Here is a 56,995-nt window from a genome sequence, read left to right as displayed (position 1 = left end):
GCGGTGCCGTGGCAGCCGCACGAGGCCCGCGCTCGTCGCGTCTTCGTCACGGCGAGGGACCCCAACAATCCCGAAAAGTGACACAAGTCACACATGTAGCGTATGTCGCACCCTCGCGGCTACCCGCAAGTAGTTGTTACCTTCGGTAACACTATTTCGGCGGCACCGGAATATCGTCGTCATTTCGGTAGGGAGTGCCCATGACCAGCAGTATCACCGGATCCGACGCCACGGACGCGGCATCCGAGCGTGAGGACGTCGCCCGCAGGTTGCTGGACTCCTCGGAGACGCTGTCCTACGACCCGGCCCAGGAAGTCGACTGGGAGACACCGCTCGACACCGACTACCACGGTGCGAGTCCGGAGTGGAGCACGCTCTACGGCACCGCCTACTGGTCCGAGATGAGCCCGGAACAGCAACGCGAACTCACCAGGCAGGAAGCGGCCTGCGTAGCCAGCACCGGCATCTGGTTCGAGATGATCCTGCAGCAGATGGTGCTGCGGGACTTCTACGCCAAGGACCCGGCCGACCCCGCCTTCCAGTGGGCGCTGACCGAGATCGCCGACGAGTGCCGACACTCCATCATGTTCGGACGCGGTGCCGAGAAGCTGCGCGCACCCGCTTACCGTCCGCCGCGCCCGGTGATCGAACTCGGCCGCGTGTTCAAGACGCTGGCCTTCGGCGAGGCCGCCTACGCCGCGATCCTGGTCGCCGAGGAGGTCCTCGACGTCATGCAGCGGGACTGGATGCGCGACGAACGGGTCGCCCCCTTCGTCCGCACCATCAACAACATCCACGTGGTCGAGGAATCCCGGCACATGAAGTTCGCCCGGCAGGAGACCAAGGAGCGTCTGCGCGGGGTGGGGCCGGTGCGCAAGCAGCTCCAGGCCGTGGTGGTCGCCGCCGCCTCGTACTTCATCGTCACCAGCATGGTCAACAAGAAGGTCTACGAGAACGCGGGGCTGGACGTGGAGCGAGCCGTCCGCGAGGCCAAGGCGAACCAGCACTACAAGTCGCTGGTGCGCTCCAGCTGCGCCGGGCTGATGGAGTTCCTCGACTCGGCTGGACTGCTCACCAAGCCCGCCACGTGGTTCTACAAGCGGGCGAACCTGATCTGAAGCCATGGCCTACGCGATCACCCAGACCTGCTGCACCGACGCCTCCTGCATCGCGGCGTGCCCGGTCAACTGCATCCATCCCACCCCGAACGAGCCGGATTTCGGCACCACCGAGATGCTCTACGTCGATCCGAGCACCTGCATCGACTGCGGCGCCTGCGCCGACGCGTGCCCGGTCGACGCGGTGTTCCCGGTGGACCGGCTGACCGGCTCGCTCCGGGCCTACGCCGACATCAACGCCGCGTACTATGCCGACCGTGCTGCGGTCGTCGAGTCCGACTCCAGTGGGGCTCCCGATACCAGCGGTGCTCCGGCGTCCGACCGCGCTTCGGAGCCCGGCGACCTGCCGGAGGTGACCGGCGCGGGGTCGAACGGCGCGGGGTCGAACGGACTGCCAGCTGCGAACGGCGCCTCGGAGACGGGCACCGCCGGTTCCTCGCCCAACTTCCACTCCTGGGGACCGCCGGTGTTCGACCACTCGATCCCCAGTGATCTCGCGCCGATGGACGTGGCGGTCGTGGGCACCGGCCCCGCCGGGATGTACGCCGTCGAGGACCTGCTGCTGCACACCAACTGCCGGGTCACCCTGCTGGACCGGTTGCCCGTCGCGGGCGGTCTCGTGCGATACGGCGTGGCGCCCGATCATCCGTCGACGAAGCGGATCAGTGAGACGTTCGCGCGGTTCCACCACCACCCCCGGATGCGGCTGCGGCTCGGCGTGGAGGTCGGCAAGGACGTTTCCGCCGCGGAGTTGGCCAACCGGCACGACGCCGTGATCTACGCGGTCGGGGCCTCCTCGGCCCGTGATATCGGCGTTCCCGGCGAGGAGCTGGCGGGCAGCGTCAGCGCCACCACCCTGGTCTCCTGGTACAACGGCCACCCGGACGCCGTCGCCGAGACCGTCGACCTCTCCGCCGAGCGGGTGGTCGTGGTGGGCAACGGCAACGTCGCGCTGGACGTGGCGCGCATACTCAGCACCGACCCGGAACGGCTCGCCGACACCTCGATCTCGCCGCGAGCGCTGGACCTGCTGCGTGCCAGCAGGGTTCGGGAAGTGGTGCTGCTGGGACGCCGTGGTCCCGAGCACGCCGCCTTCACCAGGCCCGAACTGCTCGAACTCACCCAGCGAGAGGACATCGAACTCGTGGTGGACACGCACGATCCGCGGATCGAGCCCACCATCGACGCCGCCGGGGACGACGAGAAGGCGGGGCTGCTGCGGGACGTCTCCCGACAGACCGTTGACTGGTCCGCCCCTGCCGGGGAGGCCGCGGTGAACGGGCGGAGTCGCGTCGTGTTCCGGTTCCACTCCGCTCCCGTGGAGCTGGTGGGGGAGAACGCGGTTCGGGGTATTCGCGTCGGCGGTGCCGGTGGCGAGGACGTCGAGATCCCCGCCGGGCTGGTGGTGCGAGCGGTCGGTTACCGGGGCGTGCCGGTTCCAGGCCTGCCCTTCGACGAAGGCACCGCGACCGTGCCGAACTCCGGGGGGCGGGTCACCGACCGGCCCGGGACCTACGTGGTGGGCTGGATCAAACGTGGCCCCTCCGGTGGGATCGGAACCAACCGCGGCTGTGCCAAGGAGACGGTCAAGGCACTGCTGGACGACGCGGTGGAGGGTCGGCTGCCGGAGCCGAGTGCCCGGCCATCCGGCTCGGGCGGACCGCTGGCGCGGCTGCGCGCGAAACTTTCCGGTAAGGCGGGCAGCGTCGGCTGAGGACGGTGATGGCAGGTGCGCCCCGTCGGTGAGGGGACCGGCGGGGCGCACGTTCATGTCGGACCCGCACTGTTTCCAGTGGTACTCCGCCGGTTTGGCTGTTGTCCCCCATGCGGGTGAACTCCGGGTGTTAGAAATGAACGTCGTTCAAGGGCGCGATCGGTGGCCTCAGTGGCCGCGCATCCGGATCAGCCAGTACCTCACGAGGAGCATGTCTTGTATCCAGGGGGAGTACCGCCGCAGTCGCCCGGTCCGGGCGCTCCGCCGCAGCCTTACCAGCCGACCTGGGCGGGACAGCCACCCGGCCAACGGCCGCGCAAGCGCCCCCCGTGGGGCTTGATCATCACGTTGCTCGTGCTCGGGCTGGTGGTGTTGCTGGTTGCCGGTGTGTTCGCGGTGCGGATGCTCTTGGTGAGCCTTTCCGGCCAGGGCGGGCAGTCCGAGGAATCGCCGAACGCGGGGCTCTTGGCCGGGAAAGTGAGCTGGAAAAAACCAGGCAACCCCGGTGACGAGAACGTGCTGTCCTCGGTGGCGAGCGGGAAGGTGCTCGTGCAGGTCACGCGGAACCGGGTTCTGGGGCTCGACAAACGCGACGGTGAGCAGAGCTGGAAGCTCTCGCCGCCCGCGTTGTCCGGTGCTGATTCCACGGCGTTCTGCGGTGCCTCGCGTACCGCCCGACGCGGAGTGGCCGCGATCAGCTACGGACCCACCAGGCAGAACCGGTACTCCGAACGGTTGGTCACCGTGACCTGTTCCCACCTGGCACTGGTGGAGCTGAGCAGCGGAGAGCTCCGATGGAGGCACGGTTCGGCCAATCAGGACAGCGGCATGATGTCGGGCCTGACAGCTGATCGTGTCGTGTTCCGAAACGGGGACAACGTCGCCGCGCTGCGTCGTACCGACGGCACTACCAGTTGGAAGTATACCGCGCCCGAACAGGGCAGTTGCTATGTGAACGACCTGTACGTCTCCCGGTCGGCGGTCACGTTGGTCGAATCCTGCGTTTCCGAGGGGCGGAAGCGGTTGGTGATGCTCGACCCCACCACCGGTAGGACTCATGCCACCGTCGACCTTCCCCAGGCCGACACCGTTTCGCTACTGTCCGGCGATCCGGCCGTGGTGGAGGTTTCCCGAGGAATAGGTCCGGAAGCCTCCGAACTGCTCTTCTTCGACCGTTCCGGGAAGAGGACCGGCTCGGTACCCGTGCAGCCGTCCTCGGAACGAACCCTGGACACGGCGTCGATCGACGGCATGATACCCCGCAACGAGTACCACACCGTGGTCACCAACGGCATGCTGGTCATTTCCACCACGCCCCGTAAGGTCAGCAAGCTACGCAGTGAGAACAGGATCGTCGCCTACGAGCTACAAGGCGGGGAACGGGTGTGGAGCAGCAGACTCGCCCCGAAAACGAGCATCTACCCCTTCGCGGCCACCTCGAAGGGAATCCTGGCCATCAACAACGGCACCTACGAGAACCCACCCGCACTGCTGCGGTTGGCTTTCGACGACGGGACCGTCACCCGGCTCGGGCCGCCCGCGCCCACCAACGAGATCAACGCGCAGGACAAAACCGATCTGTACTGGGACGGACCTCAGCGCCGCCTGTGCGGGGTGACGTTGTACTCCCTGGACATGCAGGCATTCTGCATGACCTGAATGGGGCGGGGGAGAGGCTGTCTCGGCTCCCGGTCGAAGAGGCGGTCCTCGGCTTCCGGCCGGGGCGGCCGTTTTTCGAACAGTGCCGGGGAATGGCTCACTCGCCTCCGGCGTCGTCGGCGTCGGGGGCCAGCATCCGGTACAGCGTCCGCAGCTGTGCCCGGGCGATCCGCTCGCGTTCCGGTGCCGAGTACTCGTGCAGCTGGTGCAGGGACCAGTCGTCCAGACACCGCAGCAACGCGAACACCAGCGATGCCTGCAACGAACTCGGCAGATCGTCCCGCACCGCCCCGCATTCGCGGCCCGCTTCGAGCGCCCGAGCGAGCCAGTCCCGCACGGCCGCGATCGCGTCACGCAGTGCCGGACTGTGCTCGATCGGAGTGTCGGAGACATAGAACAGTTTTCCGGCCTCGGCGGTCCAGGTTCCCCGCCCCGCGAGTTCCAGCAGCTGGGTGACCAGACGCGTGACCCGCTCCCAGAATTCGGTTCCAGCCAGCTCACTCGGGTCCGGCACGGCCAGCTCACTCCCCAGTGCCCGCATCGCTTCGGTCACGACGGTGTCGAACAGCTCCGCCTTCGAGTCGAAGTAGTGGTAGAACGAGCTCTTGCTCATCCCGCACGCGCGGATGATCGAGTTCAGCGAGGCGTGTTCGTATCCCCGCCGGACGAACTCGCTCGTCGCGTTCTCCAACACGCGCGTACGCCGTTCCCGGTCGAGTTCGTGCAGTGCCATAGTCGCATCCTAAATTATTGGACCGCCCGGTCCACAGGGTGCTACCGTTTCGAGTGGACCAGCTGGTCCACTCAAAAACGGAGGTCAACAGCAATGTTCGTCCCAACATCCGTGACCGCGCAGCTCGCCGCTACAGGGCAGCACGAACCGCGAGTACTGATCGTCGGTGCCGGGGTGGCCGGCCTGACCCTGGCGCAATCGCTGCGTGCTCGGGGAATGCACCCGGTGCTCGTGGAACGGGCGGAACAGCGGCAGGACTCCGGTTACATGCTGGGGCTCATGCCGTTCGTCGACCCGGTGCTCGACGACCTCGGTCTCGAACGGCACTACCTCGAACAGAGCGTGGCGGTGCGGCAGTACCGGCTGTGCGCCTCCACCGGCGCGGTGCTGCGGAGCTTTTCGGTGGACACCGCGCTGGGAGAGTTCGGCCACTACCGGGGGATCGAGCGTGGCCGATTGCTGGAACTGCTGACCACCGGCGGGGCACCGGTGGCCTTCCGAACCGCCCCGAACGCGGTCGAGCGGACCGGTGGGACGGTTCGGGTCTGCCTGACCGAGAACGAAACAGAGTTCCGGGCGGACTTCGACGCCGTGATCGCCGCGGACGGGGTGCACTCGACCACCAGGGGACTGGTGCTCGGCGCCGAACGGGTGGAGACCCACGACACCGGTTGGGGTGGCTGGGTGACATGGGGCGAGCCCGACGAGTGGCTCGACACCTATCAGGAAATCTGGGGGCCGGGATGCTTCGTGGGCCTGTACCCCGTACCCGGTAGAACCGGCGTCTTCACCGGCGGCCCCCGTACGGACACCACCCGCGGTCCCGCGGCGTTCGCGCAGCTGGTCCGCGACAGGCTGCGCACCGTCGAGCCCCGCTTCTCCCGAGCGCTGACCGCGCTGGCGGATACCCCCGAGAGCCATTACTGGAGTCTGTCCGATGTGCGGTGTGCCGATTGGACGGTGGGGCGCTTCGCGTTGCTCGGCGACGCGGCGGCCGGTTTCCTGCCGACGGCCGGGGTGGGCGCGGCCATGGCGGTCGAATCAGCGGGGGCCCTGGCGAGGCGGCTCGCCTCGGCCGACAGGAGCACGGTGCCCCGGGCACTACTGGACTACGAACGTGCCCAACGGCCCCGAGTCGAATCGGCACAGCGCAACTCACGTCAGCTGGCGGCTCTGATGCTGTGGCGCGGCAGGCTGTCCTCCCGCGTCCGTGACTTCGCCACCGCGCTGGCCGGGGTGGACACCGCACTCGGGCCGATCCGAAAACTGCTCGCGCAGCGGGACCACGACCGCGCCGTGCCCGTCTCCTGATCGACGGTTAGGCCCTATCGGGCGTCGCGAGGCAGCGCGCCCGCGAACTGCATCGCCCGGTAGGGCCAGTTCCGCCCGGTGTTCCACTGGCTTATCACCAGATGAAGATCATCCAGAGTGGAGCCCGGGACGATGTAGGCGCCGTAGAGCTGGGCCACCTGCCCCGTCTCGTGATTCTCCTCGTGCCAGGCGGTGCCACGCAGCACCGTGGTGCGCGGCACCTCGTAGAGATTCGAGGTGGGGTGAGCGAGCGACAGCACGTCGATGCGGTAGTTACCCGCGTCGAACAGGCACAGCAACCATCGGTCCTCGACACGGCGTAGACACAGCTCACCGTAAGCCCCGGTCAACGCGACCGTCGGCGGATTGCCCCAGGCCCACGCGCCCCGCCGAAAACCCCATCCCTGCCACGCGCCGGGCTCGGTGAGCCGTTCGGCGGGGACACGTCGCAGCACCAGTCCCTTGTCGCGTTGGAAACCGGTGGAGAAGCAGTAGACGTAGCCGTCGTCGCCCAGCTCCCAGGTCAGCATCTGGAACAGGCCGCCGTGGTGCTCGCCGGGCCAGCTCGCTTCGGTGCGGATCCAGGTCTCCCCGTTGTCGGTGGAGCGGTGTATCTCGGTCCAGTGCACTTTGCCGATACCGGCGCAGACCATCACGTGCAGATACATCGTCCCGCCGAGCGTGATGACGTCGGTGGGAATCACGGTGCCCACCCGCCTGCCGCGAACGATCGAGTTGTGCCGGTAGCGCAGCGCCTGCTCGGCGTAGCGACCTCGCCCGGTCGAACCGGTCCAGACGATTCCGGTGCGCACCGTGGTCGGGTCCCCGAACAGCACCACCGGTGAACGCCAACCCCTGCCACCCACACCGGCCCGTTCGAAGGTGTCACCGAAGACCGCCACCAACCGGCCGTCCGGCGCGGTGGTCACCACCCCCAGATCGGTACCACCGATCCCGAACTCGTCGGTCACGCCGGGGCCGGTCAGGTTTCGTATCTTGCGCACCGTTGTGCCTCCCGTCCGCCGCCCCTCCGATCCTGCTCCGGTGCCGTGGCCAACGGAAATCGGTCATCGTCGCCCGCCGTTCTCGGGTATGTTTTCGACATGACCGACCGAAGCGAGGGCGGCGAAACGGGCGAGCGCGGCATGGCGGGGCTCGAATCGGGAGTGAGCACCGCCGAGAACTACCGCAGGTTCGGCCTGGCGGTCGCCGCGAAGTCCCCGGAATACGGCGCGCTCGCCGAGGCGGTCGCCTCCGATTCGGAGATTCTGGGGCTGCTGGAGACGCTGCCGAGCGAGAAACGCCAACCGAACCTGCTGTTCGCCGCCGCCCGGTACCTGCTCGGTCGCCCCGCTGACCCAGCAACGCTGCGTGAGCTGGCACGGGAGCGTGCGGCGGAACTCACCTCGGTGCTGCTTACCCGGCGCACCCAGACAAACGAGGCGGGGCGGTGCGCCACACTGCTTCCCGCACTGGCCCGGCTACCGGAACCGCTGGCGTTGCTGGAGGTGGGGGCTTCGGCCGGGTTGAACCTGCTGCCCGACCTCTACTCGTACGATTTCGCCGGGCACCACGTGAGCGGTACCGAGCCCGAAGCACCGACGTTGCGCTGCCGTCCCCTCGGGCCGGTTCCATTGCCCGAAGGGGTTCCCACCGTCGTTTGGCGGGCGGGCCTGGACACCGCCCCGCTCGACGCCGCGGACGACGAGCACGCGAACTGGCTGGAATGCCTGCTGTGGCCGGGGGAGACCGAGCGGCGGGACCGGCTGCGTGCGGCGCTGCGCGTCGCGGCGCGGCACCGTCCGGTGGTCCACCGGGGTGACCTCCTCGACGACCTCGGTCGGATCGCCGCGAGCGCACCGAGCGAGGCCACCCTGGTGGTGTATCACTCGGCGGTGCTGGCCTATGTCTCCGAATCCGTTCGCCGCGAGTTCGCCGCCGCCGTGCGGGAGCTCGGTGCGGTGTGGCTGTCCAACGAAGCCCCCGGTGTGGTCGGCCCGGCGGCGGTATCCGCGGGTCCGGAGAACTCGTTCGTGCTGGCGCGGGACGGGCACGAGACGCTGGCCACGACCGATTCGCACGGTGCCTGGATTCGGTGGCGTTCCTGATTGGAGTTTTCCGGTCGGGTTGTCGGGTCGCTCGCTCGGCGGAACCTCTCGCACGGCTCTCGCTGCGGGGAGGCCCGACATCGGGTAGCGGCCTACACAACGTCGGGCCTTCCTCGCGAGAGCCGCACGGGAGAACCCGCGGCTGGTCGTGTTGGTAACGTGGCTTTCGACGTGTCGGAACCGACAATGCCCCACCCCTGTCGACAACACGACAGGAAAGCATCAGTGAGGCCCGGCGGCACTCCGGGGTGGCGAAACTCCGCTGCGGCGTCGAGAAACTCGAAATCGTTCGATTGAACAGGTTCGGAGACGGAATATTCCGTGCGATTTCGCTGTCGGAAATCGCGTGTCCGGCATTTCGGTTCATCCCATCATTGGTTCTGTCGTGCGGACGTTCCGTCGAGTTTTCCGGAGATTGCTCCGAAAGTGTCTATAATTTTTGGGAGCGCTCCCATAAACTCATTGCCGTTCGCTTCGCGAAAAGGAAAGGCCAATACTCCGCGTGGCGGATAAGAACAGCAGTGTGGTTTTTTCCCTCCGAACAGGAGAAACAGGATGCTCAACGGTTTGATCGCGTCCGGAATGGCGCTGTCCACTCTTCTCGCACCGACGTCCGGTCCGTTCGACTCCCCACCTTCGGACGAGATCGTCATCGACGTCGCCACCGTGAACGGTTCCGGATGTCCGGAGGGAACGGCGGACGTGGCCGTTTCGCCCGACAACAAGGCCTTCACCGTCACCTACAGCGACTATCTGGCAGAGGTGGGGCCCGACGCGGATCCCACGGCTTTCCGGAAGAACTGCCAGCTCAATCTGGTCGTGCACGTTCCCCAAGGGCTAACCTACGGGATAGCCCGGGCCGACTACCGTGGATTCGCCCACCTGGCGGAAGGCGCCACCGGAACCCAGCAAGCCAGCTACTATTTCCAGGGGGATTCCCGGACCACGCATTCCAGCAAGACGTTCGAGGGCGCCTACAGCGACAACTGGCAGGTCACCGACGAGACCGAGATCGCCGACATCGTTTACAAGCCCTGCGGCGTACAGCGCAACTTCAACATCAACACCGAACTGCGGGTGGACGCGGGTAGCTCGGACTCGAGCGAGACCAGCTTCATGACGATGGACTCCACGGACGGAAGTATCGAGACCACCTACCACTTCGCATGGAAGGAGTGCGCCTCCTGATCCGAGGTCGCCGCCCGGCCGGGCCTTCGGGCCCGGTCACGTCCGCTCCAGCCGCAGCGTGCGGATCTCGAACGGGCGCAGTGTCACCCGGAACCCCGCTGTGTCGTGTTCGATCTCCCCATCGGCCCACGGTCGTTCCAGCAAATCGGTCGCCCGTACGTTCATCGGAACGAAACCGGTGGTGATTCGACTGGTGGCGCGGCCACCCGACGATTCGTACAGTCGCACCACCACGTCCCCGGAACCGTCCTCGGCCAACTTCACCGCTTCGAGGACCACGGCGGCGTTGTCACTGGTGACCAGCGGGTCCACCGGCGAGGCACCTCGCACGGTTCGGGAGGGCAGATTGAGGCGGTAGCCCTCCCGAACCGCGTCACCGATGTCGGCCCCCGGCACGAGGACATGCCGGAAACGGTGTGTCCCCCGGTCGGTGTGCGGATCGGGAAACCGCGGGGCACGCAGCAGCGAGGCCCGCACTGTCGCCGCGGTACCGCCGCCGTTCTTGGCCCAGCGGGTCACGTCGTGGCCGTAGGTGGCGTCGTTGGCCAGAGCCACGCCGTAACCCGCCTCACCCACGTGGACCCAGCGGTGGGCACACGTCTCGAACTTGGCCGCGTCCCAACTGGTGTTCTCGTGAATCGGCCGGTACAGGTGTCCGAACTGGGTCTCGGCGGCCATGCGGTCGGTGTGCACATCCACCGGGAAAGCCAATTTGAGCAGCGTCTCGGACTCGTGCCAGTCCACCTCGGTGTCGATCTCCAGCCGTGCGGCGCCGCCCCGCAGCGTCAGTGTCTGGGTGATCCGCGAGTGGGAGAAGGCTCGTACCACGCGCACCGAGACACGATCCGCCGCTTCCTCCACCACCGCCACTTCCTCGGCGTCGAGTAGTTCGGTGACGTTGTTGCGATAGAAGGAGTCGATGTCCCAGGCGTCCCACCGGTTCGGCAGATCCGGATGCGCCCGCAGCACGTTGCCCGCCGAGCCCGCCGGGACGACCTCGCGGTCGGCTGCCAGGTCGCGCAGCGAGGTGACGGTGCCACGTCGATCGATCGTGACCCGCAGCGATTCGTCGCGCAGCACGAACCCGTCGTCCGTTTCGGACAGTTTCACGAACGCGGCCGGTTCGACCGACGGTGCCGCGCCGCCCGACGGAACCCCGGCACGCTCGTGCGGAGCGCCGTTGAACACCAGCGGTGTCGAACCCGAGCCGGCCAACTTCCGCTGCGCCCGGTCGATGATCTCCGCCAGTTCGCCCCGGACGAGTTCGTGCTCCCGCTCCGCCTCGTGATGCACCCAGGCGATGGAGGAGCCCGGCAGTACATCGTGGAACTGGTTGCGCAGCACCGCTTTCCAGAGCCGGTCCAGTCGCTCGTACGGGTAGGGGAGAGCGCGGTACACGTTCGCGGTCGCCGCCCACAGCTCGGCCTCGCGCAGCAGGTGCTCGTTGTGCCGGTTGCCCCGCTTGGTGCCCGCCTGGCTGGTGTAGGTGCCGCGGTGGAACTCCAGGTACAGCTCACCCACCCATACCGGTGGCGCCGTGTACTCCGCACGTGCCTCGCGGACGAACTCGGCGGGGGACTCGACGGTGACCCGTGGGGATCCCTCCAGATCGGCCAGTCGCTCGGCCCGTGCCAGCATCTCGCGGGTGGGGCCGCCGCCCCCGTCACCCCAGCCGAACGGGACCAGCGAACGATTGGCCCCACCCTTCTCGGCGAAGTTGGCCGAGGCGTGTGCCAGCTCGGCCGCGGACAGCTCGGAGTCGTAGACATCCACCGGGGGCAGGTGAGTGAGAATCCTGGTGCCGTCGATTCCTTCCCAGTGGAAGGTGTGATGCGGGAACGCGTTCGTCTGATTCCAGACCACCTTCTGGCCCAGGAACCAGCTGGAACCGGACAGGGTGATCAGCTGCGGCAGCGCCGCGCTGTAACCGAACGAGTCGGGCAGCCACACCTCGTCGGTTTCCACACCGAACTCGTCCAGGAAGAACCGCTTGCCGTGCACCAGCTGCCGCGCCATCGCTTCCCCGCCGGGCATGTTCGTGTCTGCCTCGACCCACATGCCGCCCACCGGAACGAACCTCCCCGCGGCCACCTCGGAGCGAACCCGGCGATGGAGCTGGGGATAACGCCGCTCGAGCCAGGCGAACTGCTGTGCCTGGGACATGGCGAAGACGAACTCCGGGTGCTCCTCCAGCAACCCGAGCACGTTCGACACCGTTCTGGCGACCTTGCGCCCGGTCTCGCGGAACGGCCACAGCCACGCCGAGTCGATGTGGGCGTGGCCGATCGCCGACACGCGGTGCGCACTGGCGTGTGCCGGTTTCCGCAGCACCGGGCTCAGCACCTCGCGCGCGCGGCCCGCGCTACCGCCCACGTCGCGCGGGTCCACCGCGTCCATGCAGCGGTCGAGGGCGCGCAGTATCTCCCAGCGGCGCGGCTCGTCCGTGCCGAGCTGCCGCATGAGCTGGTCGAGCACTTCGATGTCGTGGACCAGCTGCTCGACCCGGTTGTCGAAGAGGGTCAGCTCGGCACGTTCGATCCGGTACAGCGGTTCCGTGCCGGTGGTGGCCGGATCGCCCAGTTCGGTGGGGGTGAACGAATGGTCGCCGAGGATCACCGGATTCGCCGCCGCTTCCACGTGGAACTCCACCGGTTCACCACCGGCGACGGCCTCGCTCACGCGTACCCACTCGTTGCGCGGGTTCAGCCCCTTCACGATCGAACCGTCCGGTCGGTAGACCAGCCCTTCGCACTGGAACCCCGGTCGTCGGTGGTCGAACCCCGGGTCGAACACGAGCTCCACGGCACGTCCGGCCCACTCGACGGGGATCTCACCGCGCAGCCGGAACCAGGTGGTGCTCCACGGCGGCCCCCAGCGCTCGCCCACCTCCGAGCCGTGGTACTCCCCGCCAGCACTCCTGTCCGTTACCGGTACCGGTGCGCTCGTGCCGTGCCAGGCGTCGAGCGTGACCGGCGCGGACTCCGGGCGCAGCGCGGGTCGGACGCGGTCGCGCAGCATCCGCTCGATCCGTTCCTCGGTCAGTTTCCTGTCGTCGTGCACCTGCTGCTCCTCGTTGGTGGGGCGGTTGCTCCCGTGCTGCGCGTCCCGGCGGAAGGGCCGATCGTGTCCCTACGGAGCATCCTCGTGGATCAGCGGACCTCGGTTCCAACCCGGTCGGTGCCCGACCGCGTGCGAGGAGGCGATCACCGGCCGGTGGTCGGGGAGGGAACCGTGCTCGGTTCCGGTGCCAGGCATGTCCGGGAGGGGGGGCATGTCCGGGGAGGCCTATTGGGGGAGGTAGTCGTGTCGGGGGAGTATCGCGTCGTCGTGGGAGTCGACGGCTCGTCCGGGGCCGAACAGGCACTGCGTTGGGCGTTGTGGCACGCCGAACTGGTCGGTGGCTCGGTGGTGGCGGTGCGCGGTTGGGACTATCCCGAGCTGTACGACCGGCCGGTGGCAGGGCCCGACGCGGTGGCCCATCGTACGGCCGCGGCATTGGACGAATCGGTCGCACGAGTGGTGGCAACGGACGGGCCGGTACCGGTGCGCCGGGAGGTCGGCTACGGACACCCGGCCAAGGTGGTGCTGGACGGGGCGCGTCGGGTCGACGCCGACCTGCTCGTGGTCGGCAGCAGGGGACTGGGCGGCTTCGCCGCCGCCCTGCTGGGATCGGTGGCACAGTACTGCGTACGGCACGCGCACTGCCCCGTGCTCGTGGTTCGGCGGGAAAACGGCGACTCGGCTCCCTCGGAGAGCCCGTCGTGAATCCCGAGGCTCCTCGACGGGTGCCCGAGGACTACAGCAGCAGCTCACGTGGCTCGCGGCGCGGCGTCGGTGCGGTTCGCGAACCGTGGCCGACCCGGAGCAACGCCTGCGGGCGCAGGCTACCGTCGAGCATCCCGCGCAGTTCCTCCCTGGTTTCGTCGATCTCGATCACCTGCGACATCAGGGAGGCCACCAGGCCGTTGGCGGTGGCCGTGAGCAGCATTCGTTGCAGTGCCTGTCCCGCACGCAGGTCCGCGGCTCGGCCCTCGTAGTAGGAACAGACGACCAGCAGCAGCGGATCGTACTCGAAGTCCTTGCCCGGCACTCGCGGCTTCGCCTTGCCCGCCGAGTAGTCCCGCAGCACCCACTGGTCCTGTGGTTCGCGTTCGGGCCCCGCTGCCGAGGCGGGTATCCCCTCGCTGACGTCGGCGTCATGTCCGGTCCAACCCGCCAGTTCCTCCCGGAAGCGCGGATCGGCCAGCTGCGCCCGGTGCGCGCGGTGGACCATGCCCTCCAACCTCCCGAGCTCACCACGCTCCACGATGTGCAGCCAGCACCCCTCCCGCGCCACCGATTCGAGCAACGAGTGTCGTTGTTCCAGGGTTACCGGGGTTTCCCGGAAGGGACGTCTGTTCGTGTGCCGATCGGCGATCGCCCGATACAGCACCCGCTGTCCCGGTGGCATGTTCGACGAGCCCTCACCGCGTATCTCGGCCAGCACGGACTCCGCGCCGGTGTTCGGCAGCAGGGTCACGACCGGGCTGACCCCCTCGTGCTCCAGGGCGAGCCGCATGTTCAGCAGCGCCGCACCACAGCCGATCCGCAGTTCCCGCTCCCGCGGATCGGTGGCGGGCAGCCGCGCTCGCGGATCGTAGTGCAGTTCGATCGAACGGTGCAGCAGCCGGAATCGCCACGGTTGCCGGTTGTGCAGCGAAGGCGCCTTGCCCGCGATCCGGACCACTTCCTCGGCCCGTTCGGCGGACAGCCCCAGCGTCGGTGCGAACTCCGCCATGTCCGTCACCCCTCCCAGTGATCGTCCCGGTGACGCGGGAGTAGGCTGGTCAGCCTCTCGTCGGGCCGTCTCGTCGGCCGGTTCGGAGGTGTCGGACCGTTCTCTCGCATCACTCCGGTTCACCGGCCTCGGGAACCATCGCCACCGGGCAGGAGGCCCGGTGCAGCACGCCCCGTGCCACCGAGCCCAGCATGAGTCCGCTGAAACCACCGCCCCCACGACGACCCACCACGGCCAGGTCCGCACCCCGGGAGAGCTCGAGCAGGGCGGTCACCGGATGCTTGTCCACATCGAGGCGGCGTGCCGTCACATTCGGAAACCAGGCGCCCCAGCGTTCCAGTCGTTTCGTGAGGTCGTGTTCGACCCGTTCCGAGGGGATCTCCCGCCGCGAGGTCGCCTGTCGGGCCTGCGGATGACGGGACATCGCTCGTAGCACCAGCAACTCCGCGGCACGGGTGCGCGCGCACGTGAAGCCGAACTCCAACGCGGCCTCGCTCCGCGCCGAGTCGTCGACTCCCACCACGACCTCGCCGCGTTGTTCGGTCTCCTCACCGCGAATCACCACGAGCGGGCATCTCGTTCGCCGTGCCACCCCCACGCTGACCGAACCGAGCAGGGCGTCCGCCACCGGACCGTGCCCACGCGAACCGAGCACCAGGAGATCGGCCGTCGCGGAACGACGCACCAGCTCCTCGATGGGGTGCCCCTCGGCGACCTCGTGGGCCACCTCCAAGGAGGGCTGCGCTTCGCTGCACCGCGCGGCGATGTCCGCCACGGCCTCCCGGGCGTAGCTCTCCCGCGCCGGATCGTCGTTGATCAGCACCAGCGTCAGGGAGGCTCCGGTGCGCCGCCGAGCCTCCGCGGTGGCCCAGTCGGCCGCTCGTCGTGCGGAAGCCGAGCCGTCCACACCGACGAGGATGTCGTATCGCGAGGTGTCCATGGCAAACACCTTGTCCGAGAATCAGGGTTGTCGACGCTCCATCCGCTCCAGGTTGCCCCGGGGGCGTTCAGATCGCAGCACCGAAGCGGTGGCCGGGTGAGCTCCCGAAACGAACGGAAACCACTCGTCAGAGCCCTTCGGATCTTTCGCACCCGCTCGGCGGTTGAGTTATTCGACGGACAACAGAGCTCGTAGAATGCGGGTGGGGTGCCGTATGACCGGTAAAAGTGAGCCCACGCCGGCCACGATGCGTTCCGCGCTGACAGTGGCCTGTCGAGCACCTTCGTTGCACAACATCCAGCCCTGGCGCTGGGTTGTCGGACCACGTTCGGTACACCTGTTTCTGGACCGTTCCCGCGTCCCACCCGTGCTCGATCCCACGGGAGAGCAATCGGTGATCGGTTGTGGTGCGGCGCTCTATCAGGCTCGTATCGGTTTCGCCGCCGAGGGATGGCGGGCACTGGTCCACCGCGTGCCCAATCCGGACCAACCCGATCATCTGGCTTCGATCGAGTTCAGCAGGCTCGCCGACATCGACGCCGAGTCCGTGGTGTTGGCCGGGCTGGCCGCGCGGCGGCGGACGGATCGCAGACCCTTCCTGCCCGACCCGGTTCCCCCGGAGTCGCTGAGCGAGTTGCGGGAAGCCGCGGCAGCCAAGGGGTGCGTGCTCGATTTCGTGCACTCGGATCCGGCCAGGAAGCAGCTTTCCCACGCGATCCGCCAGGCGGGCAAGGCGCGCGAGGACGATCCGGACTACCGCCACGAACTGGCGAAGTGGTCGATGCGGCACGCGAGTTCGGACGGGGTGCCCGCTCGCTCCATCTCCGAAGCTCATGCGCCGAGTGCCTTCGAACGGGATTTCGGTGCCGGTGAGTTGCCGATCCCGGTGCTCGACGACGGTGCGGAACTGGCGCTGCTGTACACCCTGGAGGACACCCTCGAAAGTGAGTTGCTCTCGGGTGAGGTGTTGGGCGAAGTGACGCTGTCCGTGGCCCGGGAGGGGTTGGCCTGCTGTGTGCTGAGTCAGTTCGCCGAGGTGTTCTCCGCTCGTGAGTTGGTACGCGAACAGGTGCTCGGTGGTACGGGAGTCCCCCGGTTCGTGCTGCGACTGGGATGGCCGGTCACCGAGCGCTTCCCCGCGCCGCCCACACCGCGTCGACCGCTCTCGGAGTGCGTGGAGAACCTGTTCCCGATCCACTGATCCCGCCGCGATTGTGTTCGCCGGATCGAGGTGGTCGATGCCGGGCGGTTCCCGATCCCGTCCGGGGCCACTGCTACGAGCGCGCCACGGAAACCGCGGAAATCATTCTTCGGCGTGCTCCAGCGAGAACACGGTCGTCTCGCCCGGACCCAGCGTCACCGCACGGGCACCACAGGCGCATCGGATCGGCGACTTCCCACTGCCCGGCGCGGTGCGTACCGTCGCGGTCCGTCCGGTGACGGTGATGTCGACCGGAATTCCGCGGAATCGGATCGCCAGCTCCAGCGCCCCGAGTGCCGCGGGCCAGAGCGGATTCAGCACGAGGGTGTGATCCCGTATTTCGATGCCCGCGAAGCAGCGCTGCAACAGATCGATGCTGCCCGCTATGGCGGCGAGGTGGATTCCCTCGGCGGTGGTGCCTCGCTGCACGTCGTGCAGATCACCGGCCAGTACGTTGTCGAAGAACTCCAGCGCCTGACGTCGGTTGGCGCGGGCGAGTACCCAGGCGTGGACCACCGCGCTCAGCGTGGAACCGTGGCTGGTGCGTCGAAGATAGTAGTCGATGTTGCGCGGGATCGTCTCCCGAGGCATCGCGTAGCCCAGCGTCGTGAGCAGTTTCTCCAGTTCCTCGGCCGAGAGCAGGTAGAACAGCATCAGCACGTCGGCCTGTTTCGACACCCGGTAACGGTTGGGGGAGTCGCCCTCGGCTTCCAGGATCCGGTCGAGTCGACTGATGTCGCCGTAGCGGTCCCGGTAGTCGTCCCAGTCCAGTTCCGCCAACCGCTCGTAGCCCTCGAACTGGCTGACGATCCCGTCGTCGTGGAAGGGCACGTACATCCGTCGCGAGATGTGCCACCACCGGTCGGTCTCGCTGTGGTCGAGATCGAGTTGGTCGGTGAGTTCGGCGCGGCGTGTGTCGTCGAGCTCGGCCAGGGTTCGCAGCGCCGTGCGGCACAGCCACGCCGTCATGATGTTGGTGTAGGCGTTGTTGTCGATACCCGGCGAATCCCGGTCCGGGTAGCCGGTGTGGTACTCGTCCGGGCCCATGACCCCGCTGATGGTGTAGCGGTCGCGTCCGTGTTCATAGGTGGCCAGCGAGGCCAGGAACCGAGTGGTCTCCAGTATCGTTTCCGCGCCCTGCTCGGCGAGGAACTCCTCGTCGGCGGTGGCCTGGTAGTAGTGCCACACGTTGTGGGCGATCGCGATGCCGATGTGGCGTTGCAGGTGCGTGTGGTCGGCCGTCCAGCGTCCCGAGCGCGGGTTCAGGTGCCACGACTGGCTCTCCTCACGGCCGTTGCTGCCGCTCTGCCAGGGAAACATGGCACCGGACAGTCCCGCTCGCCTCGCCGCGAGTCGTGCCCGCGGCAGCCTGCGAGAGCGATAGCGCAGCAGTGCGCGGGCCACCCACGGCATGCGCAGCGTCAGGGTCGGTACCACGAACAACTCGTCCCAGAAGACGTGTCCCCGGTATGCCTCGCCGTGCAGCCCACGGGCGGGGACACCCACGTCCAGGTCCGCCGTGTTCGGCGAGACGGTCTGCAGCAGGTGGAACACGTGCAGCTTCACCGCCTGCCGGGTGGCCGCACTCGTCGACAGCCCGCAGCGGAAGGTACTGCCGAGACGGGCCCAGGCCGCGACGTGGGAGTTCAGCAGTGTGTCGAAGTCCTCGGCCTCGCGGGCGGCCTCCACCGCCTCGGAGACCGGCTCCACGATCGCCGAGTCTCGTGAGGTGTGGATCGCCACGATCTTTTCGAGCCGTATCTCGTCGAGCCGGTTCGAATCGAGCGTGAACTCCTGGAAGACCGCTCCCTCGTCGGGAACGGTTCGACCTTCGCCCACCGGCGGTACCTCGTTGCGGAACAGGCGGGACCTGGCGGCCTCGGCCACCCGGATGTCGGACCCCGAGGTGCGTGCGTGCAGCATCACGAGGTTCCCCCCGGCCTCGCCACCACGAACGTCGACCAGATGACGCCCGTTCAGCTCCTCGTAGCGCCGCACGCCGTGGTTGCGGACCCGCCCGTCCAGTCCGGAGCGGAACGTGATGGTCCCTGACCAGGTCTCCGGCACGAGCGTGGTCTCCAACCCCGCCAGATGAGGCCGACTCATGTGCACGAAGCGGCGCTGCACCATCCTGGTGGTTCTTCCCGCGCTGTCCCGCAGCCGCGCCCTGCGTACCAGGAGCCCTCGTTCCAGATCGAGCTCCTGCTCGTGTTCCAGCAGCTCCACCTCTGCGGGCTCCATCCAGGGGCCGTCGTCGACACGGAAGGTCAGCGCCAGCCAGTTCGGCAGGTTGACCAGCGACTCGTGTGCCAGCTCCCGCCCGGACACCGTCGAGGTGACCCGGTTGTAGCAGCCCGCCACGTAGGTTCCCGGATAGCGCACGCCGTCGTCCTCGGCCTCCGGCGCGCTACCCCTGGTGGCGAAGTAGCCGTTGCCCAGCGTGCAAAGCGCCTCCCGGCGCTTCTCGTCGGCCGGATCGAAGTCGGTGAAGACGAGCCGGTGTGGACTTAGTGGATCGTTCATGACCCTGTCCCTCGCGGGCACAGCGGCGGAGCAACGCCCCGACCCCACGTGGCGATCGGTTTTCACGCGACGACGGGATTACCCGGTGAGGATAGTCGACCGGCTTTCGGGACGCCGTTTCGAACTCAACAGAACCCACCCGCACGACCCGAGGCGATGTGTCCCGACACGTCGGTGAGTCGTACTGCCCGTCGGCCACACAGTGTGCCCAGCCGAGGTGATCGACTTGTTTCGCGCTTTCACTCCGGATCGGGCACCGGGGCCGCACAACCCGACCCCCGGGGCGGGCGTCCCACGGACGCCGAGCGAGTCGGTGCGTTGTGCACGCTGTTCGGTTACGGCAGCATCCGTACGTGTCGGCACGAGGAGTGGTTCGGTGACCGGGACGACCGACGGAGCGCGACAGACGCGGCTACCCGAGGATTTTCCGCCCATGGTGTACCTGCCCTGTGAGGCGCACGTGGCTCGGGCGGAGGACGCCGTGGTGCAACTGCGCGAACTCGACGACGGCAGGCTGGTGCTGCCGGTCTACTCGGCCCTCGACCGGCTGCACTCCCGCTGCGGACGGCAACAACCCTGGTTGGTCATGCCTGCCACTCAGCTGGGGAAACTCCGGCAGGTCGCCCACTTCGATCTCGTGGTGCTCGACATGGACATTCCCGAGGAACAACGTGTCCAGGAGGTGAAGCGATGAACTCCGGTTTCCGCGCCGACCCGGTGATTCTGGACGAGATCACCGGCACCCTGCGCCAGGCGGGTGAGGAGCTGCACCGCACACGCGCCATCGCTCCCGCCGAGCCGGATGCGGGTGAGGCGAGCGCCGCCGTGGCCACGCTGCTCAACCAACTCGTCGAGGAAGCGGATCGGCTCTCGGCCACCGCTTCGGCGACCGGCGACGCGGTGGCCGACAGCGCGGCCGCCTATATCGAGTCCGATCGTCGGGCTCGCGAAGGACTCCCCGGCTCAGGAGAGCAGTAGGACATGTCGATCCGGACCACAGTGACCGGTGACCCGTCCGGCGTGTTCGCCACGGCGGAGTGGATACGCGGCGGGTTGGCCAGGGCCGTTACCGACACCGCCGACCGAGTGTTCACCGCCCGCAACCGCGCGGACTCCGGCTGGCAGGGCACCGCTGGGGAGGCGTTCCGTGACACGCTGACCCGAGGCGGGCGACTCGCGGACGAACTCGCCGGTGATGCCGAGGCGATAGCCGCCAGATTCGAGGAGGTCGCCGTCAGTCTACGGTGGACCCAGCGGGAAATGCGCCGCATCCGTTCCGAAGCCGTCGCGGCGGGACTTCCGGTCACCGAGCACACAGTGGAGGAGCCGGGGCCCGTGCCGCTCGATCCCGGCCCCGCACCGACGGGGAGCGCTGCCACCCCGGACGCGCTGCGAGCCCACGCCGACGCGGTGACAGCGAGGCAGACCATCGCGAACCGGCAGCGGGTGTACGAGTCACTGCGGGTGCAGGCCGAGTCCGTGTTCGCGGACTGGCGCGCCACCAGCGCCGACATCAGCAGTACAGCCGAGAACTTCCTCCGGAAGCAATGGCCCACCATCGGCAGTTCCGTGGTCGCGGCCGGTGAGAGCGCCGCGAACTACGACCGGTTCATCAAGTCCGGGCGGGTCGGGATGCTCGGTGACGAGGCGGCGCTGCGCAGCAGCTGGGCCGAAAGTGCCTGGCGCGCCGGTAACCGGGGCGAGTTCGAACGCCTGCTCGGCCAGTCCGACGAGTTCGCGGCACGGGCCGGTACCGCCTCCGACGACGTGGCCGCCTACGGCAGAACGATCGGCAGAGCGGGGCTGGCATTCAGCGGTGCGCTGACCGTGGGAGCGGTGGCCTACGACATGTCCAACGGCGAATCGGCCGTCCAGGCGGTTGCCTCCAACGGAGTGGGGCTGGCTTCCTCGGTGGTCGTAAGCTCGGCCGTGTCGGGAGCGTTGGCCGGGACCGCGGTGGGTGGCCCGGTCGGATTCGCGATCGGTGCCGGCGCCGGTGTGCTCGCCGGTGCGATCACCTCGGGAGCCGTGGACCACGCCTTCGAGGAGGGCAGTGACGATGTGCGGCGGTTGGCCGACGACGCGGGTGAGGCACTCGACTCGGGGATCGACGACGCGCGGGGTGTCGTCAGCGGCTTGGTCTGAATCGTCCGTTTCGCGTGTCCCGGATCGGTTTGTCGGCGCGTATCCTGGCCGAATGATCCCTTCGGAGGCGGGAGGCCGGATCGGCGGCGGTGCCGACGCCGAGGAGATAGCCGGACTGCTCGATCGGTTCCAGCGCGAGTTCGGCGACTTCACCCCGGGAGCGGTTCTGCTCGCAGAGCGGGTGCGCGCTCACCTCGCGTCGGAGGTTAGCGTTTTCGTGCTCGCCGCGCCGCGTCACGTGGGAGTGGCCCAGCTGCGGTTCCGCGATCACCTGTTCACCGCGAAGCCGGTGTGCCTGCTCGAGGAGTTCTACGTGGTGCCCGAGTATCGCGGGCGGGGTTACGGAGCCGCGGTCCTGAATGGCGCGATCCATTTCGCCCGGCAGCGTGGCGCGGCCACGATGGAGCTGGGCACGGCCCAGAACGACACGACGGCGCGAAAGCTCTACGAGAAGTCGGGGTTCACAAACCTCGAACGTGCGGGGTGCCCCGAGACACGGATGCTGTACTACGAACGTGAACTCTGATCGCGCTTCTTCGCCGGGGGGAACTTCCCGCCGGCTTGCGCTGTGGATGGTCCGATCTCGGGTGGCTGTCCTGCGACGTCGGTGGGTCGTGGGCGTCGATTCCGGATGGACACATGTCCTCCGAACGACGGCACCGGACCAGCGAAGTCCGGTGCCGTTTCGAGGGCGCGCTGCCCGAGCCGTCAGCCGCAGTGCTCGAACGGACTCGTGTACGACTCGGACCCCGCGGAGCCGCCCCACTGCACGCAGGTACCGGGTGCGTACTCGCGCACCGGCCCGGCGTAGTAGCCGTAGTTACCCGAGTCGGTGGACCTGCTACCGCCTGCCACCTCGAGGAAGGCCGAAGTAGAGGTGTCGCTGCCGATGTCGCTGGTCTTCAGCGTGACCACGCAGTTCTTCCCGTTGGAGCTGTTGTACATCAGGTGTATCCGCGCCTTGCTGCCGAGCGCGTGCGAGTCGATCTGCTCGTAGTCGTCGCCACAGACTTCCCCGGCGGTGTAGGGGTTGCCACCATCTCCGCAGTTCCGGCTCGTGTAGTCGCGACTGCCGAAGTAGTGGATTCGGCTGCCGTTCCAGTCGATACGCTGGGCAGTACCGTTGTAGCGCTCCTCGAAGTGCAGGTGCGAGCCGGTTGATCCACCGGAGTTGCCCACGTCACCGATCGTCTCGCCCTGCGCCACGGTCTCCCCGACGGACACGCGTTGCACGGACAGGTGCGCGTAGCGGGTAGTCCATCCGCCGCCGTGGTTGATCTCGATCCATCTGCCGTAGCTGGTGCTGCCCTCGTTCTCCACCCGGCTGACGGTGCCGGAGGCCGATGCCACCACGGTGTCGCCGTAGTCGTTGGCCCGGTTGAGGTCGACCGCGTTCTGCGGGCTGTGTCCGCTGCGGGTTTGTCCCTGCCAGGTCTGACCGCAAGGGAACGGCATCTGGAAGTTCGTCGCGGCCTCGGCCTCCTCCGCGCCTACGGTGAGGCCCCCGATGCCGAGCAGCAGACCGAATCCTGCCGAGGCGATTTTGCTGAGTTTCACTGTCGTCTTCCTCCGTGGTGGGTCAACCGATCAATCGGGACAGTGGGCATCGGTTCGCCGCGGCCGTGCGGCTCGGCGAGGTGGACGCTGTTGTCGTCACGGGGTGGTGCGGCCTCGATAAACCCGTTCCGTCTCAGCACCGCAAGCTCGTGCGGGCATCAGCCGAGGCGGAGCCCAGCGTTACGCTCCCCACCGCACGGGTGCACTCCGACAGGGTGCTCGCCCCGCTGGACCACGTCTCGACTCCGTAGCCACACCGCAGATCCCGCAACGTGCCACCGGTTTCGATGCTGGTGCAGACCCGGTAGCCCGAGTGATCGGCGCGGAATCCCTGCCAGACGTAGGTGTAGGCCCAGTTCTGGCCGCATCCCTTGAACTGTTTCACCGAGGCGGCGGTCTCCCCGTCCAGGGTGACGTAACCGGTGGAGCCGATCTTCGTGACACTCGAGCAGTACGGGTTGACCTCGGCGCTCGCCGGGGCGGCCATCGCGAAAACGCCTGCCAGCACGAGGGCTGTCGTACCGACCGCTCCGGTGATGCGGCCCAGGATCGTGTTGCCTGACACCAGTTGTCTCCTTCGGTTCGATCTTGTCGGGAATGTTGCGGACCAACTGTTGAAAGCATGTCGTCGTGCACTGGCGAATTCCTGACACCGCGCGTTCGACCGCCGTGCCTCGGAGTCGGCACCACCTGGTGACATTCGAAGTATTTTCGTGAAAAAGACCAGGTGGAAGCGTTGCTTACCACACTTCGCTGACAGTCCGGTGTCATCTCTCGTGTGGCTAGACTGACCGAGCTCGCACGGGCCGCTCCGGAAAGGACAGTCGCGATGTCTCCCTCCTGGGACTTTTCCGTTCTCGGTCCCCTCCGGATACGTCGCGACGGGGAGGTCGTGCCCCTGCGGTCCGCACTGCAGCGAGTCCTGCTCGCCGTGCTGCTGCTGCGTGCCGACCGGATCGTCCTGGCAGAGGAACTGATCGAACATCTCTGGGGCGACAACGTCACCGACAACACCAGGGCCAGGCTGCAGACCCATGTGATGCGCCTCCGACGCCGCCTCGATGATCCACAACTCCTTCGCACCGTTCCTGGCGGATACTCGATCACCCTTGCGGTCGAGCAGTTCGATCTCGGCCGGTTCCACGCGCTGCGTGCGGCGGCAGCTCGGTCCGAGCAGCACGGCGAGACCGCCGAAGAGCTCCGACTGCTCGGTGAGGCACTCGCCCTCTGGCGTGGCCGTCCCCTCGCCGACGTGTTCTCCCGGCGGCCGGACTGGATCGAAACGGAATCGCTCGACGAACTCCGTCTCGAGACCGTCGAGCGGCGAAACGAGCTCGAACTGGCCCGCGGCAACCACCATCGCGTCATCGACCAACTGCGGACGCTGGTGATCGAGCATCCGCTGCGTGAACGTTTCTGGGCACAGCTGATGCTCGCGTTGTACCGCTCCGGACAGACAGCCCAGGCGCTGGACACCTATCAGCGAGCCAGTACGGTTCTAGTGACCGAGCTGGGAGTGGATCCCAACACCGAACTGCGCGAACTGCACCTGAAGATCCTGACCGATTCCGGTGAGCCGCGCGCGCCGCGTTCGGTCCCGGCACGACTGCCACCCGCTGTCGCGGACTTCACCGGCAGAACACGTGAGGTCGCGAGACTGTGCGCTCTCCTCGACTCGAGCGGCCGGACGTGCACGATCACCGGGCCTGCCGGGGTGGGCAAGACCACCTTGGCCATCCACACCGCCCATCTCGTACGTCGGAGTTATCCGGACGGTCAGCTGTACCTGAACCTGCGCGGGGCCGACCGTGTCCCGATGAGTACCGCCGAGGCCCTCGAAAGGCTGCTGCGAGGCCTCGGCGTCGCCACGGAATCCTCCACCGGAGAAGTGGAGGAACTCGTCGAACTCTACCGCGACAGAGTCGCGAACCTGCGTGTCCTGCTCGTGCTGGACGAGGTGACTGGTGCGGAGCAGGTACGTCCGTTGCTTCCCAACACCACCGACTCGGTCGCCCTCCTCACCGGTCGCACCACGTTGGCAGGACTGGAAGCGGCGCATCGGGTACCGCTCGAAGTGTTTCCGGAGCGGGAAGCGCTGAGTCTGCTGGAAGAGACCGTCGGCGAGTCGCGCGTGCGGGCGGAGGCCGCCGCGGCCTCCGAGATCGTTCGGCTGTGCGGTTACCTCCCGTTGGCGTTACGCGCTGCCACGGTGCGGCTGCTCGCACGCCCACACTGGCGGTTGACGCAGCTCGCGAGCCGACTTTCCGAGGAATCACGCAGATTCGACGAACTGAACGTGAGCGACTTGGACGTGCGGGCCAGGCTGGCCTCCTGCTACGAGAAGCTGGACGAGCCCCATCGCCGTGCGTTTCGACTGTTCGCTCTGCTACGGGTTCCCGATTTCCCCAGGTGGGTGGCTGCTCCGTTGCTCGCCCGCGATCGCGACACCGCCGAGGACGTGTTGGAAACACTTGTCGACGAACGGCTTGTCGACTGCGTCGGGCGGGACCGGCTCGGCCAGGCACGCTACCGCGTACCCGAGCTGTTCGGCGTTCTCGCTCGTGAACTCGCTGCGGAAACGGATGTTCGAGGACCGTTCCTGCGGATGTTCGATCTCTGGTGGGATCTCGCCGCCCGGGCAGCCCGTTCGTTGCCGCGTCGGTTTCCGCTCTTCGCCCCCCTCGTTCGGCGCCACGAACCGTGGAACGTGACTCTGTCGGGCAGGTTGTTACGCGATCCGGAACTGTGGTTCGAGGTCGAGTGGCACGTCCTGCGAGCGGTGGTGTCGCAGAGCGCTGAGCTCGGGCTGCACGAGCAGGCGCACGGTCTGGTTATTGCTTCGGCGGTCTACTGCGACCTCCGAGCCCGCTTCGGGGACTGGGAACGCCTGAACCGCGTAGCACTGGGCCGCGTCGATGCGCGCACCGAGGCGCTCCTGCTCCAACAGCGTGGGGTCCTGCACGGGAGGCGACATCAGTTCTCGGAGGCCGAGAGTCTCCTCCAACTCTCCAGGAACCGTTTCGACGCGCTCGACGACGCTGAGGGTGCCGGCCACGCCTGCCGCGCCTTGGCGTGGTTGCAGCAGCAACAGGGTGGGACCGCTTCCGCTCGGGAGTACTACTCGCTGGCCGCCGGTTACTTCGAGGGCGCGGGGGAAGAGGGCATGCGTGCCGAGACGCACCGTGCCCTGCTCACCCTGGAATGAGCCCGAGATCACCCGAAAACCTGTTCGGTTCGGGCCGGGCGCCGCCACGGAAAGCAGCCGGAGCCGGACTACTCGCCACAACGGCTGTAACGGTCGGCCCCGCGTCACCGGTGCCGCGTGCCTCGCTCGGCCAGCACGGCCCGGTAACCCGCACGATAGTCGGGGTAGGTGAAGCGGAATCCCGATCCGAGGAGCCGATCGTTGCGGCACCGCTTGCCCGATCCGCCCGGCGCCGCCGAGTCGCGCACGGCGGGCGGAGCCGTGCCGAGCTCCTCGGCGAGGAAACGCAGTATTCGGGCGCGGTCGACCGGTTCGTGGTCCACCCCCATGTAGACCGGCGCGGGGTTCGTTACCTCCGTCGTGAGGTGCACGATGGCCGCGGCCGCGTCGTCGCGGTGGATGCGATTGGTGTAGCGCGGAGTGGGATCGACAGTGGCGGTGCCGTCACGAATCCGGTCGATCAGCGAGGTACGGCCGGGACCGTAGATCCCCGCCAGCCGCAGGGCGATCGCCTCGGGAAACCTGCTGTGCAGCCTCTCCTCGGCGGCCACGAGCATTTCGGCCGTCGCCGAAGCGGGTGCGGTCGGGGTGTGCTCGTCGACCGTGCCGTCGACATCGCCGTAGACCGCCGTTGACGACACGAACAGGATCCGTGGCCGGACTTCCGCCTCCTCGATCGCGTCGAGCACGTTGTTCAGACCGTCGAGATACGTCGAACGGTATCCCGCGGCCGTGCGCCGATCGGCGGTGAGCACGATGACGACGATGTCGGTGTCACCGGGTACGGCGGGGCGCTGCCTGGCGAGATCCACAGCCTGCCCCTCGATGTCCCCGGGAAGCACCTCCGGAGTGCGTCGTAGACCGAGCACGTGGTGCCCCGCGGCCGTGAAACGCAGGCCGGCCTCCGTGCCCAGATCACCGCATCCGGCGAGCAACACCCTCATCGTCGTCGCTTTCGATCGTCGTCAACCGTTCCACGTGGCCTGTCGGTATCGTCAACACTCCGCCGACGAGCGGGACCGCGCACCACGAAACACCCGTGAAGGGCGGGTGCGTGCGGTTCACCCCGTCTTGTCGGTGCTCGCGGAACCGACCGCCTCATTGATCATACGCTCGGCGACCTCGCGGAGTTTGATGTTGCTGCGCTGGGAATAGTCGACCAGGGTGGCGAAGGCCTGTTCCGCGCTGTAGCTGTGCAGCACCATGAGAATGCCCTTGGCCTGCTCGATCATCGGGCGCGACTCGAGGGCGGTGCGCAACTGCTCGGTGAGTCTTCGAGTGGCCAGGTAGCGCTGCCAGGTGCGCAGATGGCCCTCGATCGCGGTGGTGTAGAGATCCAGCACGGTCGCGTCCAGCTCGCGGTAGCCGTGGTCCTGCCGCGAATACAGGTTCACGGCCCCCTGGTACTCGTGGTCGATGAACAGCGGTGCGGACAGGTAACTGCCGAGCCCTGCCTCGGTGGCCGCGCTGGTGAACTCCGGCCAACGCTCCTTTGCCTCGGTGAGCTCGACTCGGACGATCTTTCCGGTTTCGGCGGATTGTAGCGAAGGCCCGTTGCCCGCTCGGTACTGCTCGGCGTCGACCTCGATCACCGTCTCGTCGGTGCAGACGAAGGTTTCCGGCCCGTTCTCCCGGTGTAGTGTGATTCCGGCCATGTCCACATCGGGTATGGCTCGCAACACCTGCCTGCACACCCGAGTCAGCAGTTCCTCGAGCTTCTCCTCGCGCTCCATGGAGTCGGTCACGGTTTCCAGGGCCCCGGTGATTTCCTCCAGCTGAGCCTGCCACTCCGTGTCCTGCGTCGGATACTGCTGCATTCGGGCCTTCCTTGCCGTGAGCTAGCCGAGGACGATCCTACTCGTGCGGCCGTGATGCTCCCGCGGAATCGCGTGCTGCCACCACGCGAGGTTCCACACGGATACGGAAGTCCCGTGGCAACCGAACCGGCAGCCGGTTGCACGGTCGGCGGTTCCCGTTACCGTTCCCCGTTCGACGGGAGTCCTGCGGACGCGGCGATTCCGGTGGAACCGATCCTTTCGGGCACGCGTTCCTCCGGGACGGCTTCCAGCGCGGATGTCACCGTCGGATGGCTCTCCAACACGGTGGTCAGCCCCGTCTGCCACATCGCTCGTCGAACCGCGTGTGTGGTTACGACCAACCGCAACAGCATACCCCGGTTGAACGCCTGGGAGTGGGCGTAGCGCAGCAGCTCCAGGCCGGAAACGTTCAGGAACTCCACGGCACCGAGATCGACAACCAGGAGTTGGGCGGTGGCCGACAGCCGGGGTAAAAGCACCTCCCGGAACCGCGTCACAGTGGTGGAATCCACCTCGCCCGCAGCGGTGAGCAGGATGGCGTCCGGCCCCGGGCGCGTGACTCGCAGCCGCAGCTTTTCGGAGCGCTCGACAGGCTTCTGCCGGGCCGGCTCGGGCACCAGGGGCGTGAAGAACGGGTCGGAGCCCGAGGAAACGGGGTGTTGTTCGAACGGTGTTGGCGTCATGGGTTTTCCTCTTTCCTGTATCGACGTGTGTCGTCGACCCAGGCGTGAAAGCCCGAAGCGGAACCGATCGAAACGAGGCCTGAGTCCGTGCCCGGCCTGAAGGCAGCCTTGCGAGCCTGGATCCAACGACACCCGTGCTCGGTGGAGATCCGAGCTGGATGTGGTCCGGCTGACTGCTCAACCTTCTCCACCGATCGTACCAGCGAACGTGGGGGTGGAACATCCGGATGTCACGGATATGTCACGGACATGACACAGCTCATAAGCCGCTGTTGAGACTCGCGGGTCCATCGTCGTGGGCCCGCTGGGAAAGGAAGGGCGCTCCCGCTGCTGGTTCGAACGGGAACACCCCACGTATCCCCGGGAAAACGTGGCTGTGGGTTCAACCTCGCCTCCCTCGGCCAAGTAGCGCCCGGGCGCACCGATGACCTGCCAACTAGGGTTTCCCGAAACGGGCCGCTCTACACATGGTGGGCGGGTCCGATTCGGAAATCCCGGTCCACCCCGTGAAGCAGTAGCGTGGTTCGTGCGCGAGAGGGAAAACACCCGCCAACATTGTGAATCGATTTCGTGATTTTGGTCCGGGCGGTGTTTCTCGGGATCTCCGTTGCGGTGCCAGTAGCTCGTTCGTGTGTTTCCCGGAGCGTGCGTTTGTCGATGTCCACGTTCGCTGTATACGCTTTTGATCAGGGAGTGCGATGCAAGCTTTCCGTGGTGTTCCTCGGTACCGGCTCGACCTCGCTTTGTTCGGAACGGGCGTTGACCGGGGCATGGCTGACCGGAGGGCACGGTGGAACAGCGTGATTCCGCGAAGGAGGTGTAAACATATGTTGCACGGGTTATAGCATCGCTGGTTACAGGGAGAACACATTTACCGTCCGGATGAACACCGCGCATCATCGGTCAGGATCAGGCGTGGGGGCGCGTGCGAGGGCGATCACCGATCGTTTATTTTCCGGCTGATGTTTTTCGTTGTGCAGCCGACTGACGTGACGCGTCCTGCGTCGGAAGCACCGAACATCCGTCTCGGGATCCTTTCAGGACCGAGGGAGTTTCGATGACACTGGGTTGGCTCGTGTGTTCATCCTGATCCGGTCGAGTGGTTCCGGTGCGTGAGTCGACTCCATCGCATGGGCACTGGGCACGTGGCTCAGATGGTTACTGGATGTGTCCGTAGTGCGGCGAGGAGCCGACTCGCGTGCCGGTAACCGACCGACGGGCGTACCCTTCCGTGAGTAACCCCGGCGCGCTCGGCACTACTACGGACTCTCCCAACTCTCCACTCGGGAGGAACTTCCGACGCGACGTAGTGATTGACCCGGTATTTGGTATCCAGCGGCGACAGCGGACAAGTCCTCGATGTGCTGAGCTACCGCACCGATCTTTCGGGAAGGGTTCGCAGGTAAGATCGCGGCAATTTTCGGTGAGTCGCCGAGCCCGATTTCCGCGCGGTCGCGGCGGGGGCGACCAAAGACAATCCACGTGAGGCGAGTCGGATTACTTCCATCGCGGCGTGCCTCTCGATAGTGATTCGATGCGTTTGTCGCGCATCACGGCGCTGTCCGCGCCGCGGGAATGCGGTCCACTGCCGAGAGCAGATCACGACCGCGCTACTTTCGGTATCGAATCGTTATTCCTGCTGGTTGGATTCGAACCGAAAATCCTACTGTTCTCCGTGAGGTCCGGAGAAGTGGCAGCGAACTCGTGAGTCGCTGGCATCACATTCCACAATCGGATTCCCGGTTATCGGTTACCGCTCGGGCTGCCTGCTCTCCGCACACGTGCTCAGGGTGGCACGGTTGCCGGACGCGTCCCGTGTGGCTGCTCCCGGGGACTCTATTGAGGTAGCCGTCTCGGGCGTGACATGCAGGCAGTCGTGTCCTCCGCACCCCGAAGGCAGATATTCCCTGGCGGGGGAGCCCGCGTCGACGGCGTGACCAGTGCGGAATCGAATTTAAGTTTCGCTAACAGATCTTGTAGGAAGATTCACTTGTGCTACTGTCATCTCGTTCGCATCGTTGAGGGAGACAACGAACTGTGGCTGTCGGAGTCGGGGGAAGGTTCCCGGCGGTCGCGACCGAGTGAGCCGGGAGCGGGGAGACGACGATGCGCGATCAGGACGTCCAGAGCGAGACAGTCCCTTCCGAGAGTCGAGCACGAGAAGAAGCCGAGGTTCCCGAGCCGCCCCTCGCCGGGGCCGATTCCGTGTGGAAGCCGCGCTCCTGGTTCGCCGAGATCGGACGCTGGCGTGCCGACCTCGTCAAGTGACTTCGCCGGGAAGTCGTACGACATCGAAGAGCGTGTGACTGATGAGCGGTGTCTTCGCGCGAATCGTTCTCAACCGCGGGCACCAGTGCTCGTGCCTTCGGTTTCGGTGAGCCTCGCGAAGTGACGCAGCATCCGTTCCGTGTCGGGCTCGACACCGGTGAACAGGCGGAACGAGTCCGCGGCCTGGAACACCGCCATGCGTCCGCCGTCCAGCACTCGACATCCCCTGGCGAGTGCGGTGCGCACCAGTTCGGTGCACAGCGGGCGATAGACCACTTCGGCGACCCACATCCCGGGGCGCAGTGATTCGGTCGGAACCGGCATCCCGGGGTGCTCGGCCATGCCCGTGGGGGTCGCGTGCACCAGGCCGTGAGCACGATCGAGGACATGTTTCGGCAGCATCCCGGCACGGTCCATCGAGGCGCTGTGGGCCCGGGTGGCGGAGCAACGTTCGTTGACGGCCTCTGCGAGCTCGGAGCTTCGGTCCGGATCGGCGTCGGCGATGTGGAGTGAGCCGGTTCCGAGCGTCGCCAGCGCGTGTGCGACGGCCGAGCCGGCTCCGCCCGCTCCGAGTAGCACCACGGTGCCGAGCGGAGCGTTCGGCAGTCCGCTGTCCAGCGCGCGAGCGAAGCCGGACCAGTCGGTGTTGTGCCCGACGGATCCGCGGCTGTCGAAGACGACGGTGTTGACGGCGTGCAGTGCCGCCGCGTTCGGGGAGAGCTCGTCGAGGTGCTCGGTCGCGACTCGTTTGTACGGATGAGTGATGTTGAGCCCGTCGAAGCCGCAGCCGCGGGCGGCCCGCAGCAACTCGCCGAACGCATCGCCGGGGTGATCGTTCGGGTCGAGATCGAACCGGCGGTAAAGGTAGCGGAGCCCCAGTGCGTCCGCTTCCCGGTGGTGCAGCGCAGGGGACAGGGACGGCCCGATTCCGGAACCGATCAGTCCCGTGAGGTGGCCGGGTGTGTCGGACATACGGATCTTCCTCAAGGGGTGTTCGGGATCTGCTGAGGCAGGTGCGGATCAGTTGGTGAACGTACCAGATAGTTAAAAAAGTGACGAGCTGCCGCGCCTCCGGTGGACGAGTCCTCGGCACGCATCCGAGCGGTGGCGGAACCCCGCGTGCGCCAACACCGGGGGTGCCCCCGATCCGAACGGGCACGGTGGGGTGCGGGAGAGCCCTACTAGGGTTGGATAACCCGATGTTCGCGGCGGTATAGGGGGAGCGGTGGATCCATCGTCGTTCGACGAGCCACATCCGGAAGCGGCCACGCACACCGCCGAGCGAGTGCGCGACGCGGATCGCACCCGGGCCGACATTCTCGACGTCGCCACCACCGAGTTCTCCGAACAGGGGTATGCGGGAGCCCGAGTGGACGAGATCGCGGCCAAGACGCGTACCACCAAGCGGATGATCTACTACTACTTCCACAGCAAGGAGAATCTCTACCTGGCTGCTCTGGAACGCGCCTACGAGGTGATCAGGGCGAGCGAGCGGGAAGTGGACGTCCAGGGGCTCGGTCCCCGGGAGGCCATCCGGCGGTTGGCGGAGCTGACCTTCGACCACCACGAGTCGCATCCCCACTTCATCCGACTCGTCACGATCGAGAACATCCACGGTGCCAAGCACATCGCCAAGTCGGAAAGTCTTCCGGGGCTGGCCGATCCCGCGCTGGAGGTGCTGAGCGAGATCCTGCGCAGTGGGCGCGCGGCAGGCGAGTTCCGCGATGATGTGGATGCCCTCGACGTGCACATGATGATCAGTGCCTTCTGTGTGTTCCGCACCGCCAACCGGCACACGTTCAAGGCGATTTTCGATCGCGACATGCTGGATCCGAAGCACCGCGAGCACTACCGCACCATGCTCGGCGACATGGTGCTGGACTATCTGACCGCTCGCTGAAGCGAGCGGGTCGCGGCGACGAGGGCTTGACACAGGGCGTGAGCCACCCCACGCTGCTGTATTTAACTAACTAGTTAATACGTAGCCCATCACCTGTAGCCGATCCGAGCGGATTCCCGTCACCACGGGACCGGTGGTTCGGCGCACGAGCGGAGTTCGCCCTCACCTGTGCGAACCGGAGCTCGGCACACGGAATCGGGGCTCGGCACACGGAACCGGAAAGGGTCGGGACCGCGCCCCTGGCCGACCACACTGCGACACGGCGACGAAGGAGCCACCGTGAGCGATTACGCGGATGCCTCGACGGAGCGAGGGATGAGCCCGGAGGCAGGAAGACCGCGCAGAGCGGCACTGGCGGGATGGATCGGCAGCGCACTCGAGTATTACGACTTCTTCATCTACGGTACGGCGGCCGCCCTGGTGTTCCAGCGGATCTTCTTCCCGGAGGCCGACCCGGTGACCGGCACCCTGCTCTCCCTCGCGACCTTCGGAGTGGGGTACGTGGCGCGCCCGCTGGGCGCGCTGTTCCTCGGGCACTTGGGGGATCGGCTCGGGCGAAAGCGGGTGCTCGTACTGACCCTGCTGTTGATGGGGGTGTCCACGTTCCTGGTGGGATGCCTTCCCACCTACCACGACATCGGAGTGGCCGCCCCGATCGCGCTCGTCGTGCTGCGGTTGCTGCAGGGAGTTTCGGCAGCCGGTGAACAGGCCGGTGCCAACTCGATGACCCTCGAGCACTCACCCGAGAACAACCGCGCCTACTACACGAGCTTCACGCTCAGCGGCACCCAGGGTGGTCAGATCCTGGCAACGGCCGTGTTCCTGCCGATCGCGGCACTTCCGGAGGAGCAGCTGTTCGCATGGGGGTGGCGAATCCCGTTCTGGATCAGCGCAGTGGTCGTGCTCATCGGCTTCGTCATTCGCCGGACCCTCGACGAGACCCCCGAGTTCAAGAAGGAGGTTTCCGGCAGCGAGGTCGCGCAACTGCCGACAGCGGTGCTGTTCCGGGACCACTGGGGTGCCGTGCTGCGTATCGTCGTCGCCGCCGTTATCGCTTCGGTAAGCACGATTTTCACGGTGTTCGCTCTCGATTACGCGGTCAGTATCGGCGTGGACCGCACTTTCATGCTCTGGGTGGGCGTGCTGGCCAACATCACCGCGCTGTTCGCCATTCCACTGTGTGCGAAGCTGGCCGACCGTATCGGACGCAAACCCGTGTTCATCGCCGGATCGTTGGGCAGCGGCGTGCTCATGTTCGCCTATCTGTGGTCCATATCCGTGGACAACAGGGCGCTCATCCTGGTGTTCGGCATAGTGATGTTCGGTGTCGTCTACAGTGCCGCGAACGGGGTGTGGCCCGCCTTCTACGGGGAGATGTTCACCACCAGGGTGCGGTTGTCCGGAATGGCGATCGGCACCCAGGTCGGCTTCGCCATCGCGGGTTTCATGCCGAGCCTGGCGGTGTGGTTGGCCGGTTCCGGTGAACGGAGCTGGCTCGGTGTCTCGGTGTTCGTCGGCGTGCTCTGCGTGGTCAACGCGCTCGCGGTGGCCTCAGGGAAGGAAACCCACCGGGTACCGACCGCCGAGCTCGGCCGGAAACCCGACAGGGAGAGCACGCGGGAGCCTGCCGTCTCGGGGAGTGTGTGAACACCGGGTCTTCGGGGGCGGTGGCCCGGATGGGCCGCGCGGTCGTGGACGGTCCCGGCACGCGCCGGCCACCGCCGAGTCCGAAGGCCGGGTAGCCCCTCGCGGGGCCACCCAACAGGTAATGGGGACACCGGAACGCCGCTCGCGCGGGGCCTGGCAGCTGCCGCCCCACCGGCCGCTACCAGGGGAAAGCCACGTTGTTGTTGAGCGTGTTCTTGCGGATCTCGCCCGCCTGGGCGACGAGTACCACGGCGGCAGGATCGGCCAGCCCCGCGATGTCGCGCAGCGGGTCGACGTCGGTCACCACGAAGTCCGCGAGCATGCCGGGGCACAGCGTTCCCACCTGGTCTTCCAACCCCAGTAGTCGTGCCGAGTCTCCGGTTCCGGCCGTGATCGCCCGCAGCGGGCTCAGCCCGACATCGACGAGATGCCGCAACTCGTCCAGGTTGTTCGCGTGGGGGCCGATCCCGGAATCGGTTCCCAGCACCACCGGGACACCCGCCGCCACGGCTTCGGCGATGTTGGACCGGCAGCGATCCGCCCAGCGGTGCTTCTGCTGCCACAGGTAGTCCGGCACGGTGCCGCGTTCCGGCATCCGCAGTGCCGCCGAGAGGGTGGGGACCAGTACGGTCCCGTTGCGCAGCATCAGTTCGCTGCCGTACCGGTCGAGTCCGTAACCGTGTTCGAGGCTGGTCACGCCCGCACGCAGCGCGTTGTGGATTCCGACGGTTCCCTGCGAGTGCGCGGCCACGCCGTCCCGGTGGCGCTCCGCTGCCTCGCCGACCACGATCCCGATGGTTTCCTCGTCCAAGCCCACGTCCTCCGGCTCGTCCGACGGTGTCGACATCCCTCCGGTCGCGCAGACCTTGAGCCAGTCCGCCCCGTCGCGGAGCAGCGCCCGTGATTCCCGGCGGGCCTGCTCCGGCGTGTCCACAATGCTTCCGAGCCCCGGATCCGGGCACGAGCCGTCGGGCAGGGTGAAATCGGAATGCCCACCGGTCGGACCCAACATGCGGCCCGCCACCCGCAGCCGGGGGCCTTCGAGCAGCCCTCGTTGCTGGGCCTGTCGATACCCAGCGTCGATACCGCCGAGGTCGCGTGCGGTCGTGATTCCCGCGTGCAGTGTTTCCCGCATCCGGTGGGCGGTCTCGAAGCTTCGCAGGCTCGGTGCTGCCGCCAGGTCCCGCAGGGACGACATCATGTTTCCACCCAGGCCGAAGTGCACGTGGCAGTCGAAAAAGCCCGGCAGCAACGTGTGCCCCGACAGGTCGACCACCGGTGTCTCTTCCCGGGGCGGGGCCCCGCCCGCCGCTCCCGCGTAGGTGATCCTTCCCCCGCTGTCGACGATCAGCACGGACTCGGGGACCGGATCCTCACCGGTGCCGTCGATCAGTACCGCACCCTCGTAACGTGCGCTGACTCCGTTCGGTGCGCTCAACTGGTCACCGTCCCCGGTGGATGCATGGTTTCGACCAAGCTGCCACGAGCCGTTCGGCCGTGCATTCCGAACGAGTGGCACCCGGTCCTGCCGTGCTCGTTCGGACCGGGTGTCTTCGGTGGTTTCGCCGTTCGCTTCCACCGAAGCGGTCGCTACGGGATCGCGCGGCGGATCGTCAGGTATCCGGCAGCGGCGAACACCACTGCCAGCCCCAGCGGGTAGGCGAACAGCAGCGCCAGGGGTGACTGTTCGACGAAGAAGGCCCCGACCGAGCCCCACCATCCCCGCCAAGTGGCCAGAAAGGCGAACAGTACGCCCAGCAGGCCGGTGCTGATCACTACCGTGTAGACCCCCAGCTGCCCCCACCGCTTGAACACGAGGCCGACCCAGACGCCGATGAACGACAGCAGTAGGAACGGCGCGGTGTAGATCAGCAACTGCAGCAGCGGATTGTCCCGCACCAGGAAGGGGATTCCAAAGAACCGCATCCCCAGTCCCCAGCCGTCGGTACCGGCCTCGATCAGCTTCAGCAGGGTCAGCAGAACTCCGTAGAGCAGTGACTGCCCCAGCACCACCAGTGTCGTGGCACCGAAGAACGTACGTCGGGTGACGCTGAGCCCGGCGGCGAACGGAAAGACCTGGGTCATGGTCTGCAGATGCACCGACAGCAGGACGAAATAGATCGACATTAACGCCCCGCTGACCGGTTCACTCGCCTGGGCCGAGTCGCTGATCATCGCGAAGATCGCCAGATTGGTGAGAAACGCCAACCCGAGTACCAGCAGTGGCAGGCCGAGCATGACGGGAACGTTGACCAGTTGGATCCGGCTGACGTTGAGTAGGCGCCTCATGAGCGGGTTTCCTTGTTGTTCGCGGCGCCGACGAACTGTTCACCGGTCGCCTGGCGGGTGGTCTGTACGACGAGTTGTTGCAGGGAGACCGGCTCCACGTGCAGATCCTCCGGGGGGTGTTCGGGAAGCGCGCCGCTGAGGGTGACCCGGAGGAAACCACCGAGTTCTTCCCGGTACAGCTCGGTGTGGTTCGCCGCGAACTCCGCCACGGCCCGCGCCGGTCCGGTTACCGTGACCGTGCCGGCACGAAGTTTGTCCGTGTCCTCGTCGAGCAGTACCCGACCCTTCTCCACGAGGGTGACGTGTTCCAACAGGTCACTGATCTCGTCGATGAGGTGGGTGGACAGCACGATGGTGCGCGGATGCTCGGCGTAGTCGGCGAGCAGCCGGTCGTAGAACCGGTGCCGCGCCACCGCGTCCAGGCCCAGGTACGGCTCGTCAAAGAAGGTCAGCGGTGCACGCGAGGCCAGTCCGATGATGATGCCCACCGTCGACATCTGGCCGCGGGAGAGTTTCCTGATACGTCGTTTCAGCGGCAGCGCGAACTCCTCCACCAGCTCCTCGGCGAGTTCCGCGTCCCAGTTGTCGTAGACCAGGCTCGCCGCGGTCAGCGCGTGATGGACCGCGAACATCTCGGGATACTTCTGCGATTCCTTGATGAAGCAGACGTCGCGCAGCACCCTCTCGTTCTCGTAGGGGTGCTCACCGAAAACCTCCACTTTTCCGGAGGTCTCGAAATTCTGCCCGGTGAGAATCTGCATGATCGTCGTTTTTCCCGCGCCGTTGCGGCCGAGCAGTCCGTGAATCCGGTTCTCGGTGAATCCCAGTGACACGTCGTCGAGTGCGACGAAGTCGCCGTAGCGTTTGCTCGTCCCGCTCATGCCGGCTACCATCATGCCTCTTCCCTCCAGGCGTCGATCATCTTCTTTAGATCCTCGGCGTCCATCCCCAGCTTCTGTGCCTCGCCGAGCAGCGGCGCGATGAACTTCCGACCGAAGTCCTGCCTGCGGCGTTCCAGTAACTGCTCGCGTGCCCCGCCTGCCACGAACATTCCGATCCCCCTTCGCTTGTAGAGCACCCCGTCACTGACCAACTGGTTGATCCCGTTCGCCGCGGTCGCGGGATTGATCCGGTGGAACGCGGCGAGCTCGTTGGTGGAGGGAACCCGTGTCTCCTCGGGCAGTGAGCCGTCGATGATCGAGCCCTCGATCTGCTCGGCTATCTGGAGAAACAGCGGGCGGCCATCGTCCATCACGTCCACCACCGTCGTGCGAACCAGTTAGTTGGTTCATTAGTCATGTAGGTAACCATGTCACCAACTTACCGTCGAGTCAACCCACGGCACCCGAACCGAGCTGTTTGCGGGGCAGCTCACCGCGCCAACGGCGCGTGAAACGAGGCGGCACCTGCAACGAGGCGGGGAGCGGTGGGAGTCTTTGGACTCTGGTGGGGAAGCGACCGAGGGGAGCAAGGTCGGAAGTGGGGGCACCGGGGCTGCTGTCGAAGATGAGCCCGGCGCCGTCGACGCCGTGTACCAGGGCGGCGAGTGCGAACGGAATTCCGGCGCCGGGATCCGTGCTCCTGGAGGAGTCATGAGACACGCCGAGACGCACCTGAAGCTGCACCAATTGTTCAACGAGCGGCAATTCGACGACATGGACGCCTACGTCGGTGAGCAGTACGCCTATATCGACCACGCCCGGGGAATCACCATGCACTCGCTCGACGAGTTCAAGGACTGGATGAGGGAGTGGACCACCGCCTTCTCCGACGCTCACGTGCTCGGCGAGTCGTTTGTCGAGGGAGAGAACGTCTCCGTGGCCTACTTCCACGGGCGTGGGGAGAACGACGGCCCGATGGGGTCACTGCCCGCGACGCGACGGCAGATGGACATCCCCTTCTGCGAGACGCTGCGCTACGACCAGCAGGGCAGGGTCATCGGTGGCGAGGTCTACTACGACCAGCTGGGCATTCTCACCCAGCTGGGACACATCGAGAGTTCGAAACTGACCGGGACGGCCTGAACCGATGGGGCTTCCCGAGTTCTCGTGAGTGGTCCGCGTGGCGGGCGGCCGTTCCGAGCGGCTTGCCCGGCCACGCGTGACCTGTCCGGTGTGATGTCGGTCGTACGGGGCGCTCAGTGCGCCGTCTCGTCGCCGCGTGCCCGCAGCCTGGATTCGTGCGTGGGTGCCTCGGGCACGTGCGAGGGCTTGAGCGCGTCGAACTCCTTACGAAGGACCGGGACCACTTCCTCCCCGAGCATGTCCAGCTGTTCCAGCACGGTCTTGAGCGGCAGTCCAGCGTGGTCGATGAGGAACAGTTGGCGCTGGTAGTCGCCGACGTACTCCCGGAAGGACAGGGTTCGGTCGATGACCTGTTGCGGACTGCCCACGGTCAGCGGGGTTTGTGAGCTGAACTCCTCCAGCGAGGGTCCGCCGCCGTAGACCGGCGCGTCGTCGAAGTAGGGGCGGAACTCGGCCACCGCGTCCTGGGAGTTGCGGCGCATGAACACCTGACCGCCGAGACCGACGATCGCCTGGTCGGCCGATCCGTGCCCGTAGTGCTCGAATCGTTGCCGGTAGACCTCGACCATCCGCTTGGTGTGCTCCGGTGGCCAGAAGATGTGGTTGTGGAAGAAGCCGTTGCCGTAGTAAGCGGCCTGCTCGGCGATCTCGGGGCTGCGGATGGAGCCGTGCCAGACGAACGGCGGCAGATCGTCCAGCGGTCGAGGCGTGGCGGTGAACCCCTGCAGCGCAGTACGGAACTCGCCCTGCCAGTCAACCACTTCCTCGTGCCACAACCGGTGCAGCAGGTGGTAGTTCTCGATCGCCAGCGCGAGTCCCTGCCGGATGTCCTGCCCGAACCACGGATACACCTGGGGCTGATTACCCCGCCCCAGCATGAGGTCCACCCGACCGTCGGCCAAGTGTTGCAGCATGGCGAAGTCCTCGGCGATCTTGACCGGATCGTCCGTGGTGATCAGCGTCGTCGAGGTCGAAAGGATCAGCCGTTCGGTCCGCGCCGCGACATACCCCAGCATGGTTGTGGGGGAGGAGGGCACGAACGGCGGGTTGTGGTGCTCACCGGTGGCGAACACGTCCAACCCGACCTCCTCGGCCTTGCGGGCGATGGCCACCATCGCCTTGATCCGCTCGTGCTCGGTGGGAGTTCGGTTGGTGGTCGGGTCCGGCGTGACGTCGCCGACGGTGAAGACTCCGAACTGCATAAACCCGACCTCTCGGTGCGCTTGGACAATGGTTTCCGCGTCGAGAACACGGCAGCGGCCCCCGGTTGTTCCGGGATGTCGCCTTCGTTACAACGTTGCGATTCAGGCCGAGGTGACCCGTACCGTCTCCGCTCCGACACTGACCCGGTCACCTGGTGACAACTGCCTGCCACGTCGCGTCTCCGGCTCGTCGTTTACCAGGACCTCCCCGTCCTGGATCAGGCTTTTCGCCTCGCCGCCGTGTTCGACCAGCCCCGCCAGCTTCAGCAGCTGCCCGAGCCGAATGGTGCCCTCGCCGATCTCCACGTCCTCCATGCGTGCGATTGTCCCCGACCTCTTCGTCGTTCGACGAACCGTTCCGGGACTGTCCCGACGGGCGCACCGTGGGGCGCACCGTTGGGGTGCGTCGCTGGGCCGCGCGGTGCGTAGCCCGGTCCGAGTCCTTCGGGGTCTCGTGAGAGCGGACGGAGCGGGTCTTGCCCCGTTCGGTGCTCGTCGCGGGTTTCGGCGTTTCGCCGTGCGGGCCGTGGTCAGCCCTGTTCGGGATCGCGAAAATATTTTGTCGATTTGCCGTGTTTCGGTTCGGTATAGATTGTTCGTGTTCGAGTGTCTTTCTCGTTGTGGGGGTTTTTTGGTGATCGCGTACGTGAATTGGTGTCGTTTTGCGTGGTGAGGAGCGAATTGTTTTGGTTCGCTGTCCCCGAAAAGTGTGTATAATATGGAGTCGCGCTGCGGGAAAAGAAGGATTCTGTTTGCCTGTTGGTGGCTCGGGAAGAGTCGGACAACAGGAGGTTTTCGTGTCCATCACCACCAAGACTCTGAGTGCGTTGAGTCTGGCCGCGCTGACGTTGACCGCTCCGGCCGCTGTGCAGGCCGCGGAGCAGACCACGGAGCAGAACACAGGGCAGACCGCGGAGCAGAACGCGGAGCGGCCGCCCTCCCCGGAGCGGGGAGTCACGGCGCTGATGAGCATCCACAACGAGAGCTACAGCGCCAAGCATGTCGAGATCAACAACGTCAAGTGCCTCTACGACGACGGGGAGCAGGGCTCCAACATCAGCGTTTTCGAGGGCTGGTACGGAGTCAACGAAAGGTACCCGGAGTCCGGCCCGGGCCAGTACATCGAGAAGAAGGAACGTGGCAAGTGCGCCAAGCGTTCCGCTTCGTTCAAGGTGAACTTCGCCAAGGTGGGCTGGGTGAAGATCAAGAGCAGCCACACCAAGGGCTACCACGTGGTCAAGAACACCAACAAGAAGCACATCGATGTCGACATCACTCCCTACAGTGGTTACCCCCACTACACGCAGCAGATCGAGGTCTCGGTCGACTGATGTGGTGAGCGCGTGATCGCTGGAGCGGCGCCCACCGGAGAACTCTCCGGGGGCGCCGCTCTCACGTGTTCGCCGCGATTCCGGGCGCCGTTTCACCGGGCGGCCCGGAAGGCGATCGGACCGGGAATCGTGTTGTGTGAATTCCGCTGTGTGACCGGACGAGCCTTTCCCCGTAACGACCACCGAGCATCGGTGATGCCCTTTTCTCGAATACCGCACGAGCGAGCGAACTTTTCGTTCGGTCTCCGAGTAGGATCGTGTCGGTGGTAAACGGCACGGAGGTGCCGAGGAAAGGGGCCGCGGTGTTCGTGCGGGACGTGGAACGCAGTCGCGACCTCGAAGTCGAGGAACTCGCTTCGAGCTATGCCTATCCCGAGTCGTTGACTCATCCTTGGACGAGAGTCAATTTCGTGTCCAGCGTCGACGGCGCCTCCAGTGTCGAGGGGCGCAGCGGCGGGCTGGGACATCCCGCCGACGGGGTCGTCTTCGAACTGGTGCGGGACCTCGCCGACGTGGTGCTCGTCGGTGCGGGCACCGCCGTGGCGGAGGGCTACAGCGGAGTGTCCCGAACTGCCGAACGTGTGCGACGCCGACGTGCGTTGGGACGTTCCGACGTGCCCCCGCTCGCCGTGGTCACTCGCGGAGCTCTGCCACCGGACGCCGGGGTGCTCACCGACACCGAGGTGCCAACCGTGGTGGTCACCTGCGCCACGGCGGGCAGGGAACGCCTCCAGGCTTACCGCGCCGCGGGCGCCGAGGTGCTCGTGGCAGGCGAGTGGGAAGTGGACCTGTCGTGGACCGTCGCCGAGTTCGGCAGGCGCGGGTGGTGTCACGTGGTCTGCGAGGGCGGCCCCGGGCTTTTCGGCAGAATGGTGGGCAACGGTCTCGTCGACGAGGTGTGCCTGAGCGTCTCGCCCATGCTGGCGGGGTCCGGCGCGGGGCGCATCGTCAGCGACCTGGTGGAGGACACCCACAGGCGACTTCGGCTGTGCTCGGTCGTACGCGCCGAGGACGCACTGCTGCTGCGGTACTACACCCCACAGGCGGTCCGCAGACTGGACGAGGTGTGTTGATCACGCCAGCGCCTCGGTGTAGAAGTAATCGAGGACCGCTGTTTTGAGTGGCGCACGACAAACGAGGCCGTGGTCGGCCCGTTCGGTGTGGCACATTGGGCGGGGTGACGGCCCCGACGAAGCGGATTGGTGGATATGCGGACGACCGTGCGCTTCCGGGGACGTGACCTCGGCACTCAGCGGCCACTGGTGATGGCGATCGTGAATCGCACACCGGACTCCTTCTACGACCGGGGCAGGACCTTCGAGTTCGACGCCGCGTTGTCCGCCGTCGACGAAGCCGTGGCCGATGGTGCCGACATAGTCGACATCGGCGGCGTGAAAGCCGGCCCCGGGACCCTAGTGGGGGTGGACGAGGAGATCGAGCGTACCGCCCCGTTCGTGACGGAGGTGCGGCGGAACTTCCCCGATCTGGTGATCAGCGTGGACACCTGGCGCCACGAGGTGGGGCGTGCTGTGTGCGTGCAGGGAGCCGATCTGCTCAACGACACCTGGGCGGGGGCCGACCCCAAGCTGGTCGAGGTCGCGGCCGAGTTCCAGGCGGGTTATGTGTGCTCGCACACCGGCGGCGCCGCGCCGCGCACCCGGCCGCACCGCGTGTGCTACGAGGACGTGGTTCGCTCCGTGGTGGACGAGACCACGCGACAGGCCGAACGCGCCGCCGAGCTCGGCGTTCCCGAGGACGGCATCCTCATCGATCCGACCCATGACTTCGGCAAGAACACCTGGCACAGCCTGGCTCTGTTGCGCCACACCGACCAACTGGTCGCAACCGGATGGCCGGTGCTGATGGCGCTTTCGAACAAGGATTTCGTCGGTGAGACGCTCGGCACCGAGTTGTCCGAACGTGTGACGGGCACCCTGGCCGCCACCGCACTGGCCGCCCGGGACGGAGCCGCCGTGTTCCGGGCGCACGAGGTGCGGCAGACGCGCCAGGTGCTGGAGATGGTCGCGGGCATCGCCGGGGATCGGGAACCCGCCTCGACCGTGCGTGGCCTGGCCTGACCGCGAGGCCGTTCCCCGCGCGGACGAGGTGTTCGGGCGGAAGGATCCGAGCAGCTGGGAGCAGTGAGCGGAAACATGACACCCGAGGCCGAGCGGTGGTTCGCCGCCCGCAGCTGGCAGGACCCCTCCTGGTCGGTCGAAAAACTGAAACCGCTGAAAGGCGCTCGTCGCGTCAGTGTCGTACTGCCCGCGCTGAACGAGCAGGACACGATCGCCCCCATCATCGCCGAGCTCCTGCCACTGGCGGAACCGGACGGCGCGGGGAAAGCCCTGGTCGACGAGATCGTGGTGCTCGACTCCGGTTCCACCGATCACACCCGCGAGTACGCCCTGGGCGCGGGCGCCCAAGTGGTGGCCCGCGAGGACGTGCTGCCCGAGTTCGAGCCCCGACCGGGCAAGGGAGAAGTGCTGTGGCGCTCGCTGGCTGCCGTTTCCGGTGATCTCCTGGTGTTCCTCGACTCGGACCTGGTCGATTTCGACGCCCGCTTCGTCCCGGCGTTGCTCGGTCCGCTGCTCACCCGGGAGGAGCCGGTGCTGGTCAAGGGTTTCTACCGGCGACCGCTGCGGTTGCCGCGGGAAGGTGTACGCCAGGCCGAGGGAGGCGGGCGCGTCACCGAACTGCTGGCCCGGCCGGTGCTTTCCGCCGTCCGTCCCGACCTGTCGGGCGTGATCCAGCCCTTGGGCGGCGAGTACGCGGCCGATCGCGAGTTCCTGGAGTCCGTACCATTCGCCCCGGGATACGGGGTGGAGACCGGACTGCTCATCGACGCCTACGATCGCCACGGCCTCGACGGACTGGCCCAGGTCAATCTCGGGGTGCGCAAGCACCGCAACCGAGGACTGCTGCAGCTCGGGGTGATGTCGCGGCAGATACTGGCCGCGGCCCTGTCCCGCACCGAGGGGGGCATTGCTCCGGACGAAGTGCTCGACGATTCGCACGAGGAGATCTCCTACACCCAGTTCGTCCAGTCCGACTCCGAGTGGGTGCCGCTCGAACAGCCGATTCCGACGGCGGAGCGTCCACCGCTGCGTAGCCTGCGGCGGAACTCGACGCGATGAGCAGCACAGCGCTCTCCAACGGGCACGACTGACAGGCACGATTGAGACGAGGCGAACATGCTGGTAGCGGCCGGAGTATTCCCCCAACCGCCGGTGCTGGTGCCCGGGGTGGCCGGGCGACGGACGGCGGATCTCGACGGCACCCGAGCCAACTGCGCGCTGGCTCTCACCAGGCTGTTCGACGCCGACCCCGATCTGGTCGTGGTGCTCGGTGGGGACGATCACACCGCGTGCCACGACTCGGACGTCACGGGGACGCTGACCCCGTACGGGCCGGACACGACCTTCGGCGAGGGAAGCACCCGGCTGCCGTTATCACTGACGATCGGCCGCTGGCTGCTCGAGCCACACCTCGATCGGGCGGCCTGCGAATTCAACTCGGTGGCCTGGAACGCCACCCCGGCCGAGTGCTTCCGGCTGGGGGAACGAATCGCCGATCGCGCCGCGCGGGTGGCACTGCTGGTGCTGGGGGACGGTTCGGCGTGTCGCACGGAGCGCTCGCCGGGGTTTCTGGAACCGGACGCCATCGCCTACGACGATCACATAGCCGAGGCGCTGCGCGGCGGGGACACCACCGCGCTCGCCGCGTTGCGGCCGGAGACCGCCGAGCGGTTGATGGTGGCCGGACGTCCGGCCTGGCAGGTGCTAGCCGGGGCCGCTTCCGAACGTTCACCGGTCGGTGAGCTGCTGGACTACAGCGCGCCCTACGGAGTCGGCTACTTCGTTGCCAGCTGGCGGTTCGCCGGTTCCTCCCCGAGATCGGGCCGTCCGGAGCGGGATCGGGTGGAAATCTCCACCGAGTGAGCTTCTCGGCGCACCTCGGCGGCGGAGTTCCGCTAAGTCCGGGCCGAGCTCTGTGCCTCCTGCTCGCCACGCAGGTTCGGCAGCTCGGGTGAGGAGGTGTCCAGTGGCACTGTGCCGGAACGGACCAGTCCCAGCTGCACGCGCTGTCGTTTGGTGGTGGCCTCCAGCAGCCAGTCGATGGCCACCCGCAGCCGGTTCTTCGGCATCGCCATGAGGTGATAACCCCTGGTGACCGCTTTGGCGGTAAAGCCGGACAGCGGGATGTGCAGCGGATTGGCGGCTGCCTCGCGCGCCCCGAGGTCCACGACGAACCCGAGGTCGCGGTGACGGTACTCGCTGAGCCGCTCGCCCCGCAGCGAAGCGAGCACGTTGCTGCCGGCCAATTTGCCCTGCCGCGTGGCGTGCTGGGCGGTCATGGCCGTGAGCTGCCCGGGGTTGGCACGGTCGGGAACAGCCGCGGCGTCGCCGCAGGCGAAGACGTGCGGATGGCCGGGCACCGTCAGCGTCGCGTCGACCGTGATCCTGCCTTCCGTGGTTTCCAGACCCAACGACTGCACCAACGGGTCGGGACGCACACCGACGCACCAGATCAGCGACCGCGTCGCCACCTGTTGGCCGCTGTCGAGGGTTACACCGCTCTCGGTGGCTTCGCTGATCGAGGTTTCGGTCAGCAGCTCCACACCCCGTTCCCGGAGCACTTCGGTGGCGGTACTGGAGAGCCGCCGGTCGAGGCCGGGAAGCACCCGAGGCGCCACGTCAAGCAACTTCCAGCGGATCTCCTGGTCACGCAGCTCCGGGTGACGTTCTGCGAGGATACGGGTGAACACGGGGCCCTGTGCCGCGATCTCGGTTCCGGTGTAGCCCGCCCCGACCACCACGAACGTGCAGCGGGCGTCCCGTTCGGCCTGGTCGGCGGTGGCGGCCGCGAGCTCGATCTGCCTGGTGACGTGATCCCGGAAGTACAGTGCTTCCGGCACTCCCCGGAATCCGTGTCCGTGTGTGGCCAGGCCGGGGATCGGCAGGAGCTTGTTGACGCTGCCCGCGGCCAGGATCAGCCTGTCGAAGCTCAGCGACCCCGTGTTGTCCTCGGCATCGGTGTAGGTGAGGTAGCGGGCTTCCGGATCGATCCGGTCCACCTCGCCCAGCACCAGTCGAACAGCGGGCAGTGTGCCCGGCAGTGAGACCGTGATCGCGCGCGGGTCGAGAATCCCGGCGGCGACCTCGGGCAGCAGCGGCAGGTACAGAAAGTAGTCGGTGGGGTTGACGAGGATGATCTCGGTTTCATCCGGTCGAGTGTTCTCGGTGAGCTGTTTGGCCGCGTGGTACCCGGCGAAACCGCCCCCGACGATCACTACTCGATTGCGTCCCATCGCGTTTCCCCAACTGGTCGGTTCCTCTCCGTTTCCGCTTACCCGAGGCAGGACTCGATCAAACCGGCAATGCTGCCCGAACCGGCAGTGCTCTTCGGCATCGTCGTGTCCGGGACCGAAAGACCGAAGACTCTAGTACCTCCGAGGCGGGGGTCGCACGCTGAAGGGGACGAAGCGGTCGCGAGCGGAGCTCCTCCCGCGAACTCCGGTGCTTTCACCACCGTTACGTGCTGCGGGCATGCGCGGGGTACGGGCCTCGTGGCGCGGGGGCGTTCGCCGGCCGGTCACGTGACGAAAGCGCAGGTGCGGCAATCATGACCACCACCACAACTCAGACCCGGGCCGAGGTGGAGGCCGACATCAGGGACACCCTCGGTCTGGTACCCACGTTCTTCTCCCGGATTCCCGACGAGCTGCTCGCCCCGGAGTGGGAGATCTTCAAGCGCCTGGAACTCGGGCAGACGTTGATTCCCAACAAGTACAAGGAACTGATGGGGGTCGCGCTGCACGCCGAGACCAAGTGCTATTACTGCACCCTGTTCCACACCGAGGCGGCGAAACTCTTCGGCGCCAGTGACGAGGAGATCCAGGAGGCGGTGCACTACGCCAAGAACAGCCTGGGCTGGAGCGCCTACCTGAACGGTATCCGGGAGGACTACGACAACTTCGCCACGGAGCTGGCCCGTATAGGCGAGTACCTCGGCTCCCGGGGTTGAGTTCATGCGTCTGGAACGGATCCGCCCGACGGTGCTGCGGCTGGTACTGCACGCACACGAACTGGCCACGCTGATGACGGCCGCGCGCTGTGTCGCGGAAGCGAGCCCGACGGAAGTGCCCGAATCGGCGCGGGAGGAACTCCGCGCGCTGCTGCGTGACTACGACCAGCAGCTGCGGCGTCTCGACACAACGACGAACGAGGAAACCGGTCGGCCGCGAACGGGCTGACAGCGCTTCCCGGCGATACCGAGAGCGCTTCCCGGCGATATCGAGTGCGGTCCGGCGGGGGAGTCGCTCGTGTTCGACGGGGTGGAATTCGGTGACTCCGGTTGCTCCGGGCGGGAGTCAACGGCCGTGGGACAGCCGCCAGTACTGCTTCTTGTTCGAGTCCCGCACTACCACGCCGAGCCGGGCGAGTTCCTCGCGTAGTTCCCGGACGTCCTCGCTGGAATCACTGTGACGCAGTGCTTTCGCGCGGGCCTTGAGCAGTGCGTCCGCCCCCGTGGGCATGCCGGGGGTGTCGGGGACCCAGCGGCGGAACTCCTCCGCACAAGGGTCCTCGTCGGCCCAGCGGTAGCCGTGGGAGCGGAAAGCGGCGGCCAACCGGTCCGTATCGAGGTCGAACTCTTCCCGCGTCAGTTCCGCCGTGTCACCGTCCAGCAGCACGAGCTGCTTGCCGTCGCGGCACGCGATGTTCACGGTCTCGCCGGACCATTCCCGCGTGTTGCCTCGTCGGTGCAGCCTCACCCGCTCGGGAGTCACCGTCACAGTGAGACTGTCGTGATAGGCGTGCAATGCGAGCGTGGTACCGGCCAGTGCTCCGAGTACGACGAGGCCGAGAGTCACCCACGGTTCGGGTAACGAGTTCACCAGTTCGGCCGGTCCCCGCATCGGTGCCCAGGGCAGACTCACCAGCCAGTCGGCGAGCAGCCGCACACCCCAGCCCAGCCCAGCGCCGAGTGCGGTGAACACGACTCCCACCGCGGGATACGTCCATGACGGTTCGGCCACCACCGTGGGGCCGGTGGGCTGTGGTTCGGGATTGCGTGGCGAAGGCTCGTCGGTCACCCGCGAGATCCTACTGAACGTTTATCGCTGAACCGGGCCGCGTGAGGTTTCCCTCCCCGGAATCCGGTTCGACCCGTCCGAATTCCGCTCGGAGCCCCGGTGCCGCGCCATGCGCGGCACCGGGAGGTCGTTCAGATCGCTACCCGAGGTGGGGTACCCGCGACGAGGCCCGGCGGGTGGTGCAGCCGAGCGAGTATCCCGACACCCCGGGTGGAAAATTTCGATCAGCGGGGATGACCGATGTCACCCGAGGGTTCGTTCCGTCCGAAGTGGTTGCCGGAGGCCCACATGTGCATCCACTGCTCGTTCTCCTGGCGGTAGGCGTTGCCCTGCTTGTTGACCTCCACCGGTTTCGAGTCGTGGTAGAACCAGTTGTTGTCGATGTCGCAGCGGTCCGCCGGGATCCCCCGGATCGCGATGGCTTCCTGCGCACGGCTGTCGGGGAAAACGTCGTGGGTGAACCGGAAAGTGTTGTGGTGGATGTTGATGGTCCCACCCGCCACTTCGGTGTCGCTGCCGTCGTTCTGGGTGCGTCCGTGCATGTCGAAGGCGTGACTGATCGGGTGTTCGCCGACCAGGTTGTAGCGAGCCGTATAGCCGTTGGTGTCGTAGCCGTACCCGGCGACGGAGTGCCGATTGTAGTCGAAGTAGTTCCACTCGATCACGGACTCGCCGTTGTAGAGGTTCACGCCGTAGCCGAAGTGCTCCATCGGGTTGTTGTGGATGCTGTTGTGGTCGATCCGGGACGAAACGGGGTAGCTACCGGCACCGACCGAGATGGCGGCGTGGGTGAAGCCGTACAGCTGACAGTTGTCCACGCGGCAGTTGTCCCCGAGGAAGTGGATACCGCCGATGAGGTAGTTGTCGTAGGCCGTGTCATCGGAAGGATTGCCGTCGTAGCCCTCCGGGTCCCAGTAGTTCGCCAGCCGCGGCCCCTGGAGCCGCAGCCCGGTGAACCGGACCCGATCCCCGTAGGTCTTGAACATGGGCAGGGGCTTGTCCGCCACCGGATTCCGGTTCCTGGTGGTGTAGATGAGCCCGCCGAGACTGCCGTCGTTGCCGCGGCCCCCCGAAAGAATGACACCGGCGCCGATCGTGAGGGTGTTCTCCGCACCGGTCATGTCGATCGCCGCGTTGTCGGCCACGCGGATGATGTCGCCGTCACCCGCGTTCCGCAGCGCGTTCTTGAGCCCCTCGAAGTCGTTGACGTGGAACTCCGGCGTGTCCCCCGGGCTGGCGTGGTAGGTCTTGCCGCCACCCTGTTTCAGGTCCACGGGAGCGGGATCGGGCATCGTGGTCACAGCCGCGGTGTTGACCGAGGGGGACGTGGCCGCGCTCCGGGTGGACGCCGCCGCCGTGCTCGCGGTGGCTCCCGCCAGCGCGAGTCCCGCGGCTCCCGCCGTGCCCAGTTTCAAGAAGTTCCGCCTGCCGAGTCCGCCGTCGGCGTCCCGTTCCGTTCCCTCCGGACTCATTGATCCTCCTGTGCCTTGTGGGCCTGTTGCGGATGATCCTGATCGATCCGGCAGGATGATCGGTTACTCGACGAATTCTCGTCAACACCTGGAGTGTCATTCGTGGTTTCGGGGAGGCCCTTCCGGTGTCCAGGCCGAGTCCGGAACTCGTCCGGGCGTCGCGTGCCGATACCGCTTCCGCGGCGCTCGCTCAGTCCTCGCCCCGGGGGACGGTCATCGCCGCGAGCACGTCGTTCAGGTCCCCCCGTTTCCGGAACGCACTTCGTTGCGCGGCGGCACTCGTACTCCCGTTCAGCAGGCGGGAGATCCAACCGCGAACCCGCTCATCGTCACCGTGGGCACGTAGCGGCGCGTCCAGGTAGTCCAGCATGCGTCGTACCTGTTGTTCGGCGGGCCGGGCACGCGCCGAGATCGGGTCGACGAGATCGCCGGAGAGCCCCGAACGGGCAGCTCGCCAGCGAGCAGCGTGTTCCAGTTCCGGCCTGGGCAGGCGCGGCGGTACTCGGTCTCGCCGCTCTGCCACACACCGCTCGGTCAGTGCTCGGGCGAGCCCGGCCAGCATCACGGTCTGTTCCGGACGCGGATCCACGTCGCACACCCGGAATTCCACTGTGGAAAGATGTTCCGAAGGGCGCACGTCCCAGTAGAGCATCTCGCGGTCGCGCAGCACCCCGACGTCGACCAGACGCTGAGTCGAGGCCACATAGTCGGCGTAGGAGTCGAACAGCCCCGGCATACCCGCGCTCGGCCACTGCCACCAGAGCTGCGCCCGGTAGCTGGCGTAATCGGTGTCCTCGCCCCGCCAGAACGGCGAGTTCGCCGAAAGGGCCAGCAGCACCGAGAGCCAAGGGCGAACACGATTCATCACCGCCACCGCGTCCTCCGGGTCGTCGACCCCGACATGGATGTGGCAACCGCAGACCAGCTGTTGCCGTGCCACCACGCCGAACCTGGCCATCGTTTCCTCGTAGCGTGCCTTCGGAGTCACCGTTATCCGCTGGCTTCCCGGATACGTACCACTGGCGATCAGATTGTTCTCCCACTCGTTCGCCGCGGTAACCAACTCACCACGGAGTCGGAGCAATTCCGAGTGGAGTTCGGCCAGTTCGGTGCACACGGGGGTGGACAACTCGATCTGCGAGGACAGCATTTCCGGATCCACCCGGCCCGGCGCCACGGCTGTCAGGCGTTCTCCCGCGAGTCTGGGACCGGCGTCGGACAACTGCCCGGTGGTGGTGTCGACGAGGTGGAACTCCTCCTCCACACCCAGTGTGAGCGCACCGTTCACGCCATCACCTCCGGAGACTCCCGCTTCCATCCTTGCTGGTCGCTCGCTGAGCCGCCATCCGGAACGCTGGACCGAGGGCTCCGCTGTGGTGACCCGTACCGGGCTTCGCCGAGTGATCTCGGGTGTACCCGGGGTGAGGGCCGGCGTGAGGTTCGCCCCACCGTGGACGCCCCATCGCCCTGACCGACCTCTCGATCGCCGGTGCGCGGAAATCAGCGGTCCGCGGCCTCGACACACCTCCGTTGTCGGGTGGGTAGCTCCCGCTGGCGTTCGTTGATCTCGTCGCCGAGTTCGGCGAGTCGGTCGGGAAGGGTTGCCGGAGGCTCCGCCGCCCCGGTGCTGGCGAGCTCCCGCAGCTGGCGTGCCGTCGATCGCATGCTCGACACGATCCGTTGGGTGTGTTGCAGGCTGAACGCCTCGTCACCCCGTTCGATGTGAATGGCACGCTCGGTGGCACCGTCCACGAGTCGTTCCAGCACGATGATCGAGGTCCACCACTTCTCCGCGGTGCTCGCCGAAGTGGGTTCCACCAGGCGTTGTCGCAGCGCGGCACGCAGTTCGGACAGCTGCCGATAGCTACGACGGCGTGCCGCCGACCGCCCCAGCTCGAATCCGGCCAGCGACAGCGATACGTATTCCGAAACCGTTTCCACAGCCGCGGCGAACCGTCGAGCGAGCGGCGCCTGCCGCTGCAAGGGGGAGAAGAGGACCCCTACCACCAACAGAATGGCGCAGCCGAGCAGCGAGTCGACCAGTCGTACCGCGGGCAGTGCCGGTATCGGTTCCACCTGGACCATCTGCAGCAGCACCAGACACGTCACCACACCGGTGAACAGGCCGTAGTGGCGGCTCAACGAGTCGGGCACCAGCGCCGCCAGCAGCACCATGAACGGCAGCAGCCACCAGCCGTGCGGCACGAGTGCCAGCAGTGCGGCCGCGGCGACCACGCCGAGCACGCTGCCGATGCCGCGCAGCACCGCGCGCGCGAACACCGAGCCCGAGTTGGGCTTGAGGATCAGCGCCACCGTCAGAGCCACCCAGTACGGCTGTTCGAGCGGCAGTGCCAGCCCCACCACCTCGGCCACGGCCAGACACAGCGCCATCCGCGATGCCAACAGCCAGCCGCTGCGCCCCACGGCCAGGCTCTCTCGCCAGGCCCGGAACCGAGCGCGGCGATCCCGGTTGTCCGCCAGGCCGGTGGGGTCGGCGAGCTTCGCGGTGCGCAGCGAGTCGAGCAACCCCGCCAGGGATTGTTCCAGCGCACGCACGGCGGTGGAGGTCTCGTGCACCGCCGATCGGGAGGGTGGGGGAGTCGCGCCGGAGCGCACGCACCGAGCCAGTGTGCGCATCGTGGTCAGGGTGCGCTCCGGGGGTCTGCTCCCCGCGTGCGCGAGAGCCACGGATGCCTCCACCATCGGTGTGGCCTGCGAGAGCACCACGTGGAGCCGGTCGTGCACGCGGCTGCGCGCGGTGGCTCCCGCAGTGACGCTGATCAGGATGTCGTGTGCCTCGTCCAGTGCTCTGGTCAGGGCCTGCCGTGCGTCGGTACGGGCCCGGGAGTTCTCCGCGGTGAGCATTCGAACGGTTGTGTCGAAGATCCGCGCCACCGCTTGCCGGGCGGGGGCTGTGCGACGGAACGGCCAGGTCGCGGCGATCAGTGCGAACGCCATCAGCTCACCCGCCACGAACCACCACAGCTGTACGGTAGCGCTCATCGTCTCGACAGGGTGGCCGGTGGCCACGATGCAGAACGTCAGCATCTGGGTGCCCGCCGCCGCCCAGAGATCGCCCATCCGGCTCGCCAGTACCGACAGCACCGAGACCGTCACCACCACACCAGCGGCAGCCCACGGTCCGGGTGCGTGAACACCCAGCGCGAAGCCGATACCTCCCAGCACCACGGTCAGTCCCACCCGGCGCAGCCGGTACCGGTAGGAGCTGGTCAGGTCGGAAAAGCTGATGCACAGCGCTCCGAGCGAAAGCAGGATCGTCTCGGCGATCCACCCGCTCGCCAGCCCCACCGCCTGCGGAGCGGCTATTCCCAGCGCGGCCACACCGACCCGGCTCCAGTCCACCGGTATCGGAGCGGGACGCAGCATTCTGCGCAGCCAGGAAGGCGCGACAATTCGCAGTAGATACAGTAATCCGCTCCACCACGGCCGTGGTCGGGTAACCGCACCGACGGAGAACACTCCACCTCCCGATGATCACGAGCACGCCGCTCGGACTTTCGCCGCGTCTTGGGGCTCACTCCCATTATTGCCCGATTCGGCCGCGTCGAGCCCGGTTCACCACGCACATCACACCTTGTCGTGCGTCACTCCGAGATATTCGGTGAATGCCCGGTAAAAACGATGTGTCGGTCGTTTCGAAACGATTTTCGGCGCTTTTCGCGGGCGAGGCGACGCGCGTGTCGAATTCCGGAAAGTGCGAATTCTTTCTCATGTTCCGGGAATCGCCTAGCCCGCGATGCCGGGAACCCCCGAGGTGCCCGGCACACTGGGGCGATGACCCAGACACCGTTGCTGCTGGCCCTCGACCTGACCGGAACATTCGCGTTCGGGCTCAACGGCGCGCTGACCGCGGTACGCGCGGTGCGGCTGGACCTCGTCGGGGTGCTGACGCTGGGAATAGTCACCGCGTTGGGCGGCGGTATCGTTCGGGACGTTCTCATCGGCTCACTGCCCCCGGCCACCTTCAACGCCCTCAGCTATCTCGGAGTGGCCGCGGCCGGCGCGTTGCTCGCGTTCTTCCTGAGTCTGCCGTTGGAACGGTTCGCCGTACTGATCACGATCTTCGACGCGGTCGGACTCAGCGTTTTCTGCGTAACCGGTGCGAGCAAGGCCCTGGAATTCGGACTGGACGGGGTGCAGGCGGTTCTGCTCGGCGCGATCACCGCCGTCGGCGGCGGAACGATGCGCGACGTACTCATCCGTCGCGTGCCGACGGTGTTGAGCAGTGATTTCTACGTCGTGCCCGCCATGGTGGGGGCCGCGGTGACCGTGCTCGCCGAGCGGATGGGAATTTACGGTCTGGCCAGCGCACTGGTCGCCGCGGCCGTTTGTTTCGTCATCCGAATGCTGGGGCTGCGGTTCAATCTCTACGTGCCGAGCACGCCGCGTCGGACCAGTCGCCGAGATGGGGAGGCTTCCTCGTCGGCTGCCGAGAACGAGTGAGTCCGCCTCGCTCGGGCTCAGCCGGATGCCCGAACCATCTCGGTGCCGAGGGGCTCGCCGCAGGGGATACGCATAGTGAGGAGGGCGCAGTGTCGTTGGTCGGGTTCGGGTGGGCTCTCCCGACCCGATGAGCCGGAAGTGATTGCTCACTCTCCCGGCGTGCGGAGGTAGCCGATGTGGCGGGGCACGTTGGCCCGGGAGCCGTCATCGGTGCTTGCCGGGGCTTCTACCCCCGTCATGGTTCCGTCGGGCTCGCCGTACATCTGGAGTCGTTCCACGGTGCAGTGTCGCATGACCTCCCGGATGTACGGGTCGGACAGTTCCCAGTGCCGCAGCATCGCGGCCGTGTCCGGGTAGAGCTGGAAACTGTGCGCGAGCAGCTGATCCTCGTCGATGAACACCTGCACCATCAGTTGGGGACCGTGCTGCTCGACGAACCGCACCGCCCGCGTCACCGCCCGCTTGTACTCTTCGAGGTGGCCCTCGGCGATGCGCATCGTGTTGTGCAGCAGCAGTGGCTCGTCTCGGGTGGACCACTGGGACATGACCAATCCCTCCGATGCCGCTCGTGGCTCGGCCCGGTTCCTCGCGGAGCGGCAGGTTGGCGAGGTGGGACGATGTTCGACGAGACGAGCCGGTTTCCCGGCCGTCGCAGTGCTGTCCCCACGGGCGGAGCTGTCGAAATGCGCCGTTCCCCTGGGAAAGCCTCGGATCGCCTCGTTTCTTGGTCGCGAATCGGCGGTACTGACGCTGTGCGATCACGACGCGGATCCGTGGCGAGCGTCGCTGAGGGCTGCCTCGGACCGGGATCACGAATCTCCTTCCCGGCTCGGATCAGTGGAGGTCAACTGCTGTGAGTCGCCGGTCCGGCGCGGCTTCTCGAGGAGGGAAGTGGATTTGCCGGTGAGTGTGGTGGCCACGTAGCGGTCGATGACGGGAAGCCGCGCGAGGCGCAGCATCGCACGGCGTAGCCGAAGTCGCAGCCTCGAGGCGGGTAGGAACCAGCGTGCGCGCCACGCGGTTCGCCAGGGTCAGACCGGCGATACCGGCTCCGCAGCTTGCTACCTTCATCAAGTCTTCTCCTTCGCCTCTACCGGGCGATCCTGTGCATTACGGTCGCAACCTGCCCGGGATTCGGGCTGCTGCCGGGGAAGTCACCGTAGTCCTCCCCGCGGCCTCGTAGCAGAACTCGCGGGGATGGTTGATCACCGACCGAGTGGTCGGTGCCTCGCGGCGCTGGGGCATCGAGCGAGGAGCTTCGTCGAGCGCCCGCCGCCTGGTGGTGTACGCCCCGTGTGCCACGAATGCCGCGGCGGCACCGAACAACTGCCGTGGTTTCGCACAAGTAGCCGCTCCAGTGATCTTTTCCACATTCCCGGGGTCCGTTGGGCGATTGACACAGCTTGTTGATAACGGTTTTCATTTTCAGGTCACTGGCTGCTGAAAGGCCTGCGTGACCGATTACCCAACGTGACTGACTTCGAGGTGAACCGAGAGTTGTTCGAACAACGGCGAAAGTCCCGCGGCGTACGGAAGTCGCTGGCGCTCGTGCTGGCGTTATCCGGGGCGCTGGCCGCTGCCTGCGGTACCGGGGGAAGTGAGCAGAGCTCCAGCGGAGACGGTTCCGAGCCGTTGCAAGCGTTCGTGAGCATTCCACCGCAGCGCTACTTCGTGGAGCACATCGGCGGTGAGCACGTCGACACCACCGTGCTGCTGCCTCCAGCGGCCTCGCCCGCGCTGTACGAACCCAAGCCGTCCGAACTGCGGTCGCTGTCCGAGGCGGACGTCTACTTCGGCATGGACGTGCCCTTCGAACGCTCCATGGCAGACCGGATCAAGTCGGCCGGTGGTGACGACATGCGATGGGTGCGGACCTGGAAGAACGTCGACCGCGGCCAGTTGGCGGGCGGCAAGCCGGATCCGCACATCTGGCTCTCCCCACAGCGGGTCAAGACCCAGGTCGAGACGATCGCGACAGCGCTGAGCCGGGTCGACCCCGCTCACGAGGAGGACTACCGGGCCAATCTGCGGCAGTTCAAGGAACGCGTCGACGCCGTCGACGCCGACATCGCGCGGCAGCTCGAACCCGTCGCGGGTAAGACGTTCATGTCGTTCCACCCTGCGTGGAACTACTTCGCCGGGGATTACGACCTGACGATGCTCCCCATCGAATCCGGTGGTAAGGAGCCCAGTGCCGCGCGGCTGCGCGAGATCATCGAACGTGCCAACAATCATGACATCCGAGCCGTGTTCGTTCAGCCCCAGTTCTCGAAGAAGGACGCGCGCACCATCGCCAAGCAGGTGGGCGCCACGGTGCAGCCGCTGGACCCGCTGGCACGGGGCTGGGAGAAGAACATGCATCACGTCGCGACCGAACTCGCGAACGCCTTGCGGGACGGTTCCTGATGAGTCCGAAGACGAACGCGGTGACACTGGCCGGGGTGCGTGCGGGATACGGTTCCATCCCCGTGCTGTCCGAGGCGAACCTGACGCTGGCCACGGGCGAGTGTCTCGCGGTGACCGGTCCCAACGGAGGAGGAAAGTCCACCCTGCTCGGACTGCTCGTCGGTCTGCTGCGCCCGTTCGCCGGGACTGTCGAGATTCACGGTAGGCCGCCGCGCCG

51 protein-coding genes (1 of these 51 only partly in view) are annotated in these 56,995 nt (G+C 66.8%); 27 read left to right on the top strand and 24 right to left on the bottom strand.

Going from position 1 to position 56,995, the window contains the following annotated elements; genetic code table 11:
* Positions 1-200 precede the first annotated feature (200 nt).
* The 3 genes from ACOQFL_RS09885 to ACOQFL_RS09875 all read left to right on the top strand — a co-directional run bounded on the left by ACOQFL_RS09885 (position 201) and on the right by ACOQFL_RS09875 (position 4,491).
* Positions 201-1,118, top strand: a complete 918-nt coding sequence (locus ACOQFL_RS09885; protein WP_435543804.1) for an AurF N-oxygenase family protein — start codon at positions 201-203, stop codon at positions 1,116-1,118.
* Positions 1,119-1,122: 4 nt separating this feature from the next.
* Positions 1,123-2,832, top strand: coding sequence for an FAD-dependent oxidoreductase (locus ACOQFL_RS09880; protein WP_435543803.1), 1,710 nt, complete (start codon positions 1,123-1,125; stop codon positions 2,830-2,832).
* Between the two features lie 216 nt (positions 2,833-3,048).
* Complete coding sequence (locus ACOQFL_RS09875; protein ID WP_435543802.1) at positions 3,049-4,491, top strand: outer membrane protein assembly factor BamB family protein; 1,443 nt, start codon at positions 3,049-3,051, stop codon at positions 4,489-4,491.
* A gap of 97 nt (positions 4,492-4,588) precedes the next feature.
* On the opposite strand, the gene ACOQFL_RS09870 is transcribed toward ACOQFL_RS09875, so the two are convergent.
* Positions 4,589-5,224 carry a TetR/AcrR family transcriptional regulator gene (locus ACOQFL_RS09870; RefSeq protein WP_435543801.1) on the bottom strand — a complete coding sequence of 212 codons (636 nt, stop codon included), beginning with the start codon at positions 5,222-5,224 and terminating at the stop codon, positions 4,589-4,591.
* 93 nt (positions 5,225-5,317) lie between these two features.
* Here ACOQFL_RS09870 and ACOQFL_RS09865 point away from each other — a divergent pair, with 93 nt between their 5' ends.
* Positions 5,318-6,535, top strand: coding sequence for an FAD-dependent oxidoreductase (locus tag ACOQFL_RS09865; protein WP_435543800.1), 1,218 nt, complete (start codon positions 5,318-5,320; stop codon positions 6,533-6,535).
* Positions 6,536-6,549: 14 nt separating this feature from the next.
* Here ACOQFL_RS09865 and ACOQFL_RS09860 read toward each other — a convergent pair whose 3' ends face one another.
* Entirely contained in the window at positions 6,550-7,539 is a 990-nt protein-coding gene (locus ACOQFL_RS09860) for a glycoside hydrolase family 183 protein (protein ID WP_435543799.1), read from the bottom strand.
* Positions 7,540-7,638: 99 nt separating this feature from the next.
* On the opposite strand from ACOQFL_RS09860, the gene ACOQFL_RS09855 reads away from it, so the two are divergent.
* Both ACOQFL_RS09855 and ACOQFL_RS09850 read left to right on the top strand, forming a co-directional pair.
* Positions 7,639-8,643, top strand: coding sequence for a DUF2332 domain-containing protein (locus tag ACOQFL_RS09855; RefSeq protein WP_435543798.1), 1,005 nt, complete (start codon positions 7,639-7,641; stop codon positions 8,641-8,643).
* 555 nt (positions 8,644-9,198) lie between these two features.
* Positions 9,199-9,831, top strand: a complete 633-nt coding sequence (locus tag ACOQFL_RS09850; RefSeq protein WP_435543797.1) for a DUF4360 domain-containing protein — start codon at positions 9,199-9,201, stop codon at positions 9,829-9,831.
* A gap of 36 nt (positions 9,832-9,867) precedes the next feature.
* Here ACOQFL_RS09850 and ACOQFL_RS09845 read toward each other — a convergent pair whose 3' ends face one another.
* The gene (locus ACOQFL_RS09845) at positions 9,868-12,891 is read right to left on the bottom strand and encodes an alpha-mannosidase (RefSeq protein ID WP_435543796.1); all 3,024 of its coding nucleotides are present in this window, start codon (positions 12,889-12,891) and stop codon (positions 9,868-9,870) included.
* Between the two features lie 243 nt (positions 12,892-13,134).
* On the opposite strand from ACOQFL_RS09845, the gene ACOQFL_RS09840 reads away from it, so the two are divergent.
* Complete coding sequence (locus ACOQFL_RS09840) at positions 13,135-13,596, top strand: universal stress protein (RefSeq protein WP_435543795.1); 462 nt, start codon at positions 13,135-13,137, stop codon at positions 13,594-13,596.
* 31 nt (positions 13,597-13,627) lie between these two features.
* On the opposite strand, the gene ACOQFL_RS09835 is transcribed toward ACOQFL_RS09840, so the two are convergent.
* Together ACOQFL_RS09835 and ACOQFL_RS09830 are read right to left on the bottom strand one after the other, a co-directional pair.
* Positions 13,628-14,608: an Acg family FMN-binding oxidoreductase gene (locus tag ACOQFL_RS09835; protein WP_435543794.1), complete on the bottom strand. Its 981-nt coding sequence runs from the start codon at positions 14,606-14,608 to the stop codon at positions 13,628-13,630.
* Between the two features lie 109 nt (positions 14,609-14,717).
* Positions 14,718-15,548, bottom strand: coding sequence for a universal stress protein (locus ACOQFL_RS09830; protein WP_435543793.1), 831 nt, complete (start codon positions 15,546-15,548; stop codon positions 14,718-14,720).
* 214 nt (positions 15,549-15,762) lie between these two features.
* Between ACOQFL_RS09830 and ACOQFL_RS09825 the strand changes: the two genes are divergently transcribed.
* A complete protein-coding gene (locus tag ACOQFL_RS09825) occupies positions 15,763-16,749 on the top strand; it encodes an Acg family FMN-binding oxidoreductase (protein ID WP_435543792.1) in 987 nt (328 codons plus the stop codon).
* 102 nt (positions 16,750-16,851) lie between these two features.
* On the opposite strand, the gene ACOQFL_RS09820 is transcribed toward ACOQFL_RS09825, so the two are convergent.
* Positions 16,852-19,272 (bottom strand): glycoside hydrolase family 65 protein, encoded by a 2,421-nt coding sequence (locus ACOQFL_RS09820; RefSeq protein WP_435543791.1) that lies wholly within the window; start codon positions 19,270-19,272, stop codon positions 16,852-16,854.
* Positions 19,273-19,648: 376 nt separating this feature from the next.
* Between ACOQFL_RS09820 and ACOQFL_RS09815 the strand changes: the two genes are divergently transcribed.
* The 4 genes from ACOQFL_RS09815 to ACOQFL_RS09800 are packed head-to-tail and all read left to right on the top strand — an operon-like array spanning position 19,649 to position 21,943.
* Positions 19,649-19,966 carry an SAV_915 family protein gene (locus tag ACOQFL_RS09815; protein WP_435543790.1) on the top strand — a complete coding sequence of 106 codons (318 nt, stop codon included), beginning with the start codon at positions 19,649-19,651 and terminating at the stop codon, positions 19,964-19,966.
* On the top strand, positions 19,963-20,250 hold the full coding sequence (locus tag ACOQFL_RS09810; protein WP_435543789.1) for a hypothetical protein: 288 nt from the start codon (positions 19,963-19,965) through the stop codon (positions 20,248-20,250). The genes ACOQFL_RS09815 and ACOQFL_RS09810 overlap by 4 nt, the downstream gene beginning before the upstream one ends.
* 3 nt (positions 20,251-20,253) lie before the next feature.
* Positions 20,254-21,417: a hypothetical protein gene (locus ACOQFL_RS09805; protein WP_435543788.1), complete on the top strand. Its 1,164-nt coding sequence runs from the start codon at positions 20,254-20,256 to the stop codon at positions 21,415-21,417.
* Positions 21,418-21,469: 52 nt separating this feature from the next.
* On the top strand, positions 21,470-21,943 hold the full coding sequence (locus ACOQFL_RS09800; protein WP_435543787.1) for a GNAT family N-acetyltransferase: 474 nt from the start codon (positions 21,470-21,472) through the stop codon (positions 21,941-21,943).
* 182 nt (positions 21,944-22,125) lie between these two features.
* Here the strand turns inward: ACOQFL_RS09800 and ACOQFL_RS09795 are convergent, their stop codons facing one another.
* Together ACOQFL_RS09795 and ACOQFL_RS09790 are read right to left on the bottom strand one after the other, a co-directional pair.
* Positions 22,126-22,974 carry a M23 family metallopeptidase gene (locus tag ACOQFL_RS09795; RefSeq protein WP_435543786.1) on the bottom strand — a complete coding sequence of 283 codons (849 nt, stop codon included), beginning with the start codon at positions 22,972-22,974 and terminating at the stop codon, positions 22,126-22,128.
* A gap of 133 nt (positions 22,975-23,107) precedes the next feature.
* Entirely contained in the window at positions 23,108-23,539 is a 432-nt protein-coding gene (locus tag ACOQFL_RS09790) for a hypothetical protein (RefSeq protein ID WP_435543785.1), read from the bottom strand.
* Between the two features lie 327 nt (positions 23,540-23,866).
* Here ACOQFL_RS09790 and ACOQFL_RS09785 point away from each other — a divergent pair, with 327 nt between their 5' ends.
* Positions 23,867-26,179, top strand: coding sequence for an AfsR/SARP family transcriptional regulator (locus tag ACOQFL_RS09785; RefSeq protein WP_435543784.1), 2,313 nt, complete (start codon positions 23,867-23,869; stop codon positions 26,177-26,179).
* A 104-nt stretch (positions 26,180-26,283) separates the two neighbouring features.
* On the opposite strand, the gene ACOQFL_RS09780 is transcribed toward ACOQFL_RS09785, so the two are convergent.
* From ACOQFL_RS09780 to ACOQFL_RS09770, 3 genes are all read right to left on the bottom strand, one after another.
* On the bottom strand, positions 26,284-27,123 hold the full coding sequence (locus ACOQFL_RS09780) for an NAD-dependent epimerase/dehydratase family protein (protein ID WP_435543783.1): 840 nt from the start codon (positions 27,121-27,123) through the stop codon (positions 26,284-26,286).
* A gap of 117 nt (positions 27,124-27,240) precedes the next feature.
* Positions 27,241-27,996, bottom strand: coding sequence for an ANTAR domain-containing protein (locus ACOQFL_RS09775; RefSeq protein WP_435543782.1), 756 nt, complete (start codon positions 27,994-27,996; stop codon positions 27,241-27,243).
* Positions 27,997-28,154: 158 nt separating this feature from the next.
* On the bottom strand, positions 28,155-28,679 hold the full coding sequence (locus ACOQFL_RS09770; RefSeq protein WP_435543781.1) for an STAS domain-containing protein: 525 nt from the start codon (positions 28,677-28,679) through the stop codon (positions 28,155-28,157).
* A 2,106-nt stretch (positions 28,680-30,785) separates the two neighbouring features.
* On the opposite strand from ACOQFL_RS09770, the gene ACOQFL_RS09765 reads away from it, so the two are divergent.
* Complete coding sequence (locus ACOQFL_RS09765) at positions 30,786-30,947, top strand: hypothetical protein (protein WP_435543780.1); 162 nt, start codon at positions 30,786-30,788, stop codon at positions 30,945-30,947.
* Positions 30,948-31,016: 69 nt separating this feature from the next.
* On the opposite strand, the gene ACOQFL_RS09760 is transcribed toward ACOQFL_RS09765, so the two are convergent.
* On the bottom strand, positions 31,017-31,919 hold the full coding sequence (locus ACOQFL_RS09760; RefSeq protein WP_435543779.1) for a shikimate dehydrogenase: 903 nt from the start codon (positions 31,917-31,919) through the stop codon (positions 31,017-31,019).
* Between the two features lie 253 nt (positions 31,920-32,172).
* Here ACOQFL_RS09760 and ACOQFL_RS09755 point away from each other — a divergent pair, with 253 nt between their 5' ends.
* Both ACOQFL_RS09755 and ACOQFL_RS09750 read left to right on the top strand, forming a co-directional pair.
* Complete coding sequence (locus ACOQFL_RS09755; RefSeq protein WP_435543778.1) at positions 32,173-32,847, top strand: TetR/AcrR family transcriptional regulator; 675 nt, start codon at positions 32,173-32,175, stop codon at positions 32,845-32,847.
* A 315-nt stretch (positions 32,848-33,162) separates the two neighbouring features.
* Positions 33,163-34,494 (top strand): MFS transporter, encoded by a 1,332-nt coding sequence (locus ACOQFL_RS09750; RefSeq protein ID WP_435543848.1) that lies wholly within the window; start codon positions 33,163-33,165, stop codon positions 34,492-34,494.
* Between the two features lie 178 nt (positions 34,495-34,672).
* On the opposite strand, the gene ACOQFL_RS09745 is transcribed toward ACOQFL_RS09750, so the two are convergent.
* From ACOQFL_RS09745 to ACOQFL_RS09730, 4 genes are all read right to left on the bottom strand, one after another.
* Positions 34,673-35,932, bottom strand: coding sequence for a metal-dependent hydrolase family protein (locus ACOQFL_RS09745; RefSeq protein ID WP_435543777.1), 1,260 nt, complete (start codon positions 35,930-35,932; stop codon positions 34,673-34,675).
* Positions 35,933-36,084: 152 nt separating this feature from the next.
* Positions 36,085-36,783: a hypothetical protein gene (locus ACOQFL_RS09740; protein ID WP_435543776.1), complete on the bottom strand. Its 699-nt coding sequence runs from the start codon at positions 36,781-36,783 to the stop codon at positions 36,085-36,087.
* The gene (locus ACOQFL_RS09735; protein ID WP_435543775.1) at positions 36,780-37,679 is read right to left on the bottom strand and encodes an ATP-binding cassette domain-containing protein; all 900 of its coding nucleotides are present in this window, start codon (positions 37,677-37,679) and stop codon (positions 36,780-36,782) included. The genes ACOQFL_RS09740 and ACOQFL_RS09735 overlap by 4 nt, the downstream gene beginning before the upstream one ends.
* Positions 37,676-38,035, bottom strand: a complete 360-nt coding sequence (locus ACOQFL_RS09730; RefSeq protein WP_092973640.1) for a GntR family transcriptional regulator — start codon at positions 38,033-38,035, stop codon at positions 37,676-37,678. Before ACOQFL_RS09730 ends, ACOQFL_RS09735 begins: the two co-directional genes overlap by 4 nt.
* Before the next feature lie 340 nt (positions 38,036-38,375).
* Here ACOQFL_RS09730 and ACOQFL_RS09725 point away from each other — a divergent pair, with 340 nt between their 5' ends.
* Positions 38,376-38,807: an ester cyclase gene (locus ACOQFL_RS09725; RefSeq protein ID WP_435543774.1), complete on the top strand. Its 432-nt coding sequence runs from the start codon at positions 38,376-38,378 to the stop codon at positions 38,805-38,807.
* A gap of 113 nt (positions 38,808-38,920) precedes the next feature.
* Here the strand turns inward: ACOQFL_RS09725 and ACOQFL_RS09720 are convergent, their stop codons facing one another.
* Positions 38,921-40,009: an LLM class flavin-dependent oxidoreductase gene (locus ACOQFL_RS09720; protein WP_435543773.1), complete on the bottom strand. Its 1,089-nt coding sequence runs from the start codon at positions 40,007-40,009 to the stop codon at positions 38,921-38,923.
* A gap of 102 nt (positions 40,010-40,111) precedes the next feature.
* Positions 40,112-40,324, bottom strand: a complete 213-nt coding sequence (locus ACOQFL_RS09715; RefSeq protein WP_435543772.1) for an RNA-binding S4 domain-containing protein — start codon at positions 40,322-40,324, stop codon at positions 40,112-40,114.
* Between the two features lie 482 nt (positions 40,325-40,806).
* Between ACOQFL_RS09715 and ACOQFL_RS09710 the strand changes: the two genes are divergently transcribed.
* The 5 genes from ACOQFL_RS09710 (at position 40,807) to ACOQFL_RS09690 (ending at position 45,281) form a co-directional block, all read left to right on the top strand.
* Positions 40,807-41,340, top strand: coding sequence for a hypothetical protein (locus ACOQFL_RS09710; RefSeq protein ID WP_435543771.1), 534 nt, complete (start codon positions 40,807-40,809; stop codon positions 41,338-41,340).
* Between the two features lie 263 nt (positions 41,341-41,603).
* On the top strand, positions 41,604-42,413 hold the full coding sequence (locus ACOQFL_RS09705) for a pyrimidine reductase family protein (RefSeq protein WP_435543770.1): 810 nt from the start codon (positions 41,604-41,606) through the stop codon (positions 42,411-42,413).
* A 135-nt stretch (positions 42,414-42,548) separates the two neighbouring features.
* A complete protein-coding gene (gene folP, locus ACOQFL_RS09700) occupies positions 42,549-43,418 on the top strand; it encodes a dihydropteroate synthase (protein ID WP_435543769.1) in 870 nt (289 codons plus the stop codon).
* Positions 43,419-43,493: 75 nt separating this feature from the next.
* Entirely contained in the window at positions 43,494-44,477 is a 984-nt protein-coding gene (locus ACOQFL_RS09695; protein WP_435543768.1) for a glucosyl-3-phosphoglycerate synthase, read from the top strand.
* A 57-nt stretch (positions 44,478-44,534) separates the two neighbouring features.
* Positions 44,535-45,281: a class III extradiol dioxygenase subunit B-like domain-containing protein gene (locus tag ACOQFL_RS09690; RefSeq protein WP_435543767.1), complete on the top strand. Its 747-nt coding sequence runs from the start codon at positions 44,535-44,537 to the stop codon at positions 45,279-45,281.
* A 32-nt stretch (positions 45,282-45,313) separates the two neighbouring features.
* On the opposite strand, the gene ACOQFL_RS09685 is transcribed toward ACOQFL_RS09690, so the two are convergent.
* The gene (locus tag ACOQFL_RS09685) at positions 45,314-46,651 is read right to left on the bottom strand and encodes an NAD(P)/FAD-dependent oxidoreductase (protein WP_435543766.1); all 1,338 of its coding nucleotides are present in this window, start codon (positions 46,649-46,651) and stop codon (positions 45,314-45,316) included.
* 314 nt (positions 46,652-46,965) lie between these two features.
* Between ACOQFL_RS09685 and ACOQFL_RS09680 the strand changes: the two genes are divergently transcribed.
* Positions 46,966-47,367: a carboxymuconolactone decarboxylase family protein gene (locus ACOQFL_RS09680; RefSeq protein WP_435543765.1), complete on the top strand. Its 402-nt coding sequence runs from the start codon at positions 46,966-46,968 to the stop codon at positions 47,365-47,367.
* 4 nt (positions 47,368-47,371) lie between these two features.
* Entirely contained in the window at positions 47,372-47,596 is a 225-nt protein-coding gene (locus ACOQFL_RS09675; RefSeq protein WP_435543764.1) for a hypothetical protein, read from the top strand.
* 117 nt (positions 47,597-47,713) lie between these two features.
* On the opposite strand, the gene ACOQFL_RS09670 is transcribed toward ACOQFL_RS09675, so the two are convergent.
* From ACOQFL_RS09670 to ACOQFL_RS09655, 4 genes are all read right to left on the bottom strand, one after another.
* On the bottom strand, positions 47,714-48,436 hold the full coding sequence (locus ACOQFL_RS09670) for a YqeB family protein (RefSeq protein WP_435543763.1): 723 nt from the start codon (positions 48,434-48,436) through the stop codon (positions 47,714-47,716).
* Positions 48,437-48,660: 224 nt separating this feature from the next.
* Positions 48,661-49,908 (bottom strand): polysaccharide lyase domain-containing protein, encoded by a 1,248-nt coding sequence (locus ACOQFL_RS09665; protein WP_435543762.1) that lies wholly within the window; start codon positions 49,906-49,908, stop codon positions 48,661-48,663.
* A 190-nt stretch (positions 49,909-50,098) separates the two neighbouring features.
* Entirely contained in the window at positions 50,099-51,196 is a 1,098-nt protein-coding gene (locus tag ACOQFL_RS09660; protein WP_435543761.1) for a carboxylate-amine ligase, read from the bottom strand.
* Between the two features lie 212 nt (positions 51,197-51,408).
* Positions 51,409-53,388, bottom strand: coding sequence for an FUSC family protein (locus ACOQFL_RS09655; RefSeq protein ID WP_435543760.1), 1,980 nt, complete (start codon positions 53,386-53,388; stop codon positions 51,409-51,411).
* Positions 53,389-53,703: 315 nt separating this feature from the next.
* On the opposite strand from ACOQFL_RS09655, the gene ACOQFL_RS09650 reads away from it, so the two are divergent.
* Positions 53,704-54,372 (top strand): trimeric intracellular cation channel family protein, encoded by a 669-nt coding sequence (locus ACOQFL_RS09650; RefSeq protein WP_435543759.1) that lies wholly within the window; start codon positions 53,704-53,706, stop codon positions 54,370-54,372.
* Positions 54,373-54,518: 146 nt separating this feature from the next.
* On the opposite strand, the gene ACOQFL_RS09645 is transcribed toward ACOQFL_RS09650, so the two are convergent.
* The gene (locus ACOQFL_RS09645) at positions 54,519-54,917 is read right to left on the bottom strand and encodes a hypothetical protein (RefSeq protein WP_435543758.1); all 399 of its coding nucleotides are present in this window, start codon (positions 54,915-54,917) and stop codon (positions 54,519-54,521) included.
* Between the two features lie 925 nt (positions 54,918-55,842).
* Between ACOQFL_RS09645 and ACOQFL_RS09640 the strand changes: the two genes are divergently transcribed.
* Complete coding sequence (locus tag ACOQFL_RS09640; protein ID WP_435543757.1) at positions 55,843-56,778, top strand: metal ABC transporter solute-binding protein, Zn/Mn family; 936 nt, start codon at positions 55,843-55,845, stop codon at positions 56,776-56,778.
* On the top strand, positions 56,778-56,995 hold the start of the coding sequence (locus tag ACOQFL_RS09635; protein ID WP_435543756.1) for a metal ABC transporter ATP-binding protein. The gene runs 547 nt beyond the window's last position; 218 of the gene's 765 nt are visible here — the first part of the coding sequence; the start codon lies at positions 56,778-56,780; its stop codon lies off the right edge, out of view. The genes ACOQFL_RS09640 and ACOQFL_RS09635 overlap by 1 nt, the downstream gene beginning before the upstream one ends.

Origin of the sequence: Actinopolyspora sabaoui (genome assembly GCF_051225635.1) — a bacterium.
Classification (GTDB): Bacteria; Actinomycetota; Actinomycetes; order Mycobacteriales; family Pseudonocardiaceae; genus Actinopolyspora.
This window is presented reverse-complemented; position numbering and strand designations above follow the sequence as displayed.

Bases quoted from the DNA above. Each gene is read 5' to 3' on its own strand.
- ACOQFL_RS09850 (WP_435543797.1), top strand. From the start codon at position 9,199: ATGCTCAACGGTTTGATCGCGTCCGGAATGGCGCTGTCCACTCTTCTC.
- ACOQFL_RS09775 (WP_435543782.1), bottom strand. From the start codon at position 27,996: ATGCAGCAGTATCCGACGCAGGACACGGAGTGGCAGGCTCAGCTGGAG.
- ACOQFL_RS09820 (WP_435543791.1), bottom strand. From the start codon at position 19,272: ATGAACGATCCACTAAGTCCACACCGGCTCGTCTTCACCGACTTCGAT.
- ACOQFL_RS09750 (WP_435543848.1), top strand. From the start codon at position 33,163: ATGAGCCCGGAGGCAGGAAGACCGCGCAGAGCGGCACTGGCGGGATGG.
- ACOQFL_RS09650 (WP_435543759.1), top strand. From the start codon at position 53,704: ATGACCCAGACACCGTTGCTGCTGGCCCTCGACCTGACCGGAACATTC.
- ACOQFL_RS09675 (WP_435543764.1), top strand. From the start codon at position 47,372: ATGCGTCTGGAACGGATCCGCCCGACGGTGCTGCGGCTGGTACTGCAC.
- ACOQFL_RS09765 (WP_435543780.1), top strand. From the start codon at position 30,786: ATGCGCGATCAGGACGTCCAGAGCGAGACAGTCCCTTCCGAGAGTCGA.
- ACOQFL_RS09770 (WP_435543781.1), bottom strand. From the start codon at position 28,679: ATGACGCCAACACCGTTCGAACAACACCCCGTTTCCTCGGGCTCCGAC.
- ACOQFL_RS09680 (WP_435543765.1), top strand. From the start codon at position 46,966: ATGACCACCACCACAACTCAGACCCGGGCCGAGGTGGAGGCCGACATC.
- ACOQFL_RS09665 (WP_435543762.1), bottom strand. From the start codon at position 49,908: ATGAGTCCGGAGGGAACGGAACGGGACGCCGACGGCGGACTCGGCAGG.
- ACOQFL_RS09810 (WP_435543789.1), top strand. From the start codon at position 19,963: ATGAACTCCGGTTTCCGCGCCGACCCGGTGATTCTGGACGAGATCACC.
- ACOQFL_RS09735 (WP_435543775.1), bottom strand. From the start codon at position 37,679: ATGATGGTAGCCGGCATGAGCGGGACGAGCAAACGCTACGGCGACTTC.
- ACOQFL_RS09645 (WP_435543758.1), bottom strand. From the start codon at position 54,917: ATGTCCCAGTGGTCCACCCGAGACGAGCCACTGCTGCTGCACAACACG.
- ACOQFL_RS09695 (WP_435543768.1), top strand. From the start codon at position 43,494: ATGACACCCGAGGCCGAGCGGTGGTTCGCCGCCCGCAGCTGGCAGGAC.
- ACOQFL_RS09715 (WP_435543772.1), bottom strand. From the start codon at position 40,324: ATGGAGGACGTGGAGATCGGCGAGGGCACCATTCGGCTCGGGCAGCTG.
- ACOQFL_RS09730 (WP_092973640.1), bottom strand. From the start codon at position 38,035: ATGGACGATGGCCGCCCGCTGTTTCTCCAGATAGCCGAGCAGATCGAG.
- ACOQFL_RS09855 (WP_435543798.1), top strand. From the start codon at position 7,639: ATGACCGACCGAAGCGAGGGCGGCGAAACGGGCGAGCGCGGCATGGCG.
- ACOQFL_RS09880 (WP_435543803.1), top strand. From the start codon at position 1,123: ATGGCCTACGCGATCACCCAGACCTGCTGCACCGACGCCTCCTGCATC.
- ACOQFL_RS09865 (WP_435543800.1), top strand. From the start codon at position 5,318: ATGTTCGTCCCAACATCCGTGACCGCGCAGCTCGCCGCTACAGGGCAG.
- ACOQFL_RS09690 (WP_435543767.1), top strand. From the start codon at position 44,535: ATGCTGGTAGCGGCCGGAGTATTCCCCCAACCGCCGGTGCTGGTGCCC.
- ACOQFL_RS09830 (WP_435543793.1), bottom strand. From the start codon at position 15,548: ATGGACACCTCGCGATACGACATCCTCGTCGGTGTGGACGGCTCGGCT.
- ACOQFL_RS09870 (WP_435543801.1), bottom strand. From the start codon at position 5,224: ATGGCACTGCACGAACTCGACCGGGAACGGCGTACGCGCGTGTTGGAG.
- ACOQFL_RS09740 (WP_435543776.1), bottom strand. From the start codon at position 36,783: ATGAGGCGCCTACTCAACGTCAGCCGGATCCAACTGGTCAACGTTCCC.
- ACOQFL_RS09720 (WP_435543773.1), bottom strand. From the start codon at position 40,009: ATGCAGTTCGGAGTCTTCACCGTCGGCGACGTCACGCCGGACCCGACC.
- ACOQFL_RS09835 (WP_435543794.1), bottom strand. From the start codon at position 14,608: ATGGCGGAGTTCGCACCGACGCTGGGGCTGTCCGCCGAACGGGCCGAG.
- ACOQFL_RS09800 (WP_435543787.1), top strand. From the start codon at position 21,470: ATGATCCCTTCGGAGGCGGGAGGCCGGATCGGCGGCGGTGCCGACGCC.
- folP (WP_435543769.1), top strand. From the start codon at position 42,549: ATGCGGACGACCGTGCGCTTCCGGGGACGTGACCTCGGCACTCAGCGG.
- ACOQFL_RS09825 (WP_435543792.1), top strand. From the start codon at position 15,763: ATGACCGGTAAAAGTGAGCCCACGCCGGCCACGATGCGTTCCGCGCTG.
- ACOQFL_RS09725 (WP_435543774.1), top strand. From the start codon at position 38,376: ATGAGACACGCCGAGACGCACCTGAAGCTGCACCAATTGTTCAACGAG.
- ACOQFL_RS09760 (WP_435543779.1), bottom strand. From the start codon at position 31,919: ATGTCCGACACACCCGGCCACCTCACGGGACTGATCGGTTCCGGAATC.
- ACOQFL_RS09780 (WP_435543783.1), bottom strand. From the start codon at position 27,123: ATGAGGGTGTTGCTCGCCGGATGCGGTGATCTGGGCACGGAGGCCGGC.
- ACOQFL_RS09805 (WP_435543788.1), top strand. From the start codon at position 20,254: ATGTCGATCCGGACCACAGTGACCGGTGACCCGTCCGGCGTGTTCGCC.
- ACOQFL_RS09885 (WP_435543804.1), top strand. From the start codon at position 201: ATGACCAGCAGTATCACCGGATCCGACGCCACGGACGCGGCATCCGAG.
- ACOQFL_RS09685 (WP_435543766.1), bottom strand. From the start codon at position 46,651: ATGGGACGCAATCGAGTAGTGATCGTCGGGGGCGGTTTCGCCGGGTAC.